The sequence below is a fragment of the Fretibacterium sp. OH1220_COT-178 genome (assembly GCF_003860125.1).
In the GTDB taxonomy this organism is placed as follows: domain Bacteria; phylum Synergistota; class Synergistia; order Synergistales; family Aminobacteriaceae; genus CAJPSE01.
Map to the genome: position 1 here is coordinate 1 of NZ_RQYL01000035.1, position 40,521 is coordinate 40,521.

The window sequence follows — 40,521 nt, forward strand, 5'->3', positions numbered from 1 at the left end:
GTTTAAGCGAACTTTAGTTTTGCACCCGTCGGGTGCGGCAAAAATTGTTTGAAGTCTGTCTTTGAGACAGGTCAAAAATTTTGCCTGAGGATTTGGGCAACGTGTCGCTACAGGACCGCGTAGGGATTCTCGAAGATGCGGACATCCGAGCTGGTGCCGTCGGAGAAGAAGATCTGCATGGAGACGAACCAGACCTTCTCCGCCGTATTCTTGGCAAGAAAACGCCCCGCGACATCGGCAGAAGGAGAGCTGTCCTCGCCAGGCTTCGGTTTTTCACGCATCCGGTTGGGGACCTTTTTGTTAATGCCGTAGACGATCCGGTCGATGACGTTCCAACCTGCGCCCAAGGACCAAAGCTCCCGGAAGATGTCGATTTGGATATCAGTATTCCTCCCCTTGGAAAAGGTCACCCAATCCGCAGAATCCAGAGCTTTCCACACTTCTCTCATGTATTCTTCGTGGAGATCAATTCCAAAGAGCCGAGGACCGTGCAGACCGCCCGCCTGATCGACATATTTGAGCTCCAGCTCGTATTGGGGCCGCTTTTTCAGATCGATGGTGTGCTGGACATACCGTTCCTTTGTCGTAGGATTACGTTCGCTCGAAAAACCCGTGGAGCGGAAATCCTGATCCGGCGAAACCCTGTAAAATATCTCCCGAGCTTCCTTTCCTGTGTGTGCGTAGAACGTCACGATATCCTCACGGACACAGCTGAGCTTCAGACATATGCCGGAACTTTCCTGTTTTTTGCCCCCATCCCAAACTGTTTGAGTGGTTGATGAACCTGGTGATACGCCAAAGGGAGCAATAGTTGATTCTGTAGGGACAGGGGGCTGATATGCCTCCCAAAGCCGCAATCCCGCAAGCAGCCGCCGCGACGGCCCCTCCGGAGCAGCCGTGACGGCCAGGCCCCACAGCAGGGTGAAGGTCAGGGCACAGGCGCCTGCGTCCACCAGCCAGGGGGTATGCCACCGGCCCCGGGGCATCTGGTGCAGCACGAACGCGAGGGCGGACAGCGAGAGGATGGGAACGGCGGCGTTGAACCACGGCCAGCGGCCGGAGAGCTCGTAGATCAGGGCGAAAAGAGCCAGAAAGAACGTCCCCGTCTTGATGGAGAAGGCGCGCCGGACGATCAGGCGCAGGCATTGATAGAGGGTCGCGGCGGAGACGGACGGGCCAAAGGCCAGCGAGAGCGACCGGGAGTATTCCTGCCAGTCGAGGCCGTCGGGGTTTTCCCTCAACCAACGCCAGAAGGCGCGGACGGCGAGGACGCGCTCCTCCGGCAGGGGCGCGCCGTGGCGGGGATGCGTGACGCGCGCGACATAGGCATCCTCGTAAAAGTCCACGACGGCGTCGAAGATGCCGCCCGCGTAGAGCGTGGCAGCGCCGCGTCCCGGATTTTCGCTGCGATGGGTCAGGCCGTTCAGGCGTTCTCCCCACTCGGGGGAATTCTCCATGCGGCGGAGCGTGCGCATAACGCTCGACACGTTGCGGCCCAGCACGATGGCGACGTCCCTCATGCTCCACAGAACGATGCCGTCTTCATCTGCGCTCAGGTGGCTCAGGTCGGGACGGTCGGCGGCGTACTGCTCCTCCAGCCGCTCGTACTTGTGCGCCGCGCCCGCGTCGTGCACCTGATAGTCCAGGACGTAGCTCTCCATCCTGCGGCGGATCGAGGCGCGCGCCTCGCAAAACGACAGGAATTTGTTCGTCAGCTTCAGCCGCAGCTCCCGCGGCAGGGTCTCCGCGCCCTCCCCGAATGTCCTCATGAAGGCCCTCCCCATAATGAATGCGGCCCCGCGGGGCCGCATTCATTATATAAGGCATATAAGGCTTATATTATTATCTGAACTCAGTGCTTCCGGCGCAGGGAAAACGGAAGCAGTAACAAAAGGCCTGAAACGACACTCCCCCCATCACATCCACTACCACCAGAATTCGTTCTTGCCCTCGGATCAGGCTCAGGGAGAGGCAAAGACTGGTTGTTCATTTCTCTCAAAAGAATACCCATTCCATTTTTGCCCAACTTGAGCTCTTTTTCTTCGGTCCCCTCCTCCAACCGATAACGCAGCGCCTTAATGGCTGCGTTGTTCCAAGCACCTTTGGCAACCTTGCCCGTCATACGAACTATAGTAGCCCCAGGTGCTGAGGATGCGGTGCGAGACGATACCGAATAAGCTCTATTCCTGAGGACCTCGACTGAAGGTGCCCCAATCAGCCCCGTGCTCTCGGCTCGCACAGAGACCAACGACTTCTGTGTCGTTATGGAAACCGTGACGGTCACTGGAGTATTGCCTTGCTCATCAGGAGTCTCGCTGACGATTTCCCATCGCTGAGGATCGATGGGGGCAAAGACCTCATTCGGACTTGGCTTAGGCGTCGGAGTCGGCTTGGGCATCGGTTTCGGCGTCGGAGTCGGCTTGGGCATCGGAGTCGATCCCTCGCCCGTCACGGTAACTTCGATCGGGCGTGAGAGGTAGATGCCCTCACCGTCATAGTAGGGAACGCTTAAAGTTGTCTTGCCGGCCTTCAGCCCCATGATCTGAAACGTGAAAACACCATTCTGCCCAGTCCAACTGCCGGTACGATTCACCACTGTCCGATCTGCAATAAGAGTTTTCAAGGTGACGTCCAACCCAGGTTTCAGCGTAAATTTAATTGTTTTGGTCTCACCGACCTTCAGAGCAATTGGCGCCGCCAAGTCTCCCTTATCCTCAAAGCCGTATTGATGAGTCCATTCAGCCTCAAAAAAATCCCATGCGTAGGTGCCCTTGGAGACGAGTCCCTGCCCATCGGTTTTCTTCATATCCTCCCGAACCAACCGAAATCGGACTCTAAAATCGTTTAAGGGTACGTTGAATCCAAAATCCTCTGTGCCTTCCAACAACGCTCCTGCTGCGAAGGCCTGCCCTGGTCTGTAGTACTCGCTATAACCAAAACCTTGTCCAAACCGCCAAAAGATCACTTGAGACCTGCAGGGCAGTGAAATCGCCTTGGATGGTTCCCTGGGATCGATCAATCGCCACCTGAACCCCGTAACGTTGCCTCCGGAAAGGTTCAATTCAATGTACGGAACGGCATTATCCTCCTGCTCCAGCGTCGTCAGGAAGTGGGGCACTTTAGAGGTTCGGTTGACCCCGAACAACGTCCATTCGACATCGGTGTCCCGTAACCCGTCCTCTGAGGAAAGAGGCCAAAAATCTACCCTATCTCCGGATTGGGAGGGGTAATAATTCCCTTTGGGATTGTTAGTAGGCTCATGATCGAAACTGGACAGCTGGAAGGTTTTCTCCTCGCCCTGAACCTCTTCTCCTCCTGCCCAATAGGTTCCGCCCTTCAGCGTCAGGGAACCCGCAGGAGTGCCGGCAGGCTGCTGTGGGGCACCCTGAGGATCAATCGTGTCGTTGAACCAGAACACATAGCGTTCAAAAAAGGCTGTCTCATAGACCGTTTTCCCTCCCAGCAGCCCGCATATGCTGTGGTGATCGAAACCCAAGGCCCAATTTTCCGCCGCAATTGCCGATGGAGCCAGTATCGACAGGACCATGCAAGCTATAAAAAACGCGTTTCTTACCCTCATTACAAAAACCCCCTTAAAAAAATTATGATCAAAAGCAATATTTGCGTTCATTCCACATTTTATTTGCGGCATAAGTGACACCCCTTTCTTGGGCTTCACCACAAATCAATCGGTCTTTATCCAAAGACAAATGGGCCGAGACAGTTCGCTAAAAATTTTCTTACAGCGTTTCCGGGCTAAGACGATACTCCACAAATACACTTATAACAACTATCAGTAATTTCACACCTAGATCAACTTTAAACCAACCCCTACCTTAAGTCAATAACCTCCAAACAGCAACGGGAAAGGAAACGTTTTCATGCAGAAGGAAAAAAACACCGCCGGGCGGGGCAGGGTATCCGCGCCCGAAAAAAACAAGCCCGTATTCACCCAGGTGCGCATCGACGAGGAGACCTTTCTAAAGGGAAAGATCCTCGCGGCCGTCTACGACGAGTCGTTCAACAGCCTGATGGTGCGCGCCGTGCGCAACGAGATCCGCGCCTACGAGGCCGAGCACGGCCCCCTGCCGGAGCCCGCACGCCCGGAGTCCTGACGCGCGGCCCTCACCCTTCCGCGTCATACCCCCTCGCCCCCTCCAGCTCCAGCACCTCGGCCATCGGCCGTATCGCAAAGCCCGCGTCCTCCCGCAGCACCGCGCCGCGGGACAGGGCCGCCCTCCGCATCTCCGACAGCGAGAAACATCCCATCCGCAGCTCGAAATCCCTCACGAGTCCCCAGAACATCCAGTCCCCGTCTCGTTCCTCCCCCTCCGCCGCGTAGTACGTGCAGAGGAGGGCTCCGTCGTCCCCGGCCATGACGAACCGCACGTGGACAAACAGGTCCCGGAAGGGGAGGTGGCGCACGCTTTTCAGCGGCGGCAGGCTTTTTTGGAGAACACCATGAGGTTCTTCCATCTTCGACACTCCGAATGAGGGGATCGACGAGCACAGCCATCAGGATAGGAAAAAGGCGGCGGGCAATCAATTGCATCTGAAAAGAGGCGTATACATCCTCCGCACCGCACCTTCGGGGCACGCTCCGGGAACGCGGAAAAAATCTTTCCGGACGCGGGCGAGACGCAGGGCTCTCCATGCCCCATAATACGAGGAGATTTCACTGGACGAACATCCGCTCCGCGTTGGAAGCCCCAATCCGTTTTCCTCCCCTTCATCGACCCGGAAAGGCATTTCCCACTGCGCGTATCTTTTGTGCGGGTCCGCACTCCCGTTGTGGGGGCACGGCTCCGGCATTCGTGCGGAAGCCCTGGTGTTTTTTTGAGCAAATCCGGAGGACAATAACGATGCTGTTCTACAAAATTGAAATGGAGAGCGACAAGGCTCTGGAGCAGAAGGAGCAGAGGATGAGAAGAACCTGCTCCAGGCTCAAGGAACTGACGGCCGAAGCCAACGAAGAAACGAAGGGAAAATCGGCTTTTTTCATCTCGGATATCGAGGGCCGGAAGGTCTCCATCGGCGCCGCCCTGTTCGTGGACCCCATATCGATGAACCGGCAGAGCCTTACGGAGGCGTTCGACGGGTTCTGCGGTCATACCCGGCTCCGAGGCAAGATCACCGGGACCCGGGAGATCACCGCCAGGGACTTTTCCCGGCTGCTGACCTGGGCGGACCGGAAGGACTTCATCCACGACGACGACGAGTACAAGGCGGGGCTGGGCATGAAATGCATCGAGTCCTGCACGGACTCCGAATGCGAGGAGTCCATGCTGGAATCGCCCTGCGCCAAAAAGGAGGCCCTCGCCGAGGCGAAGCGGCTGCTGTGCGGCGCATCCCTCCTGCCCGAGCTCGAACGGATCTTCGACAAACGATCCCCGGATCGTTTTCTGGGGAACCCCGTCCACTACGCGATCGTGTCGGACGATCCGCAGATCCGGACCTCCATCCGCGAGCTGCTGCTGCGCTCCCTGCTCCAAAGGAAGCGCCTGATGGGCGGGCGGTACTGCACCATGACCCTCGGGGTCAACGACAGCCTGTTCGAGTGCCTTTACGAGAGCAAATTGAGGGACGTCTACCAGTCCCAGATGGGCTGTGCCCTGGTGCTGTCCTTTTCCATGAGCGGCGAGGAGGAGAGCGGCCATGCCGACGCCTCCTTCGAGGTCATCACGTCTGTCGCGGCCCAAATACGCGAATTCCGCCGCGGCACCCTGACCGTCCTGGAGATGGGGCGCTCGGAGGAAAAGCTGTTCGACCGGATGATGGAGGAGCTCCACGGCATCACGTTCGTCAGGCTGGACGAGGAGGTCGTCTTCAACCGCGAGGCCAAGGCCTATCTGAGGCGCCTCGCCGAAAAAAACGGCGTCGCGGACTGCCGCTCGCTCGTCAAGCTCCTCCCCCGATCCGAGTCCGGGTACCTCGGCACCGACCTGAAGAAACTGTTCGACCGCTGGTACGACAGCTACCTCCGCAAGGAACTCCATCCCCAATATCGGGAACTCTCGGCGGAGCTGGAGAGGAAAAGCAGGAAGCCGAAGGGAGACGCCTACAAGGAGCTGATGGAGATGGCCGGCCTCAAGTCCGTGAAGCAGGTCATCCTGGAGGCCATCGACTTCCACAAGGCCCAGAAGCTGTTTGCCGACAGGGGAATCGGCGCGAAGCGGCCCGCCATGCACATGGTCTTTGCCGGCAACCCCGGCACGGCCAAGACGACCGTGGCCCGCCTGATGGCCCGCATCATGAAGGACAACGGCCTGCTCTCCGCAGGGGGCCTGGTGGAGGTGGGGCGTAGCGACCTGGTGGGCAAGTACGTGGGGTGGACCGCGCCGATCGTCAAGAAGAAGTTCAAGGCGGCCAAGGGGTCGGTGCTCTTCATCGACGAGGCGTACTCCCTGGTGGAGGATCGCGGGGGGCTCTACGGGGACGAGGCGATCAACACGATTGTCCAGGAGATGGAGAACGCACGGGACGACACGGTGGTGGTCTTCGCCGGATACCCCGACCGGATGCGGGAGTTCGTGGAGCGCAACCCCGGCCTGAGGAGCCGCGTGGCCTTTCACGTCGACTTTCCGGACTACTCGGAGGACGAGCTGCTGGAGATCCTTCGTCTTGTCGCCAGGCAAAGTCAGCGCACGCTTGGGGAAGGCGCGGAGGAACGCATTCGGGGTCTGCTGAAGGAGGCCCTGGGCACGCCGGACTTCGGCAACGGACGCTTCGTGCGGAATCTCGTGGAGCGGGCCATGATGCGCCAGGCGTCGCGTCTGGTGCGTCTGCCCTCCGCGGAGACGACGGATGAGGAACTGAAGCTCCTGCTGCCCCAGGACTTCGCCCCGCCGGCCGAGGGTTCGGAGACGCATTCCCGCATCCTCGGGTTCCGTTGAGGCCGTGGGGCAGAGCTATTTGAAAGACGCCGGCGCCCCTTCCTCCCTGTGGCGCTCCAGCCAGCTTTGCAGAATCAGGGAGGCGGCGACCTTGTCCACCTTCCCCCTGCGGCCTCGGCGCGACACGTCCCCCTCCAGCAGTGCCCGTTGCGCGATCACCGTGGTGTACCGCTCGTCCCAGGTCGCGAACCTCCGATCGGGATAGTCCGCCTCGAGACGCCGGACGAGTGCGGCGATGCGCTCCCCCTCCGGCCCCAGGCCTCCGTCCGTACGCGTCGGCATCCCAATCAGGACCAGGACGGGGTCGTACTCCACAAGACACGCCTCGAATTTTTTGCGCCATCCCCCATTCTTCTCCGCAACGGGCCAGACGGCGATCCCCTGCGCAATGATGCGCAGGGGATCCGTAACTGCGACGCCGATACGGACGGCGCCGATATCCAATGCCAGGACCCGTCCCTTGGGGACGCTGCCTCCGGTATCGTTCATTCCGCCGCCAGCTGCTCGCGGAGCAGGGTCTCGATCTCCTCCAGAGCCTCGTCCAGCCTTTCGGAGTCCTTGCCGCCGCCCTGGGCGGTGTTGGGCCGGCCGCCGCCCCGGCCCCCAAGGAGGGCGGAGGCCTCCTTCACCAGCTTTCCGGCGTGGACCCCGCGCTCGACGGCCTCATCGTCGGCCATGACGACAATCTGGCAGTTGTCGTCCTCCCCCACCGAGGTCAGAACCACGACGGTCGGCTGCCCCGCCTTTTCCTTGGCGCGGTCCCCGATGTCGCGCAGCATTTCCGCCGCGACGCGCGAGAACTTCCCGGACTGAAGCAATACCCCGTCCACATCGCGCTGGTCCAGGAAGCTGTCGAGGTTCTTGGTCAACTCGCGAAGCTGCATTTCCTGCGCCTTGCGCTGAAGGGCATGCAGCTCGTCGATCAGGCCCTGAGCCTTGGCCGCAAGCCCCTCCTCGTCGGTGGAGAGCAGCGTCGTCAGGTGCGAGCGCAGCCCGAAAAGGCGCTGGAGCAGCTCCAGAACGTTGAGCCCCGTCGTGGCGAGAATACGCCGCGTCCCCGACCCGATGCTTTCCTCCCTGAGGATTTTGAAGCAACCGATATCCCCCGTAGCGGCCACGTGAAGACCGCCGCAGAGCTCGACCGAGAAATCCGGGACGGAGACGACCCGGACCGTATCCCCGTATTTCTCGTCGAACAGAGCCTTGGCCCCCATGGCGCGGGCCTCGTCCCGCGGACACTCCTGGACCGACAGAGGGACGTTTTCCAGGATCCGAGCGTTGACGACCTGCTCCACCTCGGCAATCTGCGCATCGGAGAGAGCCTCGTGATGCGTGAAATCGAACCGCAAAAAGCGATCCGTCACGAGGGACCCCGCCTGACGCACATGGCCCCCCAACACGCGCACCAAGGTCTCGTGCAGCAGGTGCGTGGCCGTATGGTTGCGTCGGATGGCTCCGCGCCGTTCATCGTTCACCTCGCTGGACACCTCGTCCCTGACGGACAGGACCCCCGTCTCGAGATACGCCTTGTGAACGATCAGTCCGGCATGGGGGACGGTATCGAGAACGTTCAGGACGGTGTCGTCCTCCGTAAAGATTCTGCCCGTGTCGCCCACCTCACCGCCGCGCTCGGCGTAGAAGGGGGTCCTGTCCAGGATAACCTCGAGATCCGCGGGCCCTGCCACATGCTCGACCCGCCCCCCGTTGGTCACCAGCGCCAACACGCGGCCGGTCCCGGAGTGGCCTTCGTACCCGGTGAAGGTCGTCCCGCCCATCGCGTTCTCGATCTCCGTGTAGACATCGCCGGCCAGGGAGCTCCGCTTTTGCTTGCTGGAGGCGCGCGCACGGGTTTTCTGCTCCTCCATCGCCCTTTGGAAGCCCTTCTGATCGACGGAGAGCCCCTGTTCCTCCGCCATCTCCAGGGTCAGCTCGGGCGGGAATCCGTAGGTGTCGTAGAGAGCGAAGACGACATCCCCGGGAATTTGCGTCCGTCCCTCGCCCGCCAGGCGCCGCGCCTCCGTCTCGAAGAGGTCCGTCCCCTGCTGGAGGGTCCTCTGGAAGCGCTCCTCCTCGATCTCGATAATCTGTTCGATGGAGAGCCGCTGATCGATCAGCTCCCGGTACGGGTCGCCCATGATGCCCGTAAGGACGGGCAGGTACTCGCTGAGAAACGCCCCTTCGAACCCCAGAAGCCGGCCATAGCGCACGGCGCGGCGCAGCAGCCGGCGCAGGACGTAGCCCGGCCCGTCGTTGGCGGGCAGCACCCCATCGGCCAGCATGAAGGCCACGGAACGGATATGATCCGCGATGACGCGCACGGCCATATCGGTCCGGCCTCCATCCCCGTAGCGGATCCCGGCCTTTCTGCACGTGTGGTTGATCAGCGGCATGAAGAGGTTCGTCTCGTAGTCCGTCTCGACATCCTGGATGACGGAGGTCAGACGCTCCAGCCCCATCCCCGTATCGATGTTGTTCCGGGGCAGGGGGAGAAGCGTGCCGTCCTTCTGGCGGTCGTACTGCGTGAAGACCAGGTTCCAGATCTCCATGTAACGGTCGCAGTCGCAGCCCACCCCACAGGTCGGAGACCCGCATCCGTAGCGTTCGCCGCGGTCGTAGTAGATCTCGGAACAGGGGCCGCAGGGGCCGGTCTCGCCCATGAACCAATAGTTCTCGTCCTGCCCGAAGCGGAGGATGCGATCCTCGGAGAGCCTCACCTCGTTGCGCCAGACATCCCTGGCCTCCTCGTCCTCCTTATAGATGCTCACATAAAGGCGGCCGGGGTCCAGCTCGACACGCTCGGTCAGGAACTCCCACGCCCAGGTGATCGCCTCACTCTTGAAGTAGGATCCCCAGGCGAAGTTGCCCAGCATCTCGAAGAAGGTGTGGTGCCGTGCCGTGCGCCCGACGTTCTCGATGTCGTTGGTGCGCACGCACTTTTGGCTGGTCACGGCATGAGGGTATTCCGGCGTTCGGATGCCCAGATAATAGGGTTTGAAGGGGACCATGCCCGCGATCGTAAAGAGGAGGGAGGGGTCGTCGGGCAGGAGGGAAAAGCTCGGGTAGTGATGGCTGCCCTTACCCTGCCAGAACTCGATGAACGCTTCGCGTATTTCCTGTCCGCTTCGGTACTGCATTCGATAGATCCTCTCTCCTTCGAAAAACGGCCAGGGACGGCCGATTTCATGTAGATTTTTGCCTTTAACCTGCAAATTCCGGGCGGCCGCACGACCGTCCGGATACCTTCCATCAGAATATTATAACCGCAAAATCCGCTTCTTTGCCATTTTATCAAGAGGATATTTCGACCTGTCGGTCCCCGCCTCCCCATGGGAGGTGCAAACAAAAAATCGCCCTGACGGCTCTCATCGAGATAAGGAACGAGGGGGCATTGATCGTCTCCCATTTCCCCGGAACGGCGAATGCCCGGACGGCCGGGGAAGGGGCATTGGGCATCCAAAGGGGCGGCGGACTGTCGTATAATCACTGTCGGCGCACTACGTCTTTGAGGCTCCAGACCAAAACGAAAGCGGGGCTGAGAGTAATGGCGTTGCTTGTGTTTTTCGTGGTTTTGTGGGTGATCCTATCCCCGATCCTGATCATGGTGAAAACGAGCGACCTGGGGGACCGTCTGAATCGCCGCATTGATGATCTGGAGAAGAGGATCGACGCACTGCGAAGGGGCGCCGCCCATCCGCAGGTTCCGGAGGAGCCGCTCTCGGCCTCCCTCCCTCCTCGAGAGGTGCCGCCCGATCTTCAGCATCGGGAGGAGCCGGAAGCCTCGCCCCTTGCGCCCGAGCCCTCCGAACCTCCGAGCAGATCCGTCCCTGAGCACTTCGAAGGCCCCATCGTCCTTCCTGGAGCGTCGGCTGAGGCCGCATTCGACATCGATGTCCCTTCCGCGCCCTTCGAACCGGAGGCGATGGAGAAACCCGTTGTCGAGGACGCCGTTCCCGACGACGCGACAACGCCTGCCCCGGCCGGGGGCTCCCCGTTCCGCGAACCCGGCCCGGTCGCCGTCGCGTGGTCCCGTCTCCTCGCCTGGCTGCTTGCGGAGGGGAACATCTGGGTCTGTATGGGCGTGCTCCTCTTCCTGGTGGGCTTCGGCCTGCTCTTCAATTACGCAATTCAGGCCGGTCTGCTGACCCTCGAGATGCGCCTGGCGGCCGCGGCCGTTACGGGAATCCTTATGGTGGCCTTCGGCTTTCGCATGCGGCTGAGGCGCCGTACCTACGCCCTCGTCCTCCAGGGGGGCGGCATGGGCGTCCTCTACCTCGTCGTTCTGGCCGCAGCGAAATTCCATTCGCTTCCCATCGATATGCCCATCCTGCCGGAGGGACCGGCCGTCGGCGCAATGCTCTTCCTTTCCGTCGTCACCGTTGTCCTGGCGTTGCTGCAGGACTACGAGCCCTTGGCGCTCTTCGCGGTCCTCGGCGGCTTCGCTGCCCCGCTCCTGATTCAGGTCGGAACCCGAAACCCCGTGATGCTCTTCTCCGCCTGCACTCTGCTGAACCTCGAAATCCTGGTCATCGCCTTCCGGCGCCGCTGGCGCCTGCTGACCCGTATGGGCTTCCTCCTCTCCGTTGCCGTCTCCCTGTTCTGGGGCCGGTACAACTGGAGGCCGGAGCTTTTCTCCTCGGCGGAGCCCTTCCTGCTTGCGTTCCTCGTAACCTACACGCTGATCACGGTCCGATTCGCTCTTGTCCCAGGGGAAAAGGGTGCCCTCGACGCCGCGAACGGCGGACCGCGTCACGAAGCCGATATGCCCCTGACCCTCCTGGTCCCGTTGGTGTTTTTCCTCCTGCAATCCCATATAGCGGGGCATTTCGTCTACGGCATGGCCCTGACCTGCCTTGGGCTGGGAGCGGGTTACCTGCTCCTCGGAGCTTGGCTGCGCCGGAAGGGTGAACGGTGTCACCCCATGATGTGGCGCCTCTTCGTCGCGCTGAGCGTCCTCTTCTCGAACCTGGTCCTCCCCTACGCCTTCGAACGCGTCCTGCCGTCCGCCGTATGGGCGGCCGAGGGGGCGTTCCTGGTCATCGCAGCCTGCCGTTACGGGAGCGTCAAGACCCTTCTGGGGGGGATCGTCCTGCAGATGGGCGCCCTCGTCCTCTATGCCCCCGAGCTGGCTCGGGTCGACCTGGCGGCCGAATCGAGGCTGAGTCCCATCCTCGGAAGCGGCATCCTGTTCTCCGTCGCCCTCTGGTGCAGCGGGTTCTGGATCACGCGTTTCAGGCCGCGTGAGGCATCCCCTCTGCACGGCAACAAATGGGAACGCTGGCTGACGGGCGTTCTCGACACCAATCTGCGTCCGGCCTGTGCCGTTTTTTCCTGGATCCTGACCGCGGCGGGAACCCTCTGGTGGTGGTGGACTCTCGGCGACCAGGTCCCGCGCATCGGTCTTCCCTGGCTCTCGGCCTTTTCTGTCGCCTGCCTGACCGCTCTTGCCGGATCCTGGGCCTCTCTGCGCTTCCACTGGCCGGCGGCCCGCCTCCTCCTGTTCGGCCCCCTGATCGCCGGGCTTCTCTGGACTCTGGGAACGCTGCCCCTCGATTTGTCCCCCATAATCCCCGACATCTTCGGCACCGAGCGCAGCCTGACGGCAAACGCCCTCATCTATGCGGCCGCGTTCGGACTGTCGCTCCGTCTGCACCATAAGACGGAGACGGGCTTTCAGGGGCTCGAGCTTCTTCATTTCGCCTCCCTTTTCGTCGGTCTGACGCTTGCCGGCGAGGCCCTGAGGCAGTGGGGGGCGCCATTCGGTCCGGACTGGGCACGACTCCTCTCCATCCTGCCCCTGACGACATTGCTGCTCCACGTATCACGGGTACGCGAGCGTTCGTTTTTCTCGGGGCCTCCGGAATCCCTCGCCGCGGCTGCAGGACTCCCCCTGCTGCTGAAGCTCCCCGCCTTCATCGGCAGCTTCGCCTGGAAGGGATCCTCCGTCCAGGGGATATTCGTCCCCTTCCTGAACCCCCTCGAACTCTGGCAGGCCGCCTTCATCCTGTCGTGCGTTCTCTGGTTCCGCTGCCTCTTTGCCGGGGACGCCCATCCGTTCGGACTCTTCCGGAGGGGGATCTGCTCGCTCCTCTTCGTCTGGGTCAACCAGATTGCAGCGCGGGCGGCGTGGTGGTACTCGGGCGATTCGTATTCCTCGATCTGGGAGGTGCTGAAGTCACCCCACTATCAGGGGATTGCAGCCATCCTGTGGGGCATCCTGGGCCTCGCGGGAATCCTGCGGGGAAAGCAGACCGGCAGTCGTCCGCTCTGGCACGCGGGTGCGGGGCTACTGGCAGTGGACATGGTCAAACTGCTGTTCGTCGACCTGAACCACAGCACCACTTTGACCCGCATCATCGCCTTTCTCGTGCTGGGTGGACTCTTTCTGCTCATCGGATGGGCCGCACCGTTGCCCCCAAGGGAAGCGACCCCCAAAGGCGCACGCGACACGGCCGAGCAACGCTCGGGAGAGTGAAGGCCATGGCTGGAAACAAACGTTCGAGGCGCTGGGCAACGGGGGTTGTATTGACGCTGGCCCTGTTGACGCCCTTAAGGTCCTGGGGGAAGGTCTCGGAAAAGCCGGTTTCCCGCACGGATTTCGTTCACCAATACGAAATTGCGGGGACGGGGCTCGATGGAGCGCTTCACAGGTTTTCGATCCCGCCCGCGGTCTATGGCGGACTGATTCAATCCCAGAACCACGATCTTGCCGTCTTCGACTCCAATGGAGAGATCGTTCCTTTTGCCGTGGTTTCGGATGTTGCGGACTCCGAGGCGCCCCCGGTTCGATCCGAGGTGTCCCTGCCGTTCTTTGAACTCCCCGGAGACAACCGAGACGGCGCGGAGAGGCGGACGCCTGTGGACGTCTCCGTGCGGATCGATGCGGACGGCCGAATTGTGGAGCTCCGGGAGAGCCGCCTGCGCCACGGGGGGGCCGACCGCCGTTACCTTCTCGATCTCGCCTCCGTCTTCCCCGGCGGAGATCCGAACTCGTATCGGCTGGACCTCCGAGTCTCGGGAGATGCGGAGCTGAATGCAAAAATCGACGTCCTTCGAAGCGACAACCTTCGCGACTGGAGTACGGTATGCCAAGACGTCTCCCTGATTCGGCTTCGAAGGGGAGATGCGCGCCTGGACAGCGGCGAAATCGAGCTGCTGCGCGCTCCGGGCCGTTACCTTGTGCTGGAGGTGCGGGGCGCAGGTCCGGCATTCACCCTGACGGAGGTGCGCTGTTCCTTTCTGGTGCGGCAGGGATCTGCCGAGGATGGCTTCGCCGAGTTCGGTGGCGTACCGGCACCCGACCGTCACGTCGTGGACTACGATCTCGGGGGAGCGTTCCCCGTTACTCAACTCGACTTCGTTCTGAGGGAGCCCGGGCTGTATCGAGTCAACTATTCCTCCCGTTCCGCACCCGAGATGCCATGGCGTGCCCCCGGTGAGGCGGTGCTGTTCAAGGTCCGCACGTCGGACGGAGCCTTTCGGGCAAATGCCGCCATAAGCATCGTTCGGCGCGAAGATCGTTACTGGCGCCTGATCTTCGAAAAGAATTTTTCCGCACCGCCGCCTCGCCTGAGGATAGGATGGCATTCCGGAACCGTATATTTTTTGGCCCAAGGCCAAGCCCCATGGGTCCTCGCCTTTGGGAGCGGCCGAACGGGCATGGGGCTGCAGACTCCTCATCTGCTTCGAAACCTGCATCCGAGTACGGCCGTGGAAGCGGCGATCGGTGCCCCCCTGGCCCCCAAGCCGGACAAGGGGGCGAACGCCGGGCACGGCCGCTTGAATGGAGCCGAATGGCAGCGTCGACTGGTCTGGGGTCTTTTGATTCTGGGGGCTTTTTTGCTCTCCGGAATCGCCTGGAGATTGCTGCGCTCCGGCCCGGGGCCGGAGAACTAGCCCCCGGCCCGAACCGAGACGGCCAACAGAAGAGTAAGCAAGAGGTCCACGCGGCCGCTTGCCGTGCGCTGATCCTCAAAAAGACGAGCTGACGCGGGGGGAATTGTTTCATCGAACTTGGGGGGAGCTTGAACACGTCGCTCTGCCGGAGGTTTTCCGGCTTCCGACGAGGGCGAGGTTGCCACTATTTCTGAAGAAACCGTGCCTGTCGGAGGAGATTCCGAATGCGATGCTCGATGCTGTTACGACCTTCCTTCGGGCTCCGCGAGAAAAGGCAAAAACACCCTGCTTAAACGCCATCATGGAGCGCTTCCCTCTCGTCAGCAGCCCAGCATCAATCCCCCCAAATGCTAGGCAATGACGGATATCGAGTTTGAACTCCCGCTGTCGTACTTGCAAACTTTGTCGTTTGTCGTGTTAAGATGTGGGAGCACCGGTCCACCCACTACCCTGCCTTTGCCGGAGCAGTATTTAATCCTTTTGGGAAAATCTGTTTTTATTTGACTATCTGCACATTTCTCGAGTATTTTTTGACCTTCCTTAGAGGCTTATTATTTGCACCTAAGGCTTGTTGTTTTGCACATTGGGAGCACCGCAAAGCCGAGAACGCGTCCTTCCGCTCCTGGATTAACGTTCGGGGGCTTCCGCGATCGATACTCAAGCTGAGGGAGTGGTTTTGAATGCAGGAAGTGCAGAATTACCTGGAGATCGCCAACTCGAGTACGATATGGTGGTTGTGTTCGATCACCGTTGGCATCGCGTTTTTGCAGGCCGTTCTCTACATGGTCATGGCCCGGCGGACGGCCGCGAAGGCCCCCGGCCTCGTTGCAGCGGGGGTAGCGGGTAAATCCTTCAGGATCGGCATGATCACGGCCATCGGGCCGGCGCTTGGAGTCTTCATCGTCATGGTCGGCCTGATGGCGGCTATCGGCGGCCCTATGGCCTGGACCCGCCTCCGGAGCGAGGGCCTCCGGGGTGGAGCTGGGAGGCGACGGGTACAACCTGACGGCCATGTCGGTTTCCTGGTTCGCCATGGCGCTGAACGGAGCCGGATGGCTTGTCATAACCGGACTTTTCACTCCCATGCTCGAGAACCTTCGCGAAAGGGCCAGCGGCGGAGACGGCAAATGGCTGATCGTCCTCTCCGCCGCTTGTTCCTTGGGTATCTTCGGCTATCTGAACCACGGAGAGATTCTGCGCGGCTGGGGCAACGCCACGGCCTCCATTACCGGCGCTCTCTGCATGGTGTTCCTGGTGAAGTGCATCGTTCCCAAATACCCAAAACTGATGGAATACTCGCTGGGCATCGCCATGCTGTTCGGGATGTTCTGCGCCGTCCTCTATGACGCGTTTTTCGCCGTTTGATGCAGACGGGACTCTGAGAAGGGAAAGGTAGCCATGGAAAATCAGAATTACGATTTTATGTCCAGCTGGAAAAGAAACAGCATCCTCATCGGCGCACCCACCAATCTGATCGCTGCGGCGACGGCCTTCATTCCCGTCCTGTGGCTTTGCAGCACCTACAACTGCTGGCCGGATTGGGATATCGTTCTCACCGCGTGGGGGATGACGGCCATCTCCTTCGGGGCCTTCTACGTGGTGGAGCCCATTTCATACTACGCGGCTCTGGGCCTGACGGGAACGTATCTGAGCTTCCTCTCCGGGAATATCGGCAACATGCGCGTGCCCGTCGCCGCCTTGGCCCTTGAAGCCACCGACAGCCAACCCGGCACACTGCAAGCGGAGATCGCGTCCACGATGGCAATCTGCGGATCCATCATCACCAATCTCTTTTTCACGTCGCTGGCGGCCGTCGTCGGGGCCGCGGTCGTGGCCACACTGCCCGCCTTTCTCGTGAAAGCGCTGACCCGCTATTCCGCGGCAGCCATCTTCGGCGGTACTTTCGGCAACTTCGCCATCCGTTATCCCAAAGTTGCGGCTTTCTCCCTGCTCGCTCCGTTGGGCATTCACCTGGCTATCCCCAAGATCCCCGCGTGGCTGCTCATAGTCATCTCCGTGTTCGGCAGTCTTGCCGTAGCGCGTCTTTTCTACAACATGGAGAAGAACAAGGCCCAGGTCCGAGATGCTTAGCCCCGAAAAGGAGGTCGTATCGATATGAGTATGTGGGAGAAATGCAAAGAGCTTCAGGACTATATTGTTGGCATCAGAAGAGATCTTCACCAGATTCCCGAGGTCGGAACGGATCTCCCCAAGACGCAGGCAATGATTGCCGCCGAGTTGGACAAGCTTGAGATTGCCTATCGGAAGAACAAGGGAGACTCCGGCATTATCGGCACGATCGAGGGCGGCAAGCCCGGCAAAACGATCCTCCTGCGCGCGGATATCGACGCCCTGCCCATCACGGAGCAGACGGGATTGCCCTTCGCGTCGAAACACCAGGGGTGTATGCACGCCTGTGGTCATGACACCCACGCCGCGATGCTGCTCGGTGCCCTGCGGATCCTGAACGAGCACAAAGACGAGCTGTCCGGCAACGTCAAATTCGTCTTCCAGACGGGGGAGGAGATTTCCAAAGGGGCGAGGATCGCGATTCAGGAAGGCGTGATGGACGGAGTGGACGCCGTTTTCGGGATTCACATCGGCTCCATACTTGGCCCCGACGTCCCCGCCGGAACTCTGATCGCCGTCCCCGGCTGCTGCATGGCCTCCTTCGACCGGTTCATCCTCAAGGTCCATGGAATCGGCTGTCACGGTTCGACGCCTGAAAAAGGCGTGGACCCGATCACCATTGCCTCCAACATCGTCCTGTCCCTACAGGAAGTGATCGCCAGAGAGATTGCCGCTCCCAAGGCCGCGGTTCTTACGATCGGCAAGATCGCCGGAGGCTTCGCGTATAACGTCATTCCCGACGAGGTCCTTATCGAGGGAACGATCCGCTCTTTTGAGGATCCCATTCGCCAGCATCTCGCCAAGCGGATCGGCGAGATCGCCCAGGGAATCGCCTCGACGTTCAGGGGCAGCTGCGACTATGAGATGGACTGGGGCGCTCCCCCCGTCGTCAACGACGAGGCCATGGCCGAACTTGCCGGTGTCGCGGCGAAGAAGGCGCTGGGAGCGGAGCACGTCCTCACCGCTCAGCCCGCGCCCAACATGGGGGGCGAGGACTTCGCTTACTACCTCGAGAAAGCCCCGGGAGCATTTATGTTCCTGAGCTCAGCCAATCACGAAAAGCACACCGACGTTCCGCACCACAACCCCAAGTTCGACGTGGACGAGAGCGTACTCCATATGGGAAGCGCCGTCTTCGTCAGCATCGTCGAAGATTTCCTGGGGCGCTGACAGCCCTCGGAGAAATCGGTAAGTCGTGCCGGCCTGATCCTCACGGGCCGGCCTTTTTATGAGAGGAGTCGCGTTTTGAATACGGATTTGATGTCCCTTGGCATACTGTATGTGTTGGGTATTTTTTTGTTGATATACCTTTTCTCGATTCTGCCGGCAAAAAGAAAGCACAGAAGGATTCGCGCCATGCACGACGCCGTTAAGGCGGGGGACGAGATCGTAACGCTCGGGGGAATCATAGCGGAAGTTCAGTCCCGAGACGGCGAGGAGGTCGAGCTGAGGATCAATGGATCCGGAACCACGATGAGAGTCCTGATCTACGCCGTGCAATCCATCCGCAAATCCGCGCAATAAGACCAGGGGCAAGGCGCGCATCTGGCTTCCGGCGAGCCCCGACATTCGTGGATATGGAGAGGCGTCGACTTCTCCCTCCTTTTTCCCCTTCCCGTTGTTCCTGAAGGCCGAATGATGCTATTATCGGGGATATGGGCCCGGAAGCCCAGGGGCGCTTTCGGAAAAACCCCTTCCGGAAGGACGAAAAGGCGCTCCCATCTCGAATTCGGGGAGGCTTCAAGCGTTGGAGAAGGTTTGGAGAAAGCTTCTGAAGCATCTCCCCCTCTGCTCGGCTGAGGGCGGAGGCTGTACGGAGATCGCCGCCAGCGAACTGGTGCGGCTTGTAGGGGAGGATTCGGAACACCCGCACGCGACGGTGCTCCTGGTGCAGGAGCTCTTTTGCAAGGCCGGCCTTCTGGAGAGCGGCCGGCTGCGGGAGGGCGTCTGGCGCTTCGTCTCCTATCCCGCGCGTCTGTTCGCCTGCTCCCTGCTCGCACTTCTCGCGAGCGAGCAGGGACTTTTCTGGGAGGGGTTCTGGGCCGCGGGGATGAACGACGACATCTCTCGGCAGCACAAGGCGCTCCATGCCCTGGAGACCCTGCGCGACGAACGGACCGAGGCTTTCCCCATCCGAAGGACCTTCGTGGCCTGGGGGGTCATCCGGAGAGAGAGCCGCTTCATCCTCAAGCGGCGGGAGAACCGTGAGGACGATCCCGACAATGCCCTTCACGGGAATTACGGTTTTCCCGGAGGACGGGTCAACCTTCGCGACCTGCAAAACTGCGAGTCGGGGATGAGCGCCGAGCAAGGCCTCGAACTCCTCTATGGGTTGCCCGAGGCTCTGACGGCCGAGGAGGAAGCCCTTATCGACCGGGCGCTGGAGCACGCGCTCGTCCGAGAGCTGGAGGAGGAGCTCAGCCTGCAGCACAAGACTCATTACACCTTCACCCGGTCCGACTTTCAAAGGCCCCCGGCGACCTTCATCCATGGCGCCAACGCGCAGCACTGCCTGACCGAATGCCGTTTTACGCTCTTCGAAATCGCATTGACGCCTGCCGGAGACGCCCGGCTGGCCTCCACGGTAAGGGATGGAGAGCTCTTCTTTCTGGACGAGATGCAGACCCCCTGCCTGCCCGAACGCAAGGCGTTTCTGGACGATCAGAACGACGGGTTCCTGGACTGGCTGGAAAAACTGACCGACTCCGCCTCGTCCCTGCACCTCAAGCGCGCGGACCTGTCCCCGGGGCCCGGCGGAGGAGCTAAGGGGGAGGAGCCGCTCGAGGTGGTCCTTCCTTTAACCGTACAAGAACCGCTGATCCTCGGCGACTGCGAGATCACCTTGAGCGACCCGCAGTACGTCGATCTGTTGCTCCTCCTGGGTCTGGCGGTCCGGGCGGAGCCCCTCCCGCACCTTCAGGACGGCCCCGAACCAAGCCATTGGGGTTGGGTGCGCATGCAGGACCGAGAACTGCTCCTGCTGGCACAGAGGCTCAATCAGGAGGCAAGAAAAATCTGCGGAGTCCCTCCCCTGATGATTCAGGACTCGCTGTGCCGTCTGCGCGCGGGAGGAGACAACGTCTTTTTCAGCCCGGATCTCTTCAGCGCGGAGCTGCGCCAAGAGCAGCTTCTTCTGCGCCGGGGATCCCTGGACAGGCCGGGACTCCTCTATGTAGACGCCCAAATCCATGCCTTGACGTTCTCCGGACCCAATTGGGCCCATCTGCAGCACCTGAAAAACGGTGAGAGCGATCGGGTATCCTACGACAACCTGCGCAAACTCAAGGACAAGAGCAACCGACGTCTGGACGACTTCGTCCGCCTCTGCGGGCTCCGTCAGCTGTACGCCCCCAAGGACGCCACGCTGAGCAGGGAATTGCAGGAGTTCCGGTTCGCCATCCGCATCATCGGAAGGGACGCACACAGCCCGGACAGCCCGTTCGACGGCCTCGGACGCAGGCGTTAGCGAAAACGAATTTCCCGTGAGGTTATCCCCAAAACATCGAAAAGGGCGCCGGCCCGATTTGATTCGGGTGCGCCATGCACGTGCACCATGCGGCGTTCTCCTCTAGGTCCGCAGGGCCGGCCTGGCCGAGGAGGAGCCCGCGGCATAAGTTTCGGCGGCGGGCAAGAGGGGGGCCGTACGGATCCAGGCCGGAAGGAACGGACCAGGCTGCAGGGCAGAGCCTCCCTCCGACAGGCGGTGCTTCCACCCCTATATCAGGAAGACTGAGCTGGCAACAATAGCGGCCCAGTTCCAATGTTATGGGTTTCCATCCCTGCAATCAGGAATATTGAGATGCGGGGCGAATCCTCGCGACGGCGCGGGCTGACATGTTTCCATCCCTGCAATCAGGAATATTGAGTCCTTCCTGCGGCGGCGTTCTTCCTTCCACGTCTCGAGTTTCCATCCCTGCAATCAGGAATATTGAGGCCCGGCAGGGAGCGGAAAAACATACGGTGCGCTGCGTTTCCATCCCTGCAATCAGGAATATTGAGTGTGCCGGAGCTCCCGTGCATTGGTGGTCATCACAAGGTTTCCATCCCTGCAATCAGGAATATTGAGCGATCGAGGCAGGCAGCAACCGGATCGGCAAATTCCAATCCGCTGATCGGCGGCGGAACGGAAAATGTTCGTCTCCTCCGTAAAACCCTGTGGCTCCGCATTTTGGAGGCAAATTTTGGAGGCAAAGAAGGCGCCGCGTCGACCACCGGCACTGCAAACGCCGTCGGGGGTCGACGCGGACCTCAGGATGCAAGGTCGTGCCTCAAAACTTTCGGAAAGGGCCTATCGGTCCTCCAGCTCCAGGTCGCTCCGGATCGCATCCGCGGCAAACGTGCCCATTCGGTCTCCCTTGGTCAGCCCGGAGGTACGGGCGGCATCGTTGTAGTTCTCCAGCTCCTCCAGATACCGTTCGAGCGCGTCCACCAAGTAGTCCTCCCGCGTCTTGTCCGCATCCCGCGCCAGGGCATCCAACCGACTCTCCAGCTCGGGCGGCAGGTTCAAGATGATCGACATCCGTACTCCCTCCTCCCGGTTGAATTTTCCAAGTATTATTGTAGAGGTTCCGGCAAGGACGCGCAAGCGCGGTTCTCCCGAGGCGTTCAGGGGGCCCCCTCTCACGCCTCCAACCGGACCCCTTCGATCTCCAGGAGCCTTCGTTTGACCTCGAGCCCTCCGCCAAACCCGACCAGCCCGCCGTCCGCCCCCACAACCCGATGACAGGGCACGAAGATGGACAAGGGATTGCGGCGGTTGGCCCCGCCCACGGCCCGAACGGCCCTGGGGCTGCCGATCCGGGCCGCGATCTGACCGTAGGTCCGCGTCTCGCCGTAGGGGATCGTCAAAAGCGCGTTCCAGGTTCGGAGCTGAAAGTCCGTCCCCTCCATCCGGAGCGGGACGTCGAAGCGCCTCCGCTCCCGGCGGAAATACCCCATGAGCTGCCGGGCCACCTCCCCCAGCAGGGGGCTCTCGCCCCGCACCGCTCCATAGGGGAGCGTAGCGCTTCCCTCGTCCCCAAAATGCACGGCGACAAGGGCATCCTCGTCGGCGACCAAGGTCAGAGGGCCAATAACCGTCGTCATGACATGAAAAAGACTTTGTCTCGACATTTGTCTTTTCGCCTCCCTATCCTCCGCATTCTTCCATTCTCAAGCGTTTGGCCCCCTCTCAGATGTCCTGCCCCGTCCCACGGCGTCGCGCCGCTCCAAGGCCAGCCGGATCCGCTCCACGCTCTCGAAGACGTTGGGCCCCCAGACGTCGGCGCCGATCTCCCGGGACCACTCGCCGGAGGTAGAGGCCCCCCCGATGGAGACAAGGTACTCCTGACGGTCCCCCGACTCCTCCAGAAGTCGGATGAAGTCCGCCTGGAAGACCAAAGTGGAGGAAAGCAGGGTCGAGAGTCCCACCACATCCGCGCGATGCTCCCGGGCGGCGGCCAAAAAAGCCTCCGGGGCAACGTCCGTCCCCAGGTCCACAACCCGAAACCCACCGATGCGAAGGGCTACGACCAGAAGATTCTTTCCGATGTCGTGGAAATCCCCCTGAACCGTGCCAACGACAGCCGTATAGGCCGAGGCATCCCCGCCGGGCTCCAATCTTCCCTCCAGACGGTCCATCACCTGGGCGAAGGCATCCCCCGCCAGGATGAGATCGGGCAGAAAGGCCCGATAATCCTCGAATCGACGTCCCAACTCCGCAAGCTCCTCGGCCAGGACGCCGACGAGGTCCCGGGCGGAGACCCCCTCGGACAAGAGAAGCTCCGCCTCCACCAAAGCGCCGTCGCCGTCTCCCTCCAGAACGCAGGCGCACAGCCTGTCCATCAACATAGCGCCTCCTCCGGGGGCATTCCGCGCCTCAGACGGCCCGACATCAGGAATTGTGCCATCCTATCCTACTCCTCAGTTCCGCCCAGCGGCGTTCGTAGCTCCTCCGCCCCTCGCCCAGGTAGCGCCTCCGGAACCCCTCGGGGACATCCGGAATCCGGCGAAGAAGCTCGGATTTAGCCCAGTCGAGAATCCCCGCCCAGAGCGGGCGCCTCTGCTCCTCGACAAGCCCCTCGGCAAGCTCGAAACGCCTGCCGCCCGCCTCCCAATCGCCCCCGAGGGCATCCAGAAGGGCCATCAGGCTGAAGGCGAACCCGCCGCCCTGCAACGCATTTCTTCGCTCCGCGTACAGGAGGTCCTCCAGCTTGAACATACGCTCCAGAAAGGCTCTGGCCCCCACCAGATCGTCCTGAAGGAGAGCGCAATAGGCCGCTTTGGAGAACGAAAGGCCCAGCCCCGGATAGAGCCCCAGCCCCTCGCCCATGTCCACGCAGCACTCGTAATGCCGGAGCGCTGCGGCGGCGTCCCCTTGTGCAAGCCGAAGGTCGCCCCTGAAATGCTCCGCCGCGATCAGGGACACCGTATAACTGGGCCCCGTCTCCTCCAGCTTCTCGAACACCCGCGCGGACATCTGCAGCAGTCGTTCGACGTGCGTCCTCTCCCCCTTCAGAATGTTGCCGATGGCGATGAAGCGCAGGGACGCGCCCGCCCAGAGCTCCAGATGCCGGTTCAGGGCCAGGCGATAGAGGTTGCGGGCCCAGGGAAGAAGGCGAGCCCCATCGTCCGTCTGGATGGCGAGGTAACAGAGCTGACCGTAAGCGGCGGCGACGGCCTCGTCCTCCTCGGTCCGCAGGGCCATCCTCAGCCCCTCCTCCAGGATCTGCCGGGCCCCCTCGTAATCGCCGCTCCACCAGAGATACCCCCCCTTCAGGATCGACCAGTCCCGCTCGGCCCGCAGAGTGGCCGGCGAACGGCCGGATCGGCGGACGATGCGGTCGATCAGCTGGCGCGTCTCCTCCAGAGCTCGACGCGTCCATACGTAATCCTCGGCCTTGGGGATGTGCCGGGCCAGGTCCGCGTCGCTCAGGGCGGGGAAGACCTCGTGCACGGCTTGAAAGTGGAGCTTCAACTCGCCGAGCCGCCAGAAAAGCTCCTCCTCGCCGAGCCCCGCCTCCCGGCTGTGGAGGACCAGACGGGCAAAGACCGGCCGGTTGCGGTAGAGCAGCGCGGGGTTCCACCCCCGCAGCACCTCGACGTTGCGTCTGTGCAGGGCGACGCGCAAGGACTCCGACATCCGCTCAAGAAGCGCCTCCCGGATCTTGGAGTGCGTGAAATAGTAGCTGACGTCCCCGTTTTCCTCGTTCTTCTCCCTCAAAAAACCGTGGATCCGGACCCTGTCGTGGAGCTCCGAAATCCTCAGTGGAGGGAGGTTCAGAGCCTCCGCGGACTCGAGCATCGAGACGGGACCAGGCGAGATGGCGAGCGCCTCCAGAAAAGCCCGCTCTTCGGGGTCCAAGAGCTCGATGCGCGAGGCGAACGGATTCTTGGAGGGAACGAGCGACTGCCCGGAACGCTCCTCCTGAGGAGGACAAAGGAGGGATCGGATAAAGAAAGGGTTGCCCTCGGTCTTGTCGTAGACCTCGCGGACCTCCTCGCGAGACCACTGCCGATCGGGGCGGAGGAGCCGACAGATCCGCTCGGTCTGCTCCGGGCTGAAGCGCTCGAGCGGTATCTCGCATACAGCAAAAGGCTCGTTCTCCAGGGAGGTGCGCGCCATGAAGAGGGATCGCGCCTCCCCGTATCCCGAGACGAGGACGTGTCGGGGCAGCGCGTGGTTCCACAGGAACATCTCCAGGATCATCCACGATGCCTCGTCCATCCACTGGATGTTCTCCAGGGCAAAAAGCCTGGGCGCCTCCCCGGGCCGACTCGCCGCCTCCTCGTAGACGAGCTCCGCAACGCGGGCACAGGCCAACTCCGTAAAGAAAACGTTCTTATCGTCCGAAAAGAGCTTTTGATCCCGTTTGCGGAACATCTGCACAAAGGGAACCATGGGCCGGGTACGCTCCTCCTGGGTGAAGCGCACCGAGCAGCAGTTCCAGCCATTGGCCGAGAGACGCGAGACGATCTCCTGGACAAAAGCCCCTTTGCCAATCCCCTCCTCACCCCAGACGAACCCGCAGGAGGACCGCCCCTCCTCCCCGGCGGAGCAGAAGAAGTCCAGCATTTTGAGTATCTCCCCGGAGCGTTCCAGGGGGTTCTCGGCCGTTGCGGCCTCGAAGGCCATCAGGGGGGCGGGGACCGTCCGGCGCTTCAGCAGCAGGTCGCTCGACAGAAGCTCGGAACGCTGGCCGAGTTCTCCCTCGACGCGGCTCGCAAAGCTCCGCGCGGTCCGGACCGCATCCACCTTCCGCCCCAAACGGATGTAGAGGCGGACCAGTTCGCCGTGAATCTTCTCGTCGTAGGGTTCGAGCTCGGCAATTTTCTCGCAGCAGCGTACCGCCTCCTCCATTCGGACGGACACACCGTGCGTGAGTTCACGCCGGAACCGCTGCCGCAGCCGATCCGCCAGCAATGCCCGATACGCCTCCCGCTTCGGCAGGAGCCAGTCGGAGAAAGAGGGCCACTCCTCGATATCGGCCAAGTCCATAAAGGGCTCGAAAAGCGGAACGAGCCGTTCCCATTCCAGGGAGCCCACCCGGTCCAGGAGATCGAGATCCCTCTCGATCCTGACATCCGGGGCCAGCGACAGGACGCCCCGGCTGTCCGAAAGCAGGGGCAAAACACCCCGGACGCAGCTGAGAGCGTTGCTGAGGTTGCGCCTGCCCGCCTCGGGCGATTTGTCCCCCCAGAGAAGGGAACAGACCCTGTCCCGGGACATCGTTCCCTCCTCGACGAGCAGAAGGGCCAGAATACGCGCCTTGAGGAAGGGAAAAGAGGCCTTGACGCCATCGACAAAAAGTTCGGGCACGCCCAAAAAACGGGCCTTGTACTCCACCGGCACCCCTCCCCGGATTCCCCAGAAAATTCAGGCCGACCGACACCGGCACGCCCCCGGAAAATCGCCGTGGCGCGACGCCCGGCGGCGCCCAGCATGCGGCGCTAGCGTTTTCCCCCTCCAGCGGCCCATTCCTCGAGCAGTGCGATGCAATCCCCGGCATTCTTCAGTCGGGCGTAGCCCAGACTGTCGCGTCCCGTGTTGTCGGAACGGCCGGGGTCCGCACGGACTCGCAACAGCGCGGAAACGGCCTCGGCATTGTTGTAGGCGGCCGCAATCATCAGGGGCGTCGTTCCTCCGGAGTCGGGACGGTCCACCTTGGCATCCGAGGAAATCAGCATTTGCAGCACCTCGAGCCCATTCGCGTTCTGGGCGGCAAAGTGCAGCGGGGTCCATCCGACGAAATCCACGGCATCCGTTCGCGCACCCGAGTCCAGAAGGAGCCGAGCCGCCTCGGAGTTGCCGCGGTACGCGGCCTCCATCAGGGGCGTCATATTCCGAAACGTTCGGGACTCGACGTCCGCCCCCGCCCGGAGCAGCAATGCCGTCGATGCGGTCCCTCCGTCCTGGGCCTGGATGGAGTGCATCAACGCCGTCATCCCATCCAGGTCCCGAACCTCGACGTCCGCGCTCAGGGCCAGAAGGTGCCCCAGGCCCTCGGCATTGCCCGAGGCCGCGGCGATCATCAGCGCCGTCATGCCCTGGCCGGCCCTCTGGTCCACCGAGGCCCCCGCGCCGACAAGAAGCTCGAAGATATCGGCCTCCCGGGATTTCCGGGCCGCTACCATCAGCGGCGTCAAGCCGTCCCAGGTGCCCTGGGCGGGATCGGCCCCGAAATCGAGCAAAAGCGCCGTGGCAGCAGCATCATCCTTCGCCGCCGCCATGATCAGTGGGGTGACCGTCACGGCATTCTTATGGTTGGGGGCCGCCTTCAGCTCCAGGAGGACCTTCAGGGTCTCCACTCCCCTCCCGGCATCGAGGGCCGCCATCAAGGGCGTCATCCCCTGCCGAGTGGACTCGTCGACCGGAGCCCCGGAACGGACGAGGTGTCGGATCAACTCCGGAGAGGCTCCCGAGGAGGCCGCGAAGATCAGGGGCGTCCAGGACCGCAGGTCCCGCAGCCCCACATCGGCGCCGAGGCGCAGCAGGGCCTGGACGGCGGGCAGATTGTCCGAGCGGCAGGCCTCCATCAAGGGGGTCAGCAGACCGCTCTCTCGCGTATCGGGGTCGGCCCCCGAGGCGACGAGTTTTTCCAGTACCTCGGCGGAGACCGCAGGATTGGAAGCCCCCAGAAAGAGCGCTCCGCGATTCTGGTCGTCCTCGGCCCGGACGTTGGCCCTCCCCACGATCAGCGCATCCACCGCCTCCGCGTCCGCACCGGCGGCAACGGCCCGCATGAGGGGGGTGTAACGTCCGGCATCCCTGACGTTGACATCGGCACCGGCCTCCACCAGAAGCTTCAGGACGGCCGCGTCCGGCCTTTCGCACGCGGCCAGGAGGGGCGTGACCCCCATGTCGTTCGGCTCGTCCGCCGGGACTCCGGCGTCCAACAGGAGCTCGACGCCCCGAACGTAGGGGCGGGCCGCCGCCACCCACAGGGGCGTCCGGCCCTCGCCGTCCCGGATCCTGGGCGACGCGCCGCGACGAAGCAGCGCGGCCATGACCTTAGGAGAGTCGTTCATTGCGGCCGCAAGGTGGAGGGGCGTCCGGCCCCTCCCGTCCGTAACATCCAGCGAGGCGCCCGCCTTGACGAGGGCATCGACAATGCCCTCATGCGGGTTGTAGGCGGCGGCCAGCATCAGAGGAGTCAGCCCCTCGAGCCCCTCGGAGGAGAGCGAGGCCCCCTTCTCGACCAGAAGCTCCACGACCTTCGGGTCCGAGGCATGCTCCGCCGCCACATGGATGGGTCGGTTGCCGTCCGGGAAAGGTGCGTCCGCGGAGGCCGTCTCCAGAGCGGCACGCAGTTCCGGCAGCGAGCCCGAAGAACAGAGGCGCTGCAAGTCGGAAGCCAGGGCCCGGCCCCGGAAAGAAAGCAGGAAAAGGGCAGCTGCCGCCAGGATGCATTTCAAGTTTCTTGTCTTTTTCAAAACAAACCTCCCGTTTTCAGGAGCGTCCCCAAGCCTGATGGGGCCCCGGGACGGGAACCCGCAAAAAGGGGCGCTAGCGCCGCCAATGATCCCTGTGGATCGAAAGGATCTCCTCCTCCAGTTCCGCATCGGCTATGGGGCCGACGACCACGATATCCTTTTGCCCCCGTGCGAACACCTCCCGGCAGGGCAGATCGAAGGTAGGGTTCGCGGGGTCGCTGCCCGTAAGGGCCAACAGCTTGTTTTCCCCTACGCCGTAGACCACGCGCCCGAGGTTGCCCCAGTACATCGCCCCGCTGCACATGGCGCAGGGCTCGATGGTGGTGTAGAGGGAACATTCCCAGAGATCGTCGCGGGAAAAACGCTTGGAGGCCGCCCGCATCAACGCGGACTCGGCGTGACCGGTGCAATCCCGCTCCGTCAGTTCGATGTTCCCCCCGCTGAGCAAGAGCTTCCCCGCCGAGTCGACCAGAACCGCTCCAAACGGGTGGTTCCCCCCCCTCAGAGCCGCGACGGCGGCCTCGTGGGCCAAACGCATGAACGCAAGATCCTTGTCCTTATCGAAAAAGTCGAACCTCATCTCAGCTCTCCCCGGACACGACAATGTCCCCGATATGATGTGCACAACGGGGTCTCGACGTGGTATGCTAACCTCATCCGCCAAGCCCGTCGACATTCAGTATAGCAAACTCCGACGCGAGCCTGACCGAATGGAGTGAACGCACTTGCCCGAAAACCAGGAAAGAAGGGATCAGCGCCGGTTTCTGAGAGTGGACTGTCGGCTCTTCACCGAATTCCAGCTGCCCGACGAGGGCGACTGGTTGCTGGCCGAGGTTCTGGATCTGAGCATCGTCGGCCTTCGGGTCCGATTTCGGGAGAACCAGCGCAAGCGCGCCATCAAAGAGGAGGACATCGCCTGGCGGGATGTCCGCTTCCGATTTCGGAACAGGGCGGAGGAATTTCTTCTGGACGGGCATTTTCTGATGGTCTACGCCAAAAGCGACGGATGCTTTACGGCAGGAGTCGAGTTCGTGAACGTGACCCCGGAGCAGCAGTTCAAGCTGGTGGCCCTTTATGCGGACTACCGGCGCAGGGGACAGAACTCGGACGAATAGAGACATACGTCCCCAAGCCGGAGAGAGCCCCGCGGCGGCGGGGCTCTCGTCTTGCTTCACTTTGCTTCACTCTAGGGCCAAGGCAGAATCCGATACCGTTCCCCCCGTATCATCAGCTCCTTGAACTGCGGCTCCACGACCGAAAGATCCGGGGAGGACAGCGCGGAAGGGAGCAGATCCCCCTGAAAGAATCCGACGACCCGAGGTTCGTCGGAGACGACATCGAGCACCAGGCCCATTCCGGGGAGGATCAGCAGGCAGGTCTCCCCGGCCTCCTCCCTCTCGCTCAGGACGTCCTGAAACACGAAGAGCGCGTCGGAGCTGCGGCGCAGGGTATTGAGTGCGTAGCCCTCCTCCCAAAGGCGGACCAGATGCTCGACCAGGATCGGAGAGAGCTTTCGCCCCTCGGGATGGACGGCGGCGGCATTCAGGATATCGCGTCTTCGGGCCTCGGAGGGCAGACCGCTCCGAACGTCCCTCCAATGCGCCTGAGGATCCACGGCCATGGCGTCATCGAGGCGCTTGCGAATGGCAGCCGAAGCCGGGGAATGCCTCCCCTCCTCCCTCAGCCGGATGAGGGCGTAGTTGCCATAGCGCCCGAGGTTGAAACGCAGATAGAGGTAGTCGAAATCCGCGGGCGTGATCTGTCCGCTGAGCAGCCGGTCCACCTGATTGTTCGCGGCCAGGCGATAGGGATCCAGGAGCGGAGAGCTCATCGCCACGACGATGACCGTCAAAATCAGGGCCGCAACGGTATTGATGCGGCCGATGGCTCCCGGCCACTGGCGCAGCAGCACGGCCCCCGCGTAGCCCAGCCCCCAGACCCCCGTGACCGTCACCAGGAACGCCGCGTGGATACGGTCGACGGAGAGCCCGTACTGCTGAACCCTCAAACCCAGCGAGTAGAGGCACAGAGCCGTATAGGCGGGAAGACAGAGCAGGGAGACCTTCGCCAGCGCGTTGACGAACTTGTTGGAGAAGGGGGACCGGGTCCCATCGAGCCACGCCGCGTTGGCGAGCAGGATGGTGGCGAGCTGCAGAAGCAGCATCAGGGAGCTGGCCTGCCCGGTGTTCCACAGGGTCTTGAGCCCGGAGTAGGGCAGGCAGGCGATGAATACGAAGGAGAGCGCCGAGAAGGGGGGCAACAGCCAGGCCAATATCGACAGGATCCAGCGCCCCAGGGAATCGATACCGGGGTGCCGGAGGGCCAGGGTGATGGATACCGCGATCGTGAGGCTCGTCAGGGGAGCGGCCACGAGCGGATGGAACAGGACGTGGGGGACGAACTCCAGCCCCACGATGTCGAAGAGCAGGCTGGCGGTGAGGAGCAGCGCCCAGAAGACCACCGTCACGATTACGGCCTGAAACAGCAGAAAGACGTTGCGGCAGAGCTGGAAAAAGACGTCGGAATAGGGCACGCGCCAGCTCCATGTCGCGATGCGGCACTGAAAAAAGGGCAGCAGCAAAAAGACGGCCATGCAGAACCGCAACAGCTCCATGCCCTGGGAGGGCATGGAGTGAAACGCTCCGTCGGGCGGATAAAGGGACCAGAGCCTGTAGGCGTAGAAGACCGAAAGGACCAGGGAGAGGCCACCCAGAAAACGCCTGAGACGCCTTCCCCAATGCTCCTGGGCCAGCCAGAAGGCGAAGGGGACCACCACCATCAGGGTCAGAGGCAGGGCCAGAAACGGCCCGCTCTGGGTGACCAGATATTGGCCCAGCAGAAGCCCCTGCAGCAGGGCGGACAGGAGCACCCACAGATAGCGCTTGCGGTCGATTCCGTTCATCGGAGGCTAACGGGAGAAGTAATGGTATGTCGTACCCTGATCGATGGGCTGAGGGCCGATCCGCGTGGAGAGCAGAGCCCTCCCCTCCTCCAGGGTCACGGTATGGAGCTTCAGGGGCAGGGGAAAACGGGCCAGATCCAGCAGAGGCTGAATTTGAGCCAGCGCCTTCTTCGTGATGTAGTCGGGAAGGTCCATCTTGTTGATCCGCACCTGGGGATCGTCCAGCCAGAGCTCCCTTCGGTTGACGATCTTCAGCTTGCTGTCTATCTCGATCAGGATGTCCAGAGTGACGAAAAGCACTTTGGCAAGGTAGGTCCCCTTGCCCTTCAGCCCGGAGGGCGTGATCGCAAGGGCGATATTCTTCCAGTGGTCGTCCTTCCCGAAGGTCTGGGCCTCGAGCCCCTTGTTGATGTCCTCCTCCAGGATGCGGCAGGCCGCATAGATCTGAAGGGCGTTCCGGCACTCGACGTCCCCCGACGTCCAGTTCTCCGGCGCATTGAACTGCACGTCGTTCATGCGGAAGGTCAGCTTGTCCACCCGCACATCCTCGATCCTCACCCCCGTCAGGTCCATGAAGAGGTCGTGGAAGCGCCCCGTCGCATCCGGCTGCCCGACGACGGTGAGCTTCAGCTCCTCCGGGGCGAAACGGTTCACATAATAGGCCAGAAGATGCGAGGTGGTATCCACGGGCTCGATCTTCCCCCTGAACTCGAAGTCCGCGGCCCACGACGCAGACGCGGCCGAAATCACCCATGCCAGCAAAAGCGGAATCACCTTGATCGTTCTCAAAACACATGACCCCCTAACGGATTCCCGCTTCCTGTCGAAGCGTCGATGAAAGCAACGTTTTTCTCTCTCTATTATAGCTCAGGATGGGAGACGGCTCCTGAGAAACCCCGTGCCCTTTTGCACAAAGGGAGGCCGGGGTGTACTCCCCCCGGCCTCCGCACTTGGATTGACGAAATTCGAACCGAACGGCCGAAAGAACTAAGCCTTGATCGGCTGCGGGCCCATCTCCGCCAGGGCCTTGTAGGCCGCGTAGCGCTCCTTGGCCTCCTTCTCCGCCTGCTCGAAGAGCGCATCGGCGATGTCCGGGAACCCCTGTTTCAGGGCCGCATAGCGCACCTCGCTCAGCAGGAAGTCCTTGTAGCTGGCCTTCGGCTCCTTGGAATCGAGGATGAACGGGTTCTTCCCCTGCTCGGCCAGCTCAGGGTTGTAGCGGTACAGGTGCCAGTAGCCCGCCTCGACGGCCTTCTTGCTCTGGTCCTGCGTCTTGCCCATGCCCGCCTTGATGCCGTGGTTGATGCAGGGCGCGTAGGCGATCACCAGGGACGGGCCCTTGTGAGCCTCGGCCTCGGCCAGGGCCTTGAGCAGCTGGTTCTTGTCCGCGCCCATCGCGACCTGCGCGACGTACACGTGCCCGTAGGTCATGGCCATGCGGCCCAGGTCCTTCTTGCGCACGCGCTTGCCGCTGGCCGCGAACTTTGCGATGGCCGCCGTCGGCGTGGACTTGGAGGACTGGCCGCCGGTGTTGGAGTAGACCTCGGTGTCCATGACCAGGATGTTGACGTCCTCGCCGCTGCCCAGAACGTGGTCCAGGCCGCCGTAGCCGATGTCGTAGGCCCAGCCGTCGCCGCCGAAGATCCAGACGGACTTCTTGACCAGGTAGTCCCGGAACTGCTCGATCTTGGCGAACTCCCGGATGACCGCCTCGTCCCCACACCCGCACTCGCCGCAGGAGCAGCAGAACATGCGGTCCAGCAGCGCCTCGACCTTGGCCGCGGTCTCGCGCGACTTCTCGCCGTCCTCGCGAGTGTCCAGCCACTCCTGCAGCACGTCCTTGTCCTCCTGCGCGATGTCCATCTTCAGCAGGTTCTCCATGGCCTCGACGAGGTAGTTCACCATCACGTTGATCGAGAGCTTCATGCCGTAGCCGTACTCCGCGTTGTCCTCGAAGAGGGAGTTGGCCCAGGCCGGCCCCTGGCCCTTGGCGTTGGTCGTGTAGGGCATGCTGGGCGCCGAGCCGCCCCAGATGGAGGAACAACCCGTGGCGTTGGCGATGACCATACGGTCGCCGAACAGCTGAGTGATCAGCTTGGTGTAGGGCGTCTCGCCGCATCCGGCGCAGGCGCCGCTGAACTCCAGCAGCGGGCGCTGGAACTGGCTGCCCTGGATGGTGAACTTGTTGCCCACGTTCTCCTTGTCCTCCACGTTCTCCATCGCGAAGGTCCAGTTGTCGATCTGGTCCTCCTGGGTGGCGATGGGCTTCATCTCCAGGGCGCTGACGGGGCAGATGTCCGCGCAGTTGCCGCAGCCCATGCAGTCCAGGGTGTCGACCTGCATCTTGTAGGTGTAGCCGGCCTCCTTGAGGGCCTTGCCCTTGCACTCGACGTCGCCGAAGCCCTCGGGAGCGGCGGCCCGCTCGTCCGCGTCCAGCAGGAAGGGACGGATGGAGGCATGCGGACAGACCATAGCGCACTGGTTGCACTGGATGCACTTGTCGCTCTTCCACTCGGGCACGTTCACCGCGACACCGCGCTTCTCGTAGGCGGACGTCCCGGACGGGAAGCTGCCGTCCTCGCGGCCCGCGAACGCGCTTACGGGCAGGCTGTCGCCCTCCTGCGCGTTGATCGTGGCGCACTGGTTGGCCATGAAGTCCGGCACCTCCGAGGGCATCCCGCGCTTCTCCACCACCTTGTCCTGAACGTCGAGCCAGGCCGCCGGGACCTTGATCTCGATGATGTTGTCGAGCCCGGTGTCGACCGCGGCGTGGTTCATCCTGACGACGCTCTCGCCCTTCTTGCCGTAGGACTTTTCGATGGCGTCCTTCATGTACTTCACGGCATCCTCGATCGGGATGACCTTCGCCAGCTTGAAGAACGCGGCCTGCATGATCGTGTTGGTGCGGTTGCCGAGACCGAGCTTCTCCGCCTCGTCCACCGCGTTGATGACGTAGAACTTCGCCTCGCGCTTCGCGAGCTGGCGCTTGAGCTTCGCGGGCAGGTGCTCCTCGAGCTGCTCGAGCGTCGTCCACTGGGTGTTGAGCAGGAACGTGCCCCCCTTCTTGAGCCCGGCCGCGACGTTGTACTGGTGCACGTACTCCTGCTTGTGGCAAGCGATGAAGTCGGCGGCATCGATCAGATAGGTGGACTTTATGGGCGACTTGCCGAACCGCAGGTGCGAAACCGTGATTCCGCCGGACTTCTTGGAGTCGTAGGCGAAATAACCCTGCGCGTAGAGGTCCGTGTGGTCGCCGATGATCTTGATGGAGTTCTTGTTGGCACCGACCGTTCCGTCGGATCCCAGACCCCAGAATTTGCAGCAGACCGTGCCCTCGGCCGCGGCCTCGATCTCCTCGATCACGGGCAGGGAGCTGTCGCTGACGTCGTCCACGATGCTGATGGTGAAGCGGTTGCGCGGCTCGTAGAGGCTGAGGTTGTCGAAGACCGTCTTGATGTGGCTGGGCGTCGTGTCCTTGGAGCCCAGACCGTAGCGGCCGCCCACGATCTTGGGCGCCGCGCCGCCCTTGTCGAAGAACAGGGTGCGCACGTCCTCGTACAGGGGCTCGCCCAGAGAACCGGGCTCCTTGCAGCGGTCCAGAACCGCAATGGCCTGAACGGTGGAGGGCAGCACGCGGAAGAAGTACTTCGGGGAGAACGGACGGTAGAGATGGGCCTCCACCACGCCGACCTTCTCGCCCCGGGCATTCAGGTAGTCCACGGTCTCCTCGATGGCCTGGCAGACGGACCCCATCGCGACGATGACGCGCGTGGCATCCGGCGCCCCATAGTACGTGAAGGGGTGATACTCGCGGCCCGTCAGCTTCTTGATCTCCTGCATGTAGCCCTCGACGACGTCCGGAATGTCCACATAGAAGGGCTGTGCGGCCTCCTTGGCCTGGAAGAAGATGTCCGGATTCTGGGCCGTCCCCTTGTGGAAGGGATTCTCCGGCCGCATGGCACGGGCGCGGAACATGTCGATGGCGTCGTAGTCCACCAGCCCGGCGAGGTCGTTGTAGTCGAGCGCGTCGATCTTCTGGATCTCGTGGGAGGTTCGGAACCCGTCGAAGAAGTGCAGGAAGGGAACGCTCGTCCTGAGGGTCGAGAGGTGCGCGACGGCGGCCATGTCCATGGTCTCCTGGACGCTCCCGGCCGCCAGCATCGCGAATCCCGTCATGCGCGTGGTCATGACGTCGCTGTGGTCGCCGAAGATGGAGAGGGCGTGTCCCGCGATGGCGCGGGCCGAGACGTGGAAGACGCAGGGCATCAGCTCGCCGGCGATCTTGAACATGTTCGGCATCATCAGCAGCAGCCCCTGAGAGGCCGTGAAGGTGCTGGCCAGGGCTCCGGCCGAGAGCGCACCGTGCACGGCTCCCGCGGCGCCCCCCTCGGACTGGAGCTCCGTTACCTTGACGGTCTGGCCGAAGATGTTCTTGCGCCCGTGCGCCGCCCACTCGTCGATCAGCTCGGGCATGGTCGACGACGGCGTGATCGGATAGATTGCCGCCACCTCGGAGAACGCGTAGGCGACGTGCGCCGCTGCAGCGTTTCCATCCATCGTTTTCCAGTTTCTCTTTGCCATGAAAAAACCCCCTCCTCAAATTGGTGCCGCAGCCCCCCGGAACGAGACAAACGAGCCTCGCAGGGACACCCCCAAAAAGGAGGCCCCGGCACGAACAAACCATTCCCCTATATGCAGGCAAGCACAAAAAATCTTTCGCAGAATGATTTCTGCGAAAAATTTCGAGTACAATCCAGCTTGGGAAGCCGCCTCCAATTTTACTACAATCCCGTAAATTTTAGGCCCCCTCCAACGGAAAAGTCCGTGGGGCCGTTCGCACGTCATCGCGTCGATTTTCATGACGGGAGACGAAGCGCAGCGTGAACCGGACGATCTCGCTGGAGGAGACGGTTCTCAGGGGCATGTGCCAGAACCCCGCCCCCGAGGAGACGTAGAAGCCCATCCCCCCTCGCTCTCCCCATCCCGAGGAAACGCCGTAGCGGCGCCGCACCAGGAGGTTGAAGGGGAACACCTGCCCGCCGTGCGTGTGTCCCGAGACCTGCAGGACCGTTCCGGCGGCCGAGGGCTCCTCCAGATCCTCCGGCGTGTGGTCCGCAACCACCAGGGGCAGCGCGGCGGCCGAGGGCAGTTCACGCCTCAGCCGCGCCAGGACGTTCTCGAGAGGAGCGCGAGGACTGCCCAGGCGATCGCCCCGGGGATCGTTACGTCCGACGAGAAGCAGGGTCCCGTCCACGACGCGGCCATCGTCCTGCAGGACGGTGAAGCCCGCCCGTTCCAGCAGCTCCCGTGAAAAATCCTCCCCGGCATAGAGTTCATGATTGCCGAGCACGGCAAACTTGCCCAGCGGAGCGCTCAGGTCCGAGAGCAGCGTCTCGATCCCGGACTCCAGCGCCCCGCCGCGGTGGCCGTCGAGGGTATCCCCCACCAGCAGAATAACGTCCGGACCGCACTCCGCGACTCGCCTCACGATCCGGTCCAGGAGTCCGGGATTCACGCTGCCGCCGGCATGGATGTCGGAGACGGCGACAAGGGTCATGGGAGACCGCGGCGGCATGCCGGGCGGAAGGGGCAGAACGATGTCCAAATCCCGGACGATGGTGTACTGGGCGCGGGCCACGCCGTAGGCCATCCAGAGAAGCATCAGGTTCAGAAGCAGAAAGGGACGCGGTGCGCCTATGACGGACGGGAACAGACGAAAGAGCAGCCTCCAGACGTCCAGGAGGAGAAAGGCAAGGGTGAAATGGGCGACGAAGCCGAGTGCCGTGCCACCGAGCCTCTGGAGCTGAAGGCCGCCCAGCCAGCGCCCCAGCGGCATGGCCAGGCCGAAGAGCCCCCAAAGGAGGGCGACGACGAGGCGCATCAGCCCTCCCGGGACGAGGAGAACAAGATGAAGTCCCGTATAGAGCAGGGCCAGGAGGTAGAACGAAAAAAAGGCGAACAGGATCGAGTTGTGGTAGAACAATTCAAATCCTCCATAAAATGGCGTAAGGTGGACGGCGCGAATGAGGATATAATACCTCCATCCTCCCGCCATTCCAACCCGCGGAGAAAGGGGGGCTCCGGGAGGTCCTGCGGGGGAACGGAAGGAGGGGCCGTGTCCCCGGAATGGCTGGCGCGTCGAGCCACCGCAACGTTCGATTCTTGCCCTACAGATCCTAGATCGACTGCAATTGCTTGGTTTCGACCAGAGATAAAAGATAAGGAGCGTTGAATGATGAAGAAAAAAATTTCAGCATGCGCCCTGTTGTTCGCGGTCTTCCTTCTCGCGGTGCCCGCGGGGGCGGCGACGTTCACGGTCAGCAACGACGCCGACAAGGGCCCCGGTTCCCTGCGACAGGCCATCCTCGACGCCAACTCGACCCCGGAAGCGGACGAAATCCATATCGATGCCGCGGTCAAGGTCATCACGTTCGCCTCGGAGGTGAACATCTCCGATTCGCTGACCCTGAACGGCGGCGGCGCGACACTGAAGGGGAACACGACGCGTCTTTTCAGCATTACCGGTGGAACGGTAAAGTTCGACCGGCTCTCCTTCACCAAGGGCAAGGCCTTCTCGGGCAACGGCGGAGCGGTCAACATCGAGGGAGCCGCCAAGGCGGATTTCGTTAACTGCACGTTCTTCGACAATGACGCGGGAGCCAGTGGCGGCGCGGTCTGTGTATCCAGCAGCGGCTTCGACGCAACCACGTTCCTGAACTGCACCATCGCGGACAACAGCGCCACGAACGGCGGCGGAGTCGCAGTCGTCAGGGGCGGCGTCAGCTTCGCGGGGTCCATCGTCACCGGCAACACCCAGCGGGGCGGAATGCCTCAGGGCACCGACGTCTACGCGGAAACGGGGGGAAGCATCTTCAACAACGGACGCTACAACGTGATCGGCCAAACGAACGCCCCCGGTTCCTTTTCCTCGGCGTGGGGCAATCACATCTCCGTCAGCTCGCAGGATGTTTTTCACACCCAGCCGCTGGCCTTGACGGCGATCAACGGCGTTCAGGTGCTGAAGCTCTCCAGCCTGTCCGGAAACGTCGCACGCGACCTCATTCCCACATCCACGCCGGGTTTTCCCGAGATCGATGAGCGCGGGGAGCGCCGCCCTCAACTGCTCGGACTCGACTCGGGCGCATTCGAGCTGAGCCCCGTCCCACTGGCAAGCATCGACCTCAAAGGAAGCCCCTACATCCAGCTGGGCAAGAGCGAACAGTACGTCGCCGGGGTACACCCGTCCGACGCTACGCGAGATGTCCGTACCCATAAGGACGGCATAGAATGGAGCGTCAGCGACACTTCAATCCTCAGCGTGGATGCCGCAGGCATCGTCACGGCATTGAAGTCGGGCGATGCCGTCCTCTACGCCCGGGGACACGGCTGGGATGCCTCGGGCAATCCAGTCGTATCCTCCCCCGCATCGATCAAGATCCGGGTGGGCTCTTCGCCGCTTCCAGTCCCGGAAGTCATCCTCAAGCCCCTGGGGGATGTAGCTCTCAGGCAGGGCACCACCAGGACGCTCACGCCCGCGGTCACGATCAGCCTGGCAGGGGCTCCTGCGGACCTGGCCTACAAACTTTCCGTTTCCTCTCTGAACACGGCCGTGGCCTCCGTGGATGTCTCGCCCGACGGCAAACAGATTGTGCTGGCGGGTAAAACCATCGGCACGAGCCAGATCTCGGTCATCGCTACGGCATCGAACAGCGCGGGCAGCAGCAGCGATACGAAGACCTTCACCTTGACCGTCTCTCAACAGGGTTCGGGCAAGAGCGGCGGCGGCGGTTGCAACGCTGGCTTCGCGGGGTTGGGCCTGCTGGCCGCAGCCTTCTGGGCGCTGCGCCGCAAGGTGCGGTGAAAAAGCGGGCGGGCTATTTGCAGCTCGTCCCATGCAGTGCCACCGGCGTAGCCGGTGGCACTGCATGGCCAGACTCACAACCGTGAACCTTTCTCCTCTCCCTGCTCCTCCATGGGCTCCACTCACGAAACGAAAAGGGCGTTTTCCTCGCGACAAGGAAAAACGCCCTTTTCTCTAATCTTTTCATCGACCGTTCACTGTTCGGTCGAGGGTATCCTTGGTGGAGCTAAAGCATCGGTCCTGAAACTCACGACTCAATAATTCAGAAATAGGGGCAACTTATGCCGCCATCCCTATTCTTTCAAGATCCCAAAAGGGATTGTGAGTGGAAACGCGAATACCCCAATTTAACCCCGCAAAACTCACCTTATCCAGATGCTACCTCAGCCCTCTTCCTAGGCTCCATCGGCTTAAGGGGGCTCATTTTCAGGTTGAACTGCCTGATTATCGGCTCATTCTGCGCACGAAAATAAGCAACTTCCTCCTCCGGGGTCATATCTTTGATTCTCTCATAGATTTTCAGACGTATTATATCCAGCTCATCCTCTATTGGGTTAGATGTCCGGTTGTTCATGGCGCAAAACCTCCTTCGCAGTACAGATGACCACCCCTCCATACCCTTCGGTATTATTGACATTGGTTGTCAATATTCTGGTTTTATCTCGATTGATATGCTGGAAATTATAAGAGACCACGCAGTCCAATTTATAAACAGATGCAGCTGCAACATGCAAACTGTCAAGACGGTATGAACTCGGAATGATTTCGGTCTTCAAGTAAATCTCAGCCAACCGAGCCGCTTCGGACGTAGATTCCAAGACAGCTATTCCATATTGTTCTATAAGGGATAGCATGGCACTCCGTTTGGGTTCTGGTGCTTCCCTTAATTCATCCGTCACATACCATGAGGCATACCCCTCATACCGCCCAGCACCAATGGCCTCAAACAGCCTGACGACATCCTCATGCCCGTCTCTGTCCGTATCGAAGTAGTAGTTAAAAACTGTCGTCTCCAAGTACAAGCGTAATTTCCCGATTCTCATCATCTCCTACATACACATATTTTACCTCGTACAGTCCATCTTTGCACCATAAGGGGGCTCTATTCGAATCCTACCTCGTCCATCGAACCCATGACCCTATCCCCCTCCGAAGCGAATCACATCGGAAAAGAAAAATCCATTGAAAATCATGTATGGAAGCCCCTTCAGGCATTCATATTCAACTCAAAATCAGATTGGAGGATGACGACCTTGGAAACATCGGACAGAATCCGAAGCGCACTGGCCTGCCAGATCGGCACGGAGCACTATTGGAAAGTATTTCCCGATGACGACGCCTTCAAAATTACCGATGGCGTCAAGATGATGGCGGAAATGTGCGAGGCGTTCTGGCTTGTTGCGGATATACTCGCTTGTCAGCACACTCAAAAGGCAAAAAGAAAAGCCTTGCAGACCTGGACCCTGACATTGAATACCAAAGACAAGTCAGCGGATGCCTTACTCATCGGAGAGGACGGCAACGGAAGGATCTTAGCCAAATTGGAGATTCCCTATACGGATTTTCCTCTTCCGGAGGGCATTACGCTCTTCCTGGAGGATGGAGTCCTGCTGCTTCCCTCGGAGCATTAAGAAATCCCCTTCCCTATTCTTTTCAGCTCACTTGCCACGTATCGGTCGCCTCGCTGCGGCTTGACGCCTGCACTCGGCAGCTCGGCTCCCGCCGAGCTCCGATACGCGTCGTTCGCTCCTTGATTCATCCCTCAAACGAGTTCTTTTCCCTATATCCCGTATTTCATAGGGGGCTTCTCCCCCATATTCAAAATGAGACCTGCTAGATAGTGTCGTCACAAGATATTAGCCCAAAGAGCAATGCAGCGAATTTGCACCGCGGCAACAAAGGATGCGGCATTTTTCGCATACCGTGTAGCA

The 40,521-nt window shown here is 61.7% G+C and carries 28 protein-coding genes, 2 pseudogenes and 1 CRISPR repeat array; of the genes and pseudogenes, 12 read left to right on the forward strand and 18 right to left on the reverse strand.

Annotated features, from left to right (window positions below; all coding sequences use genetic code 11):
- Positions 1-107: 107 nt before the first annotated feature.
- A complete protein-coding gene (locus EII26_RS11795; protein WP_124889363.1) occupies positions 108-1,769 on the reverse strand; it encodes a hypothetical protein in 1,662 nt (553 codons plus the stop codon).
- Positions 1,770-1,852: 83 nt separating this feature from the next.
- Positions 1,853-3,631, reverse strand: a complete 1,779-nt coding sequence (locus tag EII26_RS13310) for a hypothetical protein (protein ID WP_124889364.1) — start codon at positions 3,629-3,631, stop codon at positions 1,853-1,855.
- Between the two features lie 250 nt (positions 3,632-3,881).
- Here EII26_RS13310 and EII26_RS11805 point away from each other — a divergent pair, with 250 nt between their 5' ends.
- Positions 3,882-4,115, forward strand: coding sequence for a hypothetical protein (locus EII26_RS11805; protein WP_124889365.1), 234 nt, complete (start codon positions 3,882-3,884; stop codon positions 4,113-4,115).
- A gap of 10 nt (positions 4,116-4,125) precedes the next feature.
- Here EII26_RS11805 and EII26_RS11810 read toward each other — a convergent pair whose 3' ends face one another.
- Positions 4,126-4,476: a hypothetical protein gene (locus tag EII26_RS11810; protein WP_124889366.1), complete on the reverse strand. Its 351-nt coding sequence runs from the start codon at positions 4,474-4,476 to the stop codon at positions 4,126-4,128.
- A 386-nt stretch (positions 4,477-4,862) separates the two neighbouring features.
- Between EII26_RS11810 and EII26_RS11815 the strand changes: the two genes are divergently transcribed.
- Positions 4,863-6,893: an AAA family ATPase gene (locus EII26_RS11815; protein ID WP_158612314.1), complete on the forward strand. Its 2,031-nt coding sequence runs from the start codon at positions 4,863-4,865 to the stop codon at positions 6,891-6,893.
- A gap of 15 nt (positions 6,894-6,908) precedes the next feature.
- Here the strand turns inward: EII26_RS11815 and ruvX are convergent, their stop codons facing one another.
- Positions 6,909-7,382, reverse strand: a complete 474-nt coding sequence (ruvX, locus tag EII26_RS11820) for a Holliday junction resolvase RuvX (protein ID WP_124889368.1) — start codon at positions 7,380-7,382, stop codon at positions 6,909-6,911.
- Entirely contained in the window at positions 7,379-10,027 is a 2,649-nt protein-coding gene (alaS, locus tag EII26_RS11825; protein ID WP_124889369.1) for an alanine--tRNA ligase, read from the reverse strand. The genes ruvX and alaS overlap by 4 nt, the downstream gene beginning before the upstream one ends.
- 407 nt (positions 10,028-10,434) lie before the next feature.
- On the opposite strand from alaS, the gene EII26_RS11830 reads away from it, so the two are divergent.
- From EII26_RS11830 to EII26_RS11860, 7 genes and pseudogenes are all read left to right on the forward strand, one after another.
- Positions 10,435-13,365, forward strand: a complete 2,931-nt coding sequence (locus EII26_RS11830; RefSeq protein WP_124889370.1) for a DUF2339 domain-containing protein — start codon at positions 10,435-10,437, stop codon at positions 13,363-13,365.
- A gap of 5 nt (positions 13,366-13,370) precedes the next feature.
- Positions 13,371-14,786 carry a DUF3999 family protein gene (locus EII26_RS11835; RefSeq protein WP_158612315.1) on the forward strand — a complete coding sequence of 472 codons (1,416 nt, stop codon included), beginning with the start codon at positions 13,371-13,373 and terminating at the stop codon, positions 14,784-14,786.
- 680 nt (positions 14,787-15,466) lie between these two features.
- Positions 15,467-16,151, forward strand: a pseudogene (locus tag EII26_RS11840) (DUF5058 family protein).
- A 57-nt stretch (positions 16,152-16,208) separates the two neighbouring features.
- Positions 16,209-16,877, forward strand: coding sequence for a hypothetical protein (locus EII26_RS11845; protein WP_233572739.1), 669 nt, complete (start codon positions 16,209-16,211; stop codon positions 16,875-16,877).
- Between the two features lie 24 nt (positions 16,878-16,901).
- The gene (locus EII26_RS11850) at positions 16,902-18,086 is read left to right on the forward strand and encodes a M20 metallopeptidase family protein (RefSeq protein WP_199735211.1); all 1,185 of its coding nucleotides are present in this window, start codon (positions 16,902-16,904) and stop codon (positions 18,084-18,086) included.
- A 90-nt stretch (positions 18,087-18,176) separates the two neighbouring features.
- Complete coding sequence (locus EII26_RS11855; protein ID WP_233572742.1) at positions 18,177-18,440, forward strand: preprotein translocase subunit YajC; 264 nt, start codon at positions 18,177-18,179, stop codon at positions 18,438-18,440.
- Between the two features lie 223 nt (positions 18,441-18,663).
- Positions 18,664-20,382 carry a hypothetical protein gene (locus EII26_RS11860; RefSeq protein WP_124889374.1) on the forward strand — a complete coding sequence of 573 codons (1,719 nt, stop codon included), beginning with the start codon at positions 18,664-18,666 and terminating at the stop codon, positions 20,380-20,382.
- Between the two features lie 303 nt (positions 20,383-20,685).
- A CRISPR array of direct repeats spans positions 20,686-20,982; the repeat unit is 30 nt; unit sequence GTTTCCATCCCTGCAATCAGGAATATTGAG.
- 222 nt (positions 20,983-21,204) lie between these two features.
- On the opposite strand, the gene EII26_RS11865 is transcribed toward EII26_RS11860, so the two are convergent.
- The 6 genes from EII26_RS11865 to EII26_RS11890 form a co-directional block, all read right to left on the reverse strand.
- Entirely contained in the window at positions 21,205-21,435 is a 231-nt protein-coding gene (locus EII26_RS11865; RefSeq protein ID WP_124889375.1) for a CopG family transcriptional regulator, read from the reverse strand.
- A 101-nt stretch (positions 21,436-21,536) separates the two neighbouring features.
- Entirely contained in the window at positions 21,537-22,001 is a 465-nt protein-coding gene (locus tag EII26_RS13630) for a methylated-DNA--[protein]-cysteine S-methyltransferase (RefSeq protein ID WP_199735213.1), read from the reverse strand.
- Positions 22,002-22,067: 66 nt separating this feature from the next.
- Positions 22,068-22,739, reverse strand: coding sequence for a cobalamin B12-binding domain-containing protein (locus EII26_RS11875; protein WP_158612316.1), 672 nt, complete (start codon positions 22,737-22,739; stop codon positions 22,068-22,070).
- A 49-nt stretch (positions 22,740-22,788) separates the two neighbouring features.
- The gene (locus EII26_RS11880) at positions 22,789-25,740 is read right to left on the reverse strand and encodes an ATP-binding protein (RefSeq protein WP_124889378.1); all 2,952 of its coding nucleotides are present in this window, start codon (positions 25,738-25,740) and stop codon (positions 22,789-22,791) included.
- 104 nt (positions 25,741-25,844) lie between these two features.
- Positions 25,845-27,827 carry an ankyrin repeat domain-containing protein gene (locus tag EII26_RS11885; protein WP_233572740.1) on the reverse strand — a complete coding sequence of 661 codons (1,983 nt, stop codon included), beginning with the start codon at positions 27,825-27,827 and terminating at the stop codon, positions 25,845-25,847.
- Between the two features lie 73 nt (positions 27,828-27,900).
- A complete protein-coding gene (locus EII26_RS11890; RefSeq protein ID WP_124889380.1) occupies positions 27,901-28,407 on the reverse strand; it encodes a nucleoside deaminase in 507 nt (168 codons plus the stop codon).
- 145 nt (positions 28,408-28,552) lie between these two features.
- On the opposite strand from EII26_RS11890, the gene EII26_RS11895 reads away from it, so the two are divergent.
- Positions 28,553-28,942: a PilZ domain-containing protein gene (locus EII26_RS11895; protein WP_124889381.1), complete on the forward strand. Its 390-nt coding sequence runs from the start codon at positions 28,553-28,555 to the stop codon at positions 28,940-28,942.
- A 71-nt stretch (positions 28,943-29,013) separates the two neighbouring features.
- Here EII26_RS11895 and EII26_RS11900 read toward each other — a convergent pair whose 3' ends face one another.
- The 4 genes from EII26_RS11900 to EII26_RS11915 form a co-directional block, all read right to left on the reverse strand.
- Positions 29,014-30,729, reverse strand: a complete 1,716-nt coding sequence (locus EII26_RS11900) for a DUF4153 domain-containing protein (protein ID WP_124889382.1) — start codon at positions 30,727-30,729, stop codon at positions 29,014-29,016.
- A 6-nt stretch (positions 30,730-30,735) separates the two neighbouring features.
- Positions 30,736-31,518 carry an LmeA family phospholipid-binding protein gene (locus EII26_RS11905; RefSeq protein ID WP_158612319.1) on the reverse strand — a complete coding sequence of 261 codons (783 nt, stop codon included), beginning with the start codon at positions 31,516-31,518 and terminating at the stop codon, positions 30,736-30,738.
- Between the two features lie 198 nt (positions 31,519-31,716).
- A complete protein-coding gene (gene nifJ / locus EII26_RS11910) occupies positions 31,717-35,310 on the reverse strand; it encodes a pyruvate:ferredoxin (flavodoxin) oxidoreductase (RefSeq protein ID WP_124889384.1) in 3,594 nt (1,197 codons plus the stop codon).
- A gap of 217 nt (positions 35,311-35,527) precedes the next feature.
- A complete protein-coding gene (locus tag EII26_RS11915; RefSeq protein WP_158612320.1) occupies positions 35,528-36,712 on the reverse strand; it encodes a metallophosphoesterase in 1,185 nt (394 codons plus the stop codon).
- 282 nt (positions 36,713-36,994) lie between these two features.
- Between EII26_RS11915 and EII26_RS11920 the strand changes: the two genes are divergently transcribed.
- On the forward strand, positions 36,995-38,590 hold the full coding sequence (locus tag EII26_RS11920; protein WP_233572741.1) for an Ig-like domain-containing protein: 1,596 nt from the start codon (positions 36,995-36,997) through the stop codon (positions 38,588-38,590).
- A gap of 367 nt (positions 38,591-38,957) precedes the next feature.
- On the opposite strand, the gene EII26_RS11925 is transcribed toward EII26_RS11920, so the two are convergent.
- The gene (locus EII26_RS11925) at positions 38,958-39,164 is read right to left on the reverse strand and encodes a hypothetical protein (RefSeq protein ID WP_124889387.1); all 207 of its coding nucleotides are present in this window, start codon (positions 39,162-39,164) and stop codon (positions 38,958-38,960) included.
- Positions 39,145-39,636 (reverse strand): PIN domain-containing protein, encoded by a 492-nt coding sequence (locus tag EII26_RS11930; protein ID WP_124889388.1) that lies wholly within the window; start codon positions 39,634-39,636, stop codon positions 39,145-39,147. The genes EII26_RS11925 and EII26_RS11930 overlap by 20 nt, the downstream gene beginning before the upstream one ends.
- Before the next feature lie 207 nt (positions 39,637-39,843).
- Here EII26_RS11930 and EII26_RS11935 point away from each other — a divergent pair, with 207 nt between their 5' ends.
- Positions 39,844-40,221, forward strand: coding sequence for a DUF6876 family protein (locus EII26_RS11935; RefSeq protein WP_124889389.1), 378 nt, complete (start codon positions 39,844-39,846; stop codon positions 40,219-40,221).
- 215 nt (positions 40,222-40,436) lie between these two features.
- Here the strand turns inward: EII26_RS11935 and EII26_RS11940 are convergent.
- Positions 40,437-40,521 (reverse strand): annotated as a pseudogene (locus tag EII26_RS11940) (IS5/IS1182 family transposase); the annotation flags it as partial.

Coding starts and splice junctions, on each gene's coding strand:
- EII26_RS11795 (WP_124889363.1), bottom strand. CDS start 1,769: ATGAGGACATTCGGGGAGGGCGCGGAGACCCTGCCGCGGGAGCTGCGG.
- EII26_RS13310 (WP_124889364.1), bottom strand. CDS start 3,631: ATGAACGCAAATATTGCTTTTGATCATAATTTTTTTAAGGGGGTTTTT.
- EII26_RS11805 (WP_124889365.1), top strand. CDS start 3,882: ATGCAGAAGGAAAAAAACACCGCCGGGCGGGGCAGGGTATCCGCGCCC.
- EII26_RS11810 (WP_124889366.1), bottom strand. CDS start 4,476: ATGGAAGAACCTCATGGTGTTCTCCAAAAAAGCCTGCCGCCGCTGAAA.
- EII26_RS11815 (WP_158612314.1), top strand. CDS start 4,863: ATGCTGTTCTACAAAATTGAAATGGAGAGCGACAAGGCTCTGGAGCAG.
- ruvX (WP_124889368.1), bottom strand. CDS start 7,382: ATGAACGATACCGGAGGCAGCGTCCCCAAGGGACGGGTCCTGGCATTG.
- alaS (WP_124889369.1), bottom strand. CDS start 10,027: ATGCAGTACCGAAGCGGACAGGAAATACGCGAAGCGTTCATCGAGTTC.
- EII26_RS11830 (WP_124889370.1), top strand. CDS start 10,435: ATGGCGTTGCTTGTGTTTTTCGTGGTTTTGTGGGTGATCCTATCCCCG.
- EII26_RS11835 (WP_158612315.1), top strand. CDS start 13,371: ATGGCTGGAAACAAACGTTCGAGGCGCTGGGCAACGGGGGTTGTATTG.
- EII26_RS11845 (WP_233572739.1), top strand. CDS start 16,209: ATGTCCAGCTGGAAAAGAAACAGCATCCTCATCGGCGCACCCACCAAT.
- EII26_RS11850 (WP_199735211.1), top strand. CDS start 16,902: ATGAGTATGTGGGAGAAATGCAAAGAGCTTCAGGACTATATTGTTGGC.
- EII26_RS11855 (WP_233572742.1), top strand. CDS start 18,177: ATGTCCCTTGGCATACTGTATGTGTTGGGTATTTTTTTGTTGATATAC.
- EII26_RS11865 (WP_124889375.1), bottom strand. CDS start 21,435: ATGTCGATCATCTTGAACCTGCCGCCCGAGCTGGAGAGTCGGTTGGAT.
- EII26_RS13630 (WP_199735213.1), bottom strand. CDS start 22,001: ATGACGACGGTTATTGGCCCTCTGACCTTGGTCGCCGACGAGGATGCC.
- EII26_RS11875 (WP_158612316.1), bottom strand. CDS start 22,739: ATGGACAGGCTGTGCGCCTGCGTTCTGGAGGGAGACGGCGACGGCGCT.
- EII26_RS11890 (WP_124889380.1), bottom strand. CDS start 28,407: ATGAGGTTCGACTTTTTCGATAAGGACAAGGATCTTGCGTTCATGCGT.
- EII26_RS11900 (WP_124889382.1), bottom strand. CDS start 30,729: ATGAACGGAATCGACCGCAAGCGCTATCTGTGGGTGCTCCTGTCCGCC.
- nifJ (WP_124889384.1), bottom strand. CDS start 35,310: ATGGCAAAGAGAAACTGGAAAACGATGGATGGAAACGCTGCAGCGGCG.
- EII26_RS11925 (WP_124889387.1), bottom strand. CDS start 39,164: ATGAACAACCGGACATCTAACCCAATAGAGGATGAGCTGGATATAATA.
- EII26_RS11930 (WP_124889388.1), bottom strand. CDS start 39,636: ATGATGAGAATCGGGAAATTACGCTTGTACTTGGAGACGACAGTTTTT.